The organism is Campylobacter concisus, assembly GCF_902460535.1.
In the GTDB taxonomy this organism is placed as follows: domain Bacteria; phylum Campylobacterota; class Campylobacteria; order Campylobacterales; family Campylobacteraceae; genus Campylobacter_A; species Campylobacter_A concisus_AS.
In genome coordinates this window covers 229,970-287,469 of sequence record NZ_CABPTV010000001.1, presented here as the reverse complement: position 1 = coordinate 287,469, position 57,500 = coordinate 229,970, and the positions used below count along the sequence as shown (strand labels likewise).

The 57,500-nt window shown below is 40.4% G+C and carries 53 protein-coding genes and 4 pseudogenes (2 of these 57 running past the window's edge); 29 read left to right on the top strand and 28 right to left on the bottom strand.

The window, feature by feature from the left end:
* The 8 genes from FZ945_RS01415 to FZ945_RS10090 form a co-directional block, all read left to right on the top strand.
* On the top strand, positions 1-986 hold the 3' portion of the coding sequence (locus tag FZ945_RS01415; RefSeq protein ID WP_148801985.1) for a DUF2157 domain-containing protein. Its footprint begins 280 nt before the window's first position; only the last 986 of its 1,266 coding nucleotides appear in the window; the start codon falls outside the window, past its left edge; it ends in the stop codon at positions 984-986.
* On the top strand, positions 983-1,615 hold the full coding sequence (locus tag FZ945_RS01410) for a GDYXXLXY domain-containing protein (protein WP_148801982.1): 633 nt from the start codon (positions 983-985) through the stop codon (positions 1,613-1,615). Before FZ945_RS01415 ends, FZ945_RS01410 begins: the two co-directional genes overlap by 4 nt.
* Before the next feature lie 123 nt (positions 1,616-1,738).
* Positions 1,739-2,551, top strand: a complete 813-nt coding sequence (hypB, locus tag FZ945_RS01405; RefSeq protein ID WP_107792961.1) for a hydrogenase nickel incorporation protein HypB — start codon at positions 1,739-1,741, stop codon at positions 2,549-2,551.
* Complete coding sequence (locus FZ945_RS01400) at positions 2,551-2,790, top strand: HypC/HybG/HupF family hydrogenase formation chaperone (protein WP_009293878.1); 240 nt, start codon at positions 2,551-2,553, stop codon at positions 2,788-2,790. Before hypB ends, FZ945_RS01400 begins: the two co-directional genes overlap by 1 nt.
* Positions 2,790-3,878, top strand: coding sequence for a hydrogenase formation protein HypD (hypD, locus tag FZ945_RS01395; protein WP_148801980.1), 1,089 nt, complete (start codon positions 2,790-2,792; stop codon positions 3,876-3,878). Before FZ945_RS01400 ends, hypD begins: the two co-directional genes overlap by 1 nt.
* A gap of 8 nt (positions 3,879-3,886) precedes the next feature.
* Positions 3,887-4,879: a hydrogenase expression/formation protein HypE gene (hypE, locus tag FZ945_RS01390; RefSeq protein WP_103606742.1), complete on the top strand. Its 993-nt coding sequence runs from the start codon at positions 3,887-3,889 to the stop codon at positions 4,877-4,879.
* Positions 4,879-5,220 carry a hydrogenase maturation nickel metallochaperone HypA gene (gene hypA, locus FZ945_RS01385; protein ID WP_103606741.1) on the top strand — a complete coding sequence of 114 codons (342 nt, stop codon included), beginning with the start codon at positions 4,879-4,881 and terminating at the stop codon, positions 5,218-5,220. Before hypE ends, hypA begins: the two co-directional genes overlap by 1 nt.
* Positions 5,221-5,269: 49 nt before the next feature.
* Positions 5,270-5,398 carry a hypothetical protein gene (locus FZ945_RS10090; RefSeq protein WP_262367128.1) on the top strand — a complete coding sequence of 43 codons (129 nt, stop codon included), beginning with the start codon at positions 5,270-5,272 and terminating at the stop codon, positions 5,396-5,398.
* Positions 5,399-5,888: 490 nt separating this feature from the next.
* On the opposite strand, the gene FZ945_RS01375 is transcribed toward FZ945_RS10090, so the two are convergent.
* Positions 5,889-8,354 (bottom strand): YhdP family protein, encoded by a 2,466-nt coding sequence (locus tag FZ945_RS01375; protein WP_148801978.1) that lies wholly within the window; start codon positions 8,352-8,354, stop codon positions 5,889-5,891.
* Between the two features lie 73 nt (positions 8,355-8,427).
* On the opposite strand from FZ945_RS01375, the gene mltG reads away from it, so the two are divergent.
* The 11 genes from mltG (at position 8,428) to sdhE (ending at position 19,905) form a co-directional block, all read left to right on the top strand.
* Positions 8,428-9,372: an endolytic transglycosylase MltG gene (gene mltG, locus FZ945_RS01370; RefSeq protein ID WP_148801976.1), complete on the top strand. Its 945-nt coding sequence runs from the start codon at positions 8,428-8,430 to the stop codon at positions 9,370-9,372.
* Positions 9,373-9,435: 63 nt separating this feature from the next.
* Positions 9,436-11,610 carry an NADP-dependent isocitrate dehydrogenase gene (locus tag FZ945_RS01365; RefSeq protein ID WP_148801974.1) on the top strand — a complete coding sequence of 725 codons (2,175 nt, stop codon included), beginning with the start codon at positions 9,436-9,438 and terminating at the stop codon, positions 11,608-11,610.
* A 3-nt stretch (positions 11,611-11,613) separates the two neighbouring features.
* Positions 11,614-12,507: a lactate/malate family dehydrogenase gene (locus FZ945_RS01360; protein WP_148801972.1), complete on the top strand. Its 894-nt coding sequence runs from the start codon at positions 11,614-11,616 to the stop codon at positions 12,505-12,507.
* Positions 12,508-12,515: 8 nt separating this feature from the next.
* The gene (locus tag FZ945_RS01355) at positions 12,516-12,827 is read left to right on the top strand and encodes a 4Fe-4S binding protein (protein ID WP_148801970.1); all 312 of its coding nucleotides are present in this window, start codon (positions 12,516-12,518) and stop codon (positions 12,825-12,827) included.
* Positions 12,824-13,954, top strand: a complete 1,131-nt coding sequence (locus tag FZ945_RS01350; protein WP_148801968.1) for a 2-oxoglutarate synthase subunit alpha — start codon at positions 12,824-12,826, stop codon at positions 13,952-13,954. Before FZ945_RS01355 ends, FZ945_RS01350 begins: the two co-directional genes overlap by 4 nt.
* Positions 13,944-14,789 carry a 2-oxoglutarate ferredoxin oxidoreductase subunit beta gene (locus FZ945_RS01345; protein ID WP_148801966.1) on the top strand — a complete coding sequence of 282 codons (846 nt, stop codon included), beginning with the start codon at positions 13,944-13,946 and terminating at the stop codon, positions 14,787-14,789. Before FZ945_RS01350 ends, FZ945_RS01345 begins: the two co-directional genes overlap by 11 nt.
* Complete coding sequence (locus tag FZ945_RS01340; protein WP_021087611.1) at positions 14,786-15,337, top strand: 2-oxoglutarate:acceptor oxidoreductase subunit OorC; 552 nt, start codon at positions 14,786-14,788, stop codon at positions 15,335-15,337. Before FZ945_RS01345 ends, FZ945_RS01340 begins: the two co-directional genes overlap by 4 nt.
* A 41-nt stretch (positions 15,338-15,378) precedes the next feature.
* Positions 15,379-15,801, top strand: coding sequence for a heat-shock protein (locus FZ945_RS01335; RefSeq protein ID WP_148801964.1), 423 nt, complete (start codon positions 15,379-15,381; stop codon positions 15,799-15,801).
* Positions 15,802-16,231: 430 nt separating this feature from the next.
* A complete protein-coding gene (gene sdhA, locus FZ945_RS01330) occupies positions 16,232-18,070 on the top strand; it encodes an 8-methylmenaquinol:fumarate reductase flavoprotein subunit (RefSeq protein ID WP_021089067.1) in 1,839 nt (612 codons plus the stop codon).
* Between the two features lie 9 nt (positions 18,071-18,079).
* On the top strand, positions 18,080-19,045 hold the full coding sequence (gene sdhB, locus FZ945_RS01325; protein WP_103647153.1) for an 8-methylmenaquinol:fumarate reductase iron-sulfur subunit: 966 nt from the start codon (positions 18,080-18,082) through the stop codon (positions 19,043-19,045).
* A 2-nt stretch (positions 19,046-19,047) separates the two neighbouring features.
* The gene (gene sdhE / locus FZ945_RS01320; protein WP_148801962.1) at positions 19,048-19,905 is read left to right on the top strand and encodes an 8-methylmenaquinol:fumarate reductase membrane anchor subunit; all 858 of its coding nucleotides are present in this window, start codon (positions 19,048-19,050) and stop codon (positions 19,903-19,905) included.
* 141 nt (positions 19,906-20,046) lie between these two features.
* Here sdhE and htpG read toward each other — a convergent pair whose 3' ends face one another.
* On the bottom strand, positions 20,047-21,903 hold the full coding sequence (htpG, locus tag FZ945_RS01315) for a molecular chaperone HtpG (protein ID WP_148801960.1): 1,857 nt from the start codon (positions 21,901-21,903) through the stop codon (positions 20,047-20,049).
* Between the two features lie 489 nt (positions 21,904-22,392).
* On the opposite strand from htpG, the pseudogene FZ945_RS10505 reads away from it, so the two are divergent.
* The 3 genes and pseudogenes from FZ945_RS10505 to FZ945_RS01305 all read left to right on the top strand — a co-directional run.
* Positions 22,393-23,034 (top strand): annotated as a pseudogene (locus FZ945_RS10505) (Cache 3/Cache 2 fusion domain-containing protein); the annotation flags it as partial.
* A 21-nt stretch (positions 23,035-23,055) separates the two neighbouring features.
* Positions 23,056-24,111: pseudogene (locus FZ945_RS10500) on the top strand (methyl-accepting chemotaxis protein); the annotation flags it as partial.
* A 449-nt stretch (positions 24,112-24,560) separates the two neighbouring features.
* Complete coding sequence (locus FZ945_RS01305) at positions 24,561-25,181, top strand: Type 1 glutamine amidotransferase-like domain-containing protein (RefSeq protein WP_103608609.1); 621 nt, start codon at positions 24,561-24,563, stop codon at positions 25,179-25,181.
* A 233-nt stretch (positions 25,182-25,414) separates the two neighbouring features.
* Here FZ945_RS01305 and truD read toward each other — a convergent pair whose 3' ends face one another.
* Positions 25,415-26,539 (bottom strand): tRNA pseudouridine(13) synthase TruD, encoded by a 1,125-nt coding sequence (truD, locus tag FZ945_RS01300; RefSeq protein ID WP_148801958.1) that lies wholly within the window; start codon positions 26,537-26,539, stop codon positions 25,415-25,417.
* Positions 26,517-27,338, bottom strand: a complete 822-nt coding sequence (locus FZ945_RS01295) for a thiamine-phosphate kinase (RefSeq protein WP_148801956.1) — start codon at positions 27,336-27,338, stop codon at positions 26,517-26,519. The genes truD and FZ945_RS01295 overlap by 23 nt, the downstream gene beginning before the upstream one ends.
* Positions 27,339-27,400: 62 nt before the next feature.
* Here FZ945_RS01295 and FZ945_RS01290 point away from each other — a divergent pair, with 62 nt between their 5' ends.
* Together FZ945_RS01290 and FZ945_RS09715 are read left to right on the top strand one after the other, a co-directional pair.
* Positions 27,401-28,420 (top strand): HdrB C-terminal domain-containing protein, encoded by a 1,020-nt coding sequence (locus FZ945_RS01290; RefSeq protein ID WP_148801954.1) that lies wholly within the window; start codon positions 27,401-27,403, stop codon positions 28,418-28,420.
* Positions 28,421-29,710: 1,290 nt separating this feature from the next.
* Positions 29,711-29,878 (top strand): hypothetical protein, encoded by a 168-nt coding sequence (locus FZ945_RS09715; protein ID WP_187424139.1) that lies wholly within the window; start codon positions 29,711-29,713, stop codon positions 29,876-29,878.
* 27 nt (positions 29,879-29,905) lie between these two features.
* Here FZ945_RS09715 and FZ945_RS01285 read toward each other — a convergent pair whose 3' ends face one another.
* The 11 genes from FZ945_RS01285 to FZ945_RS01235 all read right to left on the bottom strand — a co-directional run bounded on the left by FZ945_RS01285 (position 29,906) and on the right by FZ945_RS01235 (position 39,175).
* A complete protein-coding gene (locus FZ945_RS01285) occupies positions 29,906-31,714 on the bottom strand; it encodes a menaquinone biosynthesis decarboxylase (RefSeq protein ID WP_148801952.1) in 1,809 nt (602 codons plus the stop codon).
* A gap of 185 nt (positions 31,715-31,899) precedes the next feature.
* Positions 31,900-32,250 carry an Imm10 family immunity protein gene (locus tag FZ945_RS01280; RefSeq protein ID WP_148801950.1) on the bottom strand — a complete coding sequence of 117 codons (351 nt, stop codon included), beginning with the start codon at positions 32,248-32,250 and terminating at the stop codon, positions 31,900-31,902.
* A 2-nt stretch (positions 32,251-32,252) separates the two neighbouring features.
* On the bottom strand, positions 32,253-33,182 hold the full coding sequence (hemC, locus tag FZ945_RS01275) for a hydroxymethylbilane synthase (RefSeq protein WP_148801948.1): 930 nt from the start codon (positions 33,180-33,182) through the stop codon (positions 32,253-32,255).
* 8 nt (positions 33,183-33,190) lie between these two features.
* Entirely contained in the window at positions 33,191-33,622 is a 432-nt protein-coding gene (locus tag FZ945_RS01270) for an FxsA family protein (RefSeq protein WP_148801946.1), read from the bottom strand.
* Positions 33,619-35,319, bottom strand: a complete 1,701-nt coding sequence (locus tag FZ945_RS01265) for a proline--tRNA ligase (protein WP_148801944.1) — start codon at positions 35,317-35,319, stop codon at positions 33,619-33,621. The genes FZ945_RS01270 and FZ945_RS01265 overlap by 4 nt, the downstream gene beginning before the upstream one ends.
* The gene (gene hemA, locus FZ945_RS01260) at positions 35,309-36,592 is read right to left on the bottom strand and encodes a glutamyl-tRNA reductase (RefSeq protein WP_148801942.1); all 1,284 of its coding nucleotides are present in this window, start codon (positions 36,590-36,592) and stop codon (positions 35,309-35,311) included. The genes FZ945_RS01265 and hemA overlap by 11 nt, the downstream gene beginning before the upstream one ends.
* Entirely contained in the window at positions 36,592-37,485 is an 894-nt protein-coding gene (locus FZ945_RS01255) for a polyprenyl synthetase family protein (protein WP_148801940.1), read from the bottom strand. Before FZ945_RS01255 ends, hemA begins: the two co-directional genes overlap by 1 nt.
* Positions 37,486-37,495: 10 nt before the next feature.
* Positions 37,496-37,927 (bottom strand): hypothetical protein, encoded by a 432-nt coding sequence (locus FZ945_RS01250; protein ID WP_148801938.1) that lies wholly within the window; start codon positions 37,925-37,927, stop codon positions 37,496-37,498.
* Positions 37,920-38,174: a DUF2018 family protein gene (locus FZ945_RS01245; RefSeq protein ID WP_148801936.1), complete on the bottom strand. Its 255-nt coding sequence runs from the start codon at positions 38,172-38,174 to the stop codon at positions 37,920-37,922. Before FZ945_RS01245 ends, FZ945_RS01250 begins: the two co-directional genes overlap by 8 nt.
* A 48-nt stretch (positions 38,175-38,222) precedes the next feature.
* The gene (locus FZ945_RS01240) at positions 38,223-38,846 is read right to left on the bottom strand and encodes an HAD family hydrolase (RefSeq protein WP_148801934.1); all 624 of its coding nucleotides are present in this window, start codon (positions 38,844-38,846) and stop codon (positions 38,223-38,225) included.
* The gene (locus FZ945_RS01235; protein WP_148801932.1) at positions 38,843-39,175 is read right to left on the bottom strand and encodes a hypothetical protein; all 333 of its coding nucleotides are present in this window, start codon (positions 39,173-39,175) and stop codon (positions 38,843-38,845) included. The genes FZ945_RS01240 and FZ945_RS01235 overlap by 4 nt, the downstream gene beginning before the upstream one ends.
* 107 nt (positions 39,176-39,282) lie before the next feature.
* Between FZ945_RS01235 and FZ945_RS01230 the strand changes: the two genes are divergently transcribed.
* Positions 39,283-40,554: an O-acetylhomoserine aminocarboxypropyltransferase/cysteine synthase family protein gene (locus tag FZ945_RS01230; protein WP_148801930.1), complete on the top strand. Its 1,272-nt coding sequence runs from the start codon at positions 39,283-39,285 to the stop codon at positions 40,552-40,554.
* A gap of 43 nt (positions 40,555-40,597) precedes the next feature.
* Here the strand turns inward: FZ945_RS01230 and FZ945_RS01225 are convergent, their stop codons facing one another.
* The 5 genes from FZ945_RS01225 to FZ945_RS01205 form a co-directional block, all read right to left on the bottom strand.
* Entirely contained in the window at positions 40,598-40,777 is a 180-nt protein-coding gene (locus tag FZ945_RS01225) for a transformation system protein (RefSeq protein WP_148801928.1), read from the bottom strand.
* Positions 40,778-41,393: 616 nt separating this feature from the next.
* The gene (locus FZ945_RS01220) at positions 41,394-41,831 is read right to left on the bottom strand and encodes a nucleotidyl cyclase domain-containing protein (protein WP_148801926.1); all 438 of its coding nucleotides are present in this window, start codon (positions 41,829-41,831) and stop codon (positions 41,394-41,396) included.
* 21 nt (positions 41,832-41,852) lie between these two features.
* Complete coding sequence (locus FZ945_RS01215; protein WP_148801924.1) at positions 41,853-43,094, bottom strand: ArsS family sensor histidine kinase; 1,242 nt, start codon at positions 43,092-43,094, stop codon at positions 41,853-41,855.
* Complete coding sequence (locus tag FZ945_RS01210; RefSeq protein ID WP_002940190.1) at positions 43,094-43,771, bottom strand: response regulator transcription factor; 678 nt, start codon at positions 43,769-43,771, stop codon at positions 43,094-43,096. Before FZ945_RS01210 ends, FZ945_RS01215 begins: the two co-directional genes overlap by 1 nt.
* A gap of 97 nt (positions 43,772-43,868) precedes the next feature.
* Complete coding sequence (locus FZ945_RS01205; RefSeq protein WP_148801922.1) at positions 43,869-45,272, bottom strand: Do family serine endopeptidase; 1,404 nt, start codon at positions 45,270-45,272, stop codon at positions 43,869-43,871.
* Between the two features lie 155 nt (positions 45,273-45,427).
* Here FZ945_RS01205 and FZ945_RS01200 point away from each other — a divergent pair, with 155 nt between their 5' ends.
* The 3 genes from FZ945_RS01200 to FZ945_RS01190 are packed head-to-tail and all read left to right on the top strand — an operon-like array spanning position 45,428 to position 48,331.
* Complete coding sequence (locus FZ945_RS01200; protein ID WP_148801920.1) at positions 45,428-46,324, top strand: DnaJ C-terminal domain-containing protein; 897 nt, start codon at positions 45,428-45,430, stop codon at positions 46,322-46,324.
* A gap of 3 nt (positions 46,325-46,327) precedes the next feature.
* On the top strand, positions 46,328-46,702 hold the full coding sequence (locus FZ945_RS01195; protein WP_103559065.1) for a heat shock protein transcriptional repressor HspR: 375 nt from the start codon (positions 46,328-46,330) through the stop codon (positions 46,700-46,702).
* Positions 46,703-46,705: 3 nt separating this feature from the next.
* A complete protein-coding gene (locus FZ945_RS01190; RefSeq protein ID WP_148801918.1) occupies positions 46,706-48,331 on the top strand; it encodes a cation:proton antiporter in 1,626 nt (541 codons plus the stop codon).
* A gap of 274 nt (positions 48,332-48,605) precedes the next feature.
* Here FZ945_RS01190 and FZ945_RS01185 read toward each other — a convergent pair whose 3' ends face one another.
* From FZ945_RS01185 to secA, 3 genes and pseudogenes are all read right to left on the bottom strand, one after another.
* Entirely contained in the window at positions 48,606-49,805 is a 1,200-nt protein-coding gene (locus FZ945_RS01185; protein WP_148801916.1) for an ABC transporter permease, read from the bottom strand.
* 51 nt (positions 49,806-49,856) lie between these two features.
* Positions 49,857-49,958 (bottom strand): annotated as a pseudogene (locus tag FZ945_RS10495) (SEC-C metal-binding domain-containing protein); the annotation flags it as partial.
* Between the two features lie 108 nt (positions 49,959-50,066).
* Positions 50,067-52,463: pseudogene (gene secA, locus FZ945_RS01180) on the bottom strand (preprotein translocase subunit SecA); the annotation flags it as partial.
* 97 nt (positions 52,464-52,560) lie between these two features.
* On the opposite strand from secA, the gene lolA reads away from it, so the two are divergent.
* Complete coding sequence (gene lolA / locus FZ945_RS01175) at positions 52,561-53,073, top strand: LolA-like outer membrane lipoprotein chaperone (RefSeq protein WP_148801912.1); 513 nt, start codon at positions 52,561-52,563, stop codon at positions 53,071-53,073.
* A gap of 27 nt (positions 53,074-53,100) precedes the next feature.
* On the opposite strand, the gene FZ945_RS01170 is transcribed toward lolA, so the two are convergent.
* The 5 genes in view from FZ945_RS01170 to FZ945_RS01150 are tightly spaced (each overlapping or abutting the next) and all read right to left on the bottom strand, a layout consistent with a single transcriptional unit that may run on beyond the window.
* Positions 53,101-53,640: a hypothetical protein gene (locus FZ945_RS01170; RefSeq protein WP_148801910.1), complete on the bottom strand. Its 540-nt coding sequence runs from the start codon at positions 53,638-53,640 to the stop codon at positions 53,101-53,103.
* A complete protein-coding gene (locus FZ945_RS01165) occupies positions 53,637-54,956 on the bottom strand; it encodes an ATP-dependent DNA helicase (protein WP_148801908.1) in 1,320 nt (439 codons plus the stop codon). The genes FZ945_RS01170 and FZ945_RS01165 overlap by 4 nt, the downstream gene beginning before the upstream one ends.
* Positions 54,957-56,972, bottom strand: coding sequence for a bifunctional C40 family peptidase/M15 family metallopeptidase (locus FZ945_RS01160; protein ID WP_148801906.1), 2,016 nt, complete (start codon positions 56,970-56,972; stop codon positions 54,957-54,959).
* Positions 56,969-57,463 (bottom strand): chemotaxis protein, encoded by a 495-nt coding sequence (locus FZ945_RS01155; RefSeq protein ID WP_148801904.1) that lies wholly within the window; start codon positions 57,461-57,463, stop codon positions 56,969-56,971. Before FZ945_RS01155 ends, FZ945_RS01160 begins: the two co-directional genes overlap by 4 nt.
* Positions 57,456-57,500: the final stretch of a 2-thiouracil desulfurase family protein gene (locus tag FZ945_RS01150; RefSeq protein ID WP_148801902.1), read on the bottom strand. Its footprint extends 399 nt past the window's final position; the window shows 45 of its 444 coding nt (coding positions 400-444); its start codon lies beyond the right edge, outside the window — the gene reads right to left on this strand; its stop codon occupies positions 57,456-57,458. The genes FZ945_RS01155 and FZ945_RS01150 overlap by 8 nt, the downstream gene beginning before the upstream one ends.

Sequence of the window (57,500 nt, the reverse complement as noted above, 5' to 3'; positions counted from 1 at the left end):
ATTATCTCAAAAAAGGCAAAGACAAGCTTGGCACGGCTACGCTCTTTTTGGGAAATTTCTGCTACGGCGCAGCCATAGCGCTTATCGCTCAAATTTATAATATTAGCGACGAGCCAAGTGGCGGAGTTTTGCTCTGGAGCATTGGAGCGTTTGCGCTCTCTTTTGCTAGCAAAAAGGCCTTGCTAGTGGCTCAAAGTCTCGTTTTTGCGACGATTTGGTTTGTTTTAAAGGGCATGGGCGGCGAGTTTGCTTATGAATTTATCGTCTTTATAGCACTTGGTGCCTACACACTTTATAAAAGCGACTCAGTATTTCTTGCGATTGTGCTTCTAGCAGATATATTTTTCTACATCGTTTCGCTTTGCGCTAGGATCAGTGGGTTTAACGAATTTTATGGCTATGATGATCTTATGTTTAGAGCGCCGATGGCTGCTACTTTATCGCTCTCATACGCGCTTTTACTTGTCGCACTCTTTAGCACGTTAGCTGGCTTTAGAGATAGGCTAGCGCACCTTGTAAAAGGCTTTGGCAAGTATCTTGGCATCATTATCTTGATCGTTTGCCTGATAGCTTATGCAAATGGCGATATCTACGAGCTAGAAGAAGATAAATTTTGGTTTGCAAAAGCATTTTTTTATAGCAGTTTTGGCAAGGTTTTTGCCGTATTTAGCATCGCTAGCATTGCGCTATTTTTCAAAGAGAAAAACAAAAGCGGCTTGCTTCTTGGCTTGATACTCTTTGCTTTGCCATTTGTCTTTAGCTTAGGCGTTGGATATGCAAATATCTTCTTCTCGCTAGCAAACATCATCGTCGCAGCCGTGCTTATCAAAAATGGCGAGCTAACGCTTGGACTATGCATGATATTCTTAGTTGCGGTGGTTAGATACTTTGAGCTAATAGGCGATTATTTGGGGGCTACGGCGCTATTTATCGTCTTTGCCTTCGTCGTGCTCGCAGTCGCTGCTAAAAAAGGAGGCAAAAAATGAAGATAAGATCACTAATACTAGCCATAATTTTTCAAATTTTACTAATAATTGCGATGCTTGCATACGCGCTCATGCCACTTTATCTTGGAAAAGAGGTAAAAGTGAGGGTAAAACTTTACGATCCAAGGGATCTCTTTCGCGGAAACTACGTGAGCTTGAGCTATGATTTTTCAGATTTTTCAAATTTACAGCAGTCTAAATTTGATGAAAAAACTGGCGTTGAGATATATATATATGATAGAAATATCTCAAAAAATGATGAAATTTACGCCATTTTAAAGCAAGATGCTAATGCTACTTACGCTTTTGATAAATTTAGCTTTACTAAGCCAAAAGACGCTCTTTTCTTAGCTGGCAAATTTGATGGATATTTATTTGTAAAATATGGCATCGAAGAGTTTTATATGCCAACTAAAAAGGCAAAGCAGACTGAGCGAGAGATGATGGATCAAGATGTGGATGCTGTTGCTGTTTTGATGGTGATGGATGATGGTAGGGCAAGGATAAAAGATATCATCATCACACCAAATGGCAAAAAAAGAAATAATGATGAAAATTTAGAAGAAAATAACTACGTAGATGATAACGAGAGCTTTGAAGAGCCAGTTCGCTTGCAAGATCAAAGGTAAATTTAAAGGATGATTAAAAAACGGGTTAATTTATCTCATTTGCATAAAATGCCCTTAAATTTTAATTTTATTTTTAAATTTAAGCGTTAAAATCTCTGAAAATTAATAAAAAAGGATAATAAAATGTGTAAAGATTGCGGTTGTTCAATGGGTAATCACGCCCACACTCACACTCACGCTGATGGCACCACTCACTCACACCCACACACTCACGATGGGCATACAGAGCACGCTCATGACGCTCACGAGCATAGCCACGAGGCTCACGCGCACCCTGTGCTAAACGAGAGCAAAACCATAGACGTGATAGAGAAAATTCTATCTGAAAACGACAAAGAGGCCGCTCACAACAGAGCGCATCTTGATGAGAAAAAGATACTTTGTGTAAATTTGATGAGTAGTCCAGGCGCTGGCAAAACTACGCTTTTAGAAGCTACGATAAAGGCTGGCAAATTTAAAATAGGCGTTGTCGAGGGTGATTTAGAGACAAATCAAGACGCCGACCGCATAGTAAAAGCTGGCGCAAAAGCTCATCAGATAAGCACAGGTCAGACCTGCCACTTGGACGCATTTATGGTGCATGAGGGACTTCATCACCTGCCACTAAATGAGCTTGATCTAGTCTTTATAGAAAATGTTGGAAATTTAGTCTGTCCTGCAAGCTACGACGTTGGCTCACACTTTAACGCTGTGCTTCTTTCAGTGCCAGAGGGCGATGATAAGGTTAGCAAATATCCAGTGATGTTTAGGGCTGCTGACGTGCTTTTAATCACAAAAGCTTCGCTTGCGCCGCACTTTGACTTTGATATCGAGCGAGTTAAAAACGACGCTAGAAAGCTAAATCCAAAGGTCGATATCTTTGTGATAGATAGCAAAACAGGCGAGGGCATCGATAAGTGGATAAGTTATTTGGAATTTAAAAAAGAGCTAAGATAATGTGTCTTTCGATCCCTTCAAAAGTAATAGAAATAGATGAAAATAACGTTGCTACCGTCGAGACTCTGGGCGTTACTAGAAAGGTAAGCCTAGATCTCATCTCTGAAGAGGTAAAAGTTGGCGAATACGTGCTAATCCACGTTGGATACGCCATGCAAAAGATCGACACGCAGTTTGCGCTTGAGAGTTTGGAGGTCTATCAAAAGATCGCTGAGGATATGGACGCGGGGAAAATTTGATGGATCTTATCAATGATTTTCGCGATAAAAATTTAATCCTAGCCCTTTCAAAACTCATACAAAAAGAGAGCGTAAAACCGCTAAATATCATGGAAATTTGCGGTGGTCACACGCATAGCATTATGAAATTTGCACTGCCAAGTTTAGTTGGAGAGCATATAAATTTCGTCCATGGCCCAGGCTGTCCGGTCTGTGTGATGCCAAAAAGCCGCATAGATGAGGCCTGTAAGCTAGCTAGCATGGATAATGTGATCTTTTGCACGCTAGCTGATATGCTAAGAGTGCCTGGCTCAAAGACAAGCTTGCAAAAGCTTCGCGGCGAGGGACACGACATAAGGGCACTTTACACGCCACTTGATGCGCTAAATATAGCTAAGCAAAATCCAGACAAAAAGGTCATATTTTTCGCCATTGGCTTTGAGACGACGACGCCGATGAGCGCAAATTTAGTTGAAAAAGTGGTGCAAGAGGGCATTAAAAATTTATACTTTCATATAAATCACGTGACCGTCCCAGCTCCAGTCAGAGCCATAATGAGCGACGAAAACGTAAGGATAGACGCATTTTTGGGTCCAAGTCACGTAAGCGTCATCACTGGTAGCAAAATTTACAAAGAGCTAGCAGATGAGTTTAAAAGACCGATCGCCATTAGCGGTTTTGAGCCACTTGATATCATGGCAAGTGTGTTAAATTTAGTCCGTCAGCAAAACGCAGGCACTTATGAAGTCTATAACGAGTATGCAAGGGCGGTCAAAGAAGAGGGCAACCTCAAGGCAAAAGAGCTCATCGCTAAGTACTTTGAGCCGTGCGACTTTGTCTGGAGAGGTCTTGGCGAGATAGCGCAAAGCGGCATGAAGCTAAAAGATGAGTTTGCTTACCTTGACGCTAGAGTGCAGTTTGACTGCAGCGTAGAGAGCGCTGGCGAGAGCAAGGCTTGCATTTGTGGGCAAATTTTAAGAGGGCTAGCAAAGCCGACTGATTGTAAGGTCTTTGGCAAGGTTTGCAACCCACAAAATCCGATAGGATCGTGCATGGTATCAAGCGAGGGCGCTTGTGCTGCATATTTTAAATACGCAAGAGTTGGTTAAGGAATTTAATGAAAAAGATAATGCTAAGCCACGGCGGCGGCGGCGAGGAGATGAACTCGCTTATAAACGAGACGATATTTAAAATTTTTGATAACGAAATTTTAAGGCAGAGCAACGACTCAGCGATACTAAATTTAAACGGCAAGATCGCATTTAGCTCTGATAGCTTTGTGGTAACTCCTATTTTTTTTAATGGCGGCGACATCGGCAAGATCGCAGCTTGCGGCACGATAAACGACCTAGCGATGGTTGGAGCAAGTGCAAAATACCTAAGCTGCTCGCTCATCATCGAAGAGGGGCTTAGCATAGAAGAGCTTGAAAAGGTGCTTGGCTCGCTTGCAAAAACTTGCAAAGAGGGCGGTGTGAGCGTAGTTTGCGGCGATACAAAGGTCGTACCAAAGGGCAAATGCGATAAAATTTTCATAAACACAGCAGGCATCGGCGAGATAGTTTGCGAGGGTGTGGAGCTTAAAAATTTAAAAGCAGGGGCAAAAATTCTCATCTCTGGAGATGTTGGCAGACACGGCGGCGTGGTGCTAGCAGCAAGAGAAGAATTTGAGCTTGGGCTTGATCTAAAAAGTGACTGCAAAAGCCTAAAAGAGGTTGCTTTAAGGCTATTTAGCGCTGGCATAAAGCCGCAGACTATGCGTGATGCGACTAGAGGCGGACTAAGTGCGGTGCTAAACGAGTGGGCTAAATTTAGCAAATTTGACATCTTAGTTTTTGAAGAAAATATCAAGGTTGCAGACGAAGTGATGGGTGTTTGTGAGCTGTTTGGATTTGAGCCTTATGAGCTTGCAAATGAGGGCACTTTTGTGATGGCTGTTGATGAGAGTCAGGCTGAAGAGGCACTTAAAATTTTAAGAGAATTTGATCAAAACGCGATGATAATAGGCGAAGTAATGGAAGCCAAAAACGAGCGCGTCATCATCGAAAACGCCTATAAATCAAGAAGATTTCTCGAGCCACCAAAGGGCGAGCTACTACCAAGGATCTGCTAATGCACGAGCTTAGTATCATTCAAAATTTAGTCAGCCTTTGCGAGAAAAATGCCGCCAAAGAAAACGCAAAAGAAATAAGCAAGATCGAGATAAAGGTTGGTCGCTTAAGCGGAGTGGAGCCACACTATCTGGAGAGTGCATTTGATGTTTATAAGGCTGGCACGATCTGCGAAAACGCCGAGCTTGTGATAAATTTACAAGGCATTATCGTAGAGTGTTTGGATTGTGGATTTGGCGGGGAGCTTAGCGAAAATGACTTTACTTGCCCAAAGTGTAAAAGTCAAAATTTAAAGGTGACTGACGGCGAGGATATGTATCTTATGCGCCTTGAGATGAAGTAAAATTTTACGCATTATAATGCGTAAAATTTTATGAATTTATTGATTTTTTATGGATAGTGTTAAATTTTTCTCAACCAAACGCCTAAAGAGCTATAAAAACGAGCAAGAGCATAAAAAGAACTTTTTGCTAGTACAGGCATTAGCTCCAAAACTTGGTATTTTAGAAATTTGCCACTAGAAATCTAGCTTTTTAGAGCATTGATAGTATTTTAAAATCGTTTGGTGGCTACTTTGAGCTAGATGATCTCTTTGCCTCAAAGCAAACTTTTGGATTTTGGGCAAAAATCATCGATGAAGCCAAAATTCACAATGATATCGTTAATCTTGATAAGCTTGATTTTAAAAAGTATTCTAAATTTAACCGCAAAAATAAACTTTTAAACTATCAAAAAGTAAAGATTTTATATGACCTTGCTGTTAAAATTCGAAACCGAGCATTTCATTTTGAAAATCTTTATAAGCTAAATGACGATCAAACGCCGAGAATTTCAATTCGTGTTGGTAAAACTTTAGTAGGCATTGATCCACAAATGTTAGAAGATTTTATTAATGATGCGTTGTTTTGTTTTGATGAGGATCTGGCAAGATACTTAGAATGAGTGGCGGATAATAAGCTCCGCCGTGAACTTCGCCGCAATTATACTAAAATAATATTTTTGCGCAACACTTTACTCAAATATCAAAAATGGAGCCTGCAGGACGTTTCTTATTATCTTTAGTGGCGAGAGTAGGGCATCTCGCAATATTTGCGTCGAGTACTCGGGCTTTTCAGTCGTGCCGCGTATGGCGATGACGGTTGAGAGCGAGCGGTCTTTGCCAAGGATGATTTGATTGATAAGTGGGATCTTGTCGATGATGCCGCTTGCGTCTTTTAGTATCTTTAGCTCAAGATCGATGTTTATCTTTTTGCTATTTAGATCGATCGTGCCGCGTCCGCCGATATCTGCGCTCGTGCCTATCATTTCAATCGCTAAAAACTCGATCACATCGCCCTTTCTAGTAAGTAAAATTTTGCCGTTTTTAACAGTAAAACCCTTGTCGTTAAAGTCAGGTGTTTTAAAGCTAAGAAGCGACGGCACCGAGTTTAAAAAGCTTAAGAGCCTTTGATAAAAGATGTAGTCTTTTAGATACGTGCCAAAAAATCTCACCTCAGCCTTGAAATTTTTAGAGTTTTCTCCAAGCATTTTTAGGCGAAATTTACCGCCCTCAAAGCTCTTGGTACCTAAAAGACCATTTATAAACTCGCCGCTTATATCAGTTGCGTCCAAATTTATGCTTTTCTCATCGCTAAAATATCCAACTCTGCCTTGCTTTGCTAGTCCATTTAGCGAGGTGCTTTTGCCTTTTTTCTCGGCGCTAAAGCTGGTAAATGGCAAGGTTTTGTTTAGATCTTGCAAGATGATGTCGCCATTTTTTGCAAAGAGCTCAAGTGGCGTGCTTTGCTCTTTTGTGCTGTTGCCATCAAGCACAAGCAAATTTAGGTCGTTGCTCTTAACTTCTATGCCTTTTTCGGCGATATTTAAAGAGAGTTTTTTGCTCGCACTTTGCACCTTTACGCCAGCCCTTGAAACCGTGATCAAAAAGTCATCTCTATCATATTTTGAGCCATTTTTATCCAAAAACGGCATGTCAAATTTAAGCCCTTTTGCCAAAATTTCAAGATTAACAAAGTCCTTGCTCTTTATGCTCACATCATCAAAGCCAAGCACGCCATTTTGCTTTAAAACTGGGGAGTTTTGCATGATGAAGTTGCTGTTTTTTGTAGCTATCGTGCTCTCATCGCCAAAGCTTAAATTTATCCCAAAAGGCTCAATGCTAAGCGTTGTTTCATTTGGCTTGTTAAAGTCAAGAAGCGCGCTAAATGGCTCATTTTTAAGGGCTAAAATTTTATCACTTTTCTCTTTTAGATCAAAGCTCTCTATGACGCCTTTTATCTCGCCGGTGCTTTTTTGTAAATTTATATTGGCTTTTGCATTTGCCCTAAAAAAATCAAGCCCAAAGCCGCTTGCATCGATGTTTAGCGCCGAAGTATTTACGAGCTTTACAAGGGCGCTTTTAGCATTAAATTTACTCCCAGCGATATCTAAAACCGCATCACTTATCTTAAAATCGCCATTTGCGATGACGCTTTTTTCATCAAAATTTTCTAAGCTCTTCTCATCAAGCTTTATCAAAATTTTTAAGCCAGCGTCCATTTTGCCGCTTAGCTGCCTAACTGGCACGTTGATCTTATAAGCTCTTAGTATCTCATTTATCGCCTCATCGTAAATAGAATTTGTCTTTATAAAAAGCTCTAAATTTGCACTTTTTTCATCAAAGATATTATTTATCGCGACATTTGAGCCATCAAGCTTTTTGCCTTTATAAACTGGAGCTGTAAGGTCAAATTTAAGCTTTGAGTTATTAAGCGTGATGTTTGCCTCAGCGACATTTACGGCTGGCAAGCCTTTATCAAATTTAACAAGTAAATTTTTGGCATTTGCAGTCGCATTTAGCTCGTTTAAGAAAAGATCATTTTTTTTAAGGTCAGCCTTGCCATTTATCTCATTTAGGTGATAGTCATCAGCCACGATGTAGCCATATATCCAGTTTTTAACCTCGCTGTTTAGGTGTATGCGGCTATCAAGCTCAGCGATGAAGTCCTTTATGCTGCCAGCATTTACGTCATAGGCCTTGTAGGTTAAAAGCGTATCTTTTAAGGCAAAGCTAAGCTTGCCATTTAGCTCGTGCGAGGTGAAATTTCCATCAAATTTATAATCATCCTTGTCAAAATTTGCGCTACCTTCGCCGCTAATGCTGACATTAAAGTCTTTAAAACTTAAATTTTTTACTATGAAGTGGTCTATGCCATCTTTCTGCTTATTTTGAAATTTGATATCGATGTTTAGATAAGGGCTATCAACGAAAAATATATCATCTAAAAATAAAATTTTGATCTTAAAATCATCGCCGATTTGCACGCTCTCAAGCGAAATTTCTTGAAAAAAGGTCTCAAGATAATCAACGCCTTGACTAAGGTTTAAAAGTTGCTTGTCGCTAGCTTTTTGCGCCACGTCTTTTTTAAAGCTTGGTAGCTTGATCTGCTTTGCTCTTACAATTAATTTTTTATCTAACTTTATATATAATTGCTCCAATTTTACGCCGTAAAACTCGAAATCGTTAATTTTTATGCCGTATTTTAAAAGCAAAAGAAGCGAAAGAATCAAGATGATAAAAAATTTTATAAAAAAGCCATACCTAGATATTTTCTTTGATATCGTACTCATCGTTTTCCTAAGCGTATTTGTCTATTTGGCACGCCCCATAAACACGAGCAAAGTCGTCTTTGTGCCAAAGGGAAGTGTAGGCGAGATTATATCTTATTTAGCTAATCGCAACTTTAACTTAAGTGTGATCGACAAGTACGCCATGCGCTTCATCGGCTCGCCTCAGTCTGGCTGGATCGAGATAGGCAAAGATAAAATTTCAAGGATTGATTTTTTAAAAAAATTAGCCAAGGCAAAGGCAGCGATGACCGAGATCACGCTCATCCCTGGCGAAACTACTATCGTTTTTTTAAATCAAATCGCTGCCCAGCTTGGACTTGACGGAGCAAAACTAAATAGCGAGTATAACGCCCTTGCACCAGTCGCTGATGGCTTTTTGATGCCAAATACTTATAAGATCCCAGTTGGCATCAGCGAGAGGCATCTGGCATATTACCTTGTAAATTCGTCTAAAAAGGCGCAAAGCGAGATCAGCAGAAAAATTTTTGGCGAATATAACGAGAAAAAGTGGTTTAAAATTTTAACCATCGCTTCAATCATCCAAAAAGAGGCCGCAAACGACGCTGAGATGCCACTTGTCGCCTCAGTCATCTACAACCGCCTAGATAAGGGCATGAGGCTGCAGATGGACGGCACGCTAAACTATGGCATCTACTCGCACGATGTGATCACGGCTGAGCGCATAAGAAGCGACATGAGCGAGTTTAACACCTATCTAAACGACGGCATACCGCCAAGTCCAGTCTGCTGCGTCTCTATAAGTGCGATAAAAGCGGCGATAAACCCTGCAAAGAGCGATTATCTATACTTTGTGCTTGATAAAAAGGCAAAAAAACACATTTTTTCAAAAACCTTAAGCGAGCACAATCAAAATATCGCAAAATAGGGCTAAAATACAACTAGCTTTAATAAAAAACGTGATAAATTTCAAAAAATCAAAAGGGCTAAAATGAGTGACATTATCTGGACTAAAACCGACGAAGCACCGCTATTTGCAAGCTACTCTCTCTTTCCTATCGTTAAGAGCTTTTTATCCCGCGCTGGCATTAGCATAACTAGAGCTGACATAAGCCTAGCTGGGCGAATTTTATCTCTTTTTAGCAAAGAGCTTGGGCTAAATAAGGCCGATGAGCTAGAGCTTTTGGGTGAGCTAACCGCGCACAAAGAGGCAAATATCATAAAACTGCCAAACATCTCAGCCACGCTCGTTCAGCTAAAAGCGGCGATTTCTGAGCTAAGAAGCAAGGGCTTAAACGTGCCTTTTTATCCAGATGAGATCATCACAGACTACGACGAAGAGGTCGCTAAAAAATACCAAAAAGTGCTAGGAAGTGCGGTAAATCCAGTGCTAAGACAAGGAAACTCAGACAGAAGAGTCCTGCCGCCGGTTAAAGAATTTGCTAAAAAGCACCCACATAGCAACGGCAGCTGGGACAAGGCAAATAAAACTAAAATTTGCTACATGCAAAAGGGCGATTTTTATGAAAATGAGCGCTCAATAATCGCAGAAAAAGATGAGAAATTTTATATAAATTTCATAAGCAAAGATGGTAAAAAAGAGCTTTTAAAAGAGCTTGCCATACAAAGTGGTGAGATAGTTGATGCTACCTTTTTAAGCGCAGATGAGCTAGATAAATTTTATGAAAGCTGCTTTGAGACGGCGCTAAAAGAGAATTTGACTTTGAGCTTACATCTAAAATGCACGATGATGAAGGTTAGTGACCCAGTCATCTTTGCAAATGCAATAAAGAGCTATTTTAAAGAGGTTTTTGAGCTATATGCTGAGGAATTTAAGGCTCACGGCGTTGAGGCAAAAAACGGCTTAAAAGATATGTTTTCTAAAATTTCAACTCTTAAAAATAAAGATGAAATTTTGGCTAAATTTGATGAAATTTTGAGCAAAAAAGCAAAAATTTGGGCACTAAATGAAAATGCCATCAACTTTGACGTGCCAAATGACGTCATCATCGACGCCTCCGTGCCAGCGCTCATTAGAAACTCTGGCAAGGTAAAAGACAAAAACGGCGAGCTAAATTTCTCACTTTGTATGATTCCAGATAGGACCTACGCTAGGGTTTATGAGGCCTGCGTGGCGGACTTTAAGGAGCATGGCGCACTTGATGTGAGTAAAATCGGCAGCGTGGCAAACGTGGGACTAATGGCTAAAAAGGCCGAAGAGTATGGCAGCCACGATAAGACTTTCATCGCAAAAGAGGACGGAGAATTTGCTGTTTTTGATGAAGCTGGCGAGAGTGTCTTTAAATTTAGCGTCAAAAGTGGCGACATTTTTCGGATGACGCAGGCAAAAGAAGATGCGATAAATACGTGGTTTGAGCTTGCTTTAAAAAGAGGCGAAATTTCAAAAGATGAGCTTATATTTTGGCTAGATAGCAGCCGCGCTCATGATAGAAATTTGATAGCTAAATTTGAAAAATTTAGAGATAAATTTACTAGTGCTGGCGTGAAATTTGAAATTTTAAACTACGAGCAAGCAACTACAAAAACGCTTGAAGCAATAAGAGCCGGCAAAGACGTCATAGGCGTCACTGGCAACGTTTTAAGAGACTATCTAACCGATCTTTTCCCGATATTTGAGCTAGGTGGCAGCTCAAAAATGCTCTCAGTAGTGCCACTACTTGCTGGTGGAGCGATGTTTGAGACAGGTGCTGGTGGAACGGCTCCGACGCTTGTAAAAGAGCTAAAAGAGAGAAATCACCTGCTTTGGGATAGCTTAGGCGAGTTTTTAGCACTTAGTGCTTCGCTTGAACATCTAGCATTTTTTAGGCAAAAAAAAGAAGCAAAAGAGCTAAGTGACGCGCTAAATAGAGCTGTTGCTAGCTATTTGGATGAAAACAAAACTCCAAATGCCACTCTTGATACTAGGGAGTCGCACTTTTATCTAGCGCTATTTTGGGCGAGAGAGATGGCAAAAAGTGGCGGGATTTTAAGTAAAATCTTTGAAAATTTAGCAGACGAGCTAGAGAAAAATGAGAGCGAAATTTTAAGGCAGATCAGAGAAAATGATGGTGCAGGCGTGGAATTTGGCGGATACTACCTGCTAGATGAAGCAAGAGCAAATGAGGTCATGAGACCAAGTGAAATTTTAAATCAAATAATAGGATAAGAGATGAAAATAAGTATAGTTGGAGCTGGAAACGTCGGTGCTAGCATAGCTTATGCGCTTTGCATGAGAGAGCTTTGCGATGAGATCGCGCTTGTAGATATATTTGGCGACGTGGCGCGCGCAAAAGCGATCGACCTAGCGCAGTCAAGTTGCGTCTTTAACGCTAAAACTAGCGTTTGTGGTGGCGAGGACTTTGCTTTGTTAGAAGGTAGCAACATCGTCATTGTAACTGCTGGAAGTCCAAGGAAAGATGGTCAAACCAGAGAGGACTTGCTGCTTAAAAACGCCGTAGTCGTAAAGCAAACAGCGCAAAATATCGCTAAATTTGCACCAAATGCGGTGATAATAGTCGTTACAAATCCGCTTGACGTGATGGTTTGGACGGCACATAAATTTAGCGGTTTTAGCAAAAACAAGGTAGTCGGCATGGCTGGCGAGCTAGATAGCGCAAGGTGCAGATATGAGCTAGCTCTTTTAAAAAATAGGGGCGCAAAAGAGCTAAAAACAAAGATCGTTGGCGCTCACAACGATGAGATGATCGTCGCTCAAGAAAATATCAACCTAAATTTAAGCGATACCGAGCTAGAAACCCTTAAAAAAGAGACAAGCACAGGCGGCGCAAAGATCGTTAAACTACTTGGCACATCAGCTTACTACGCGCCAGCGGCTGCGGCTGTGAAGATGTGCGAGATGATCATGGGTAAGAGCGATGAGATAATAAGCGCTAGCGTGCTACTCAACGATGAGCTAAGCTGCGGAAGACTAGTAAGGCTTGGACGTGAGGGCTTAAAGGAAATTTTAGAGCTAAATTTAGACGAAAACGAGCAAGAGCAACTAAGCAAAAGCGAAGCTGAGATCAGAAAAAACATTAAATTTTTAAAAGAAAATTTGGACTAGGAATATAGATGATAGTAAAAGAAAATGTGCCCGTTTGGGTCGATGAGAGCAGGTGTAAGGCCTGTGATATCTGCGTGAGCTACTGCCCAGCGGGCGTGCTAGGTATGAGGCTCGAGCCAAATGCCGTGCTTGGTAAGATGATAGAGGTCGTCCACCCAGACTCCTGTATAGGCTGCCGTGACTGCGAGCTTCACTGCCCTGATTTTGCCATTTATGTGGCTGATAAAGGCTTTAAATTTGCAAAGCTAACGCCTGAAAGCAAAGAGCGAGCTGTGGCCGTAAAGGCAAATAAATTTGCAAAACTTGGAGAGAGCGCATGAGAGAGGTAGTATCAACTGGAAATGCCCTAGTAGCAAGGGCTGCAGTCGAGTGTGGCTGTAACTTCTTTGGCGGATATCCTATCACTCCAAGCAGTGAGATCGCCCACGAGTTAAGCGTGCTTTTGCCAAAACATGGCGGCACATTTATACAAATGGAGGATGAGATAGCTGGAATTTCAGTAGCTCTTGGTGCAAGTGCGAGTGGAGCTAAGGCGATGACTGCTAGCTCTGGTCCTGGGATTTCACTAAAGGCTGAGCAAATAGGCCTTGGCTTTATCGCTGAGATACCGCTTGTCATCGTAAATGTCATGCGCGGTGGCCCTTCAACTGGTCTGCCTACCCGCGTCGCACAAGGCGATATCTTGCAGGCTAAAAACCCAACTCACGGCGATGTAAATATGATAGTGCTAGCGCCTAGTAGCCTAGAGGAGTGCTATACGCAAACCGTGCGCGCCTTTAATCTTGCAGCTAGGTTTATGACGCCAGTTATGCTGCTACTTGATGAGACGATAGGTCACATGCAAGCAAGGGTTAGTTTGCCAGAAATCAACGAGCTAGAAATTTATAAAAGAAGAGAATTTAATGGCGAGCCAAAAGAGTATAAACCATACGAGGCCGCACCAGACGCACCAGCCACGCTAAATCCTTTCTTTAAAGGCTATCACTACCACATAACTGGGCTTCATCACGGCTCAACTGGCTTTCCAACAGAAGATGGCAAGATCGTTGAATACTCGATGAATAGGCTATTTGATAAGATAAATTTACACACTGATGAGTGCGAGAAATATGAAGAATTTATGCTTGATGACGCAGAAATTTGCATCATCGCCTTTGGTAGCGTGGCGCTTTCAGCTAAGCAAGCGATATTAAATTTACGTGAAAAAGGGCTAAAAGTAGGGCTATTTAAGCCACTCACACTTTTCCCAGCTCCAGCTAAAAAACTAAAAGAGATATCAGATAAATTTAAGAAAATTTTAGTCTGCGAGCTAAATTTAGGCCAGTATAGTGGCGAAATTTCAAAGATCATCTTAAGAGATGACTTTGCAAAACTGCTAAAAGCAAACGGCAGACCGATAAGTCCAAGCGAGATCGAGGCGAAGATAGGAGAAATTTATGGCTTTTAATTACGATAAATATTTACGAACAGATAAAATGCCTACTCTTTGGTGCTGGGGCTGTGGCGACGGCGTCATACTAAAGGCGCTAATCCGCGCTATCGACACCATGGGCTGGGATATGAACGACGTTTGCGTGGTCTCAGGCATAGGCTGCTCTGGGCGTTTTAGCGGATATCTCGACTGCAACACCATCCACACAACTCACGGCAGAGCCGTAGCTTATGCCACTGGCGTAAAGATGGCAAACCCAGACAAGCACGTCATAGTTGTAACTGGCGATGGCGACGGACTAGCGATCGGAGGCAACCACACGATACATGGATGCCGCCGAAATATCGGACTAAATCACATCTTAATCAACAACTTCATCTACGCGCTAACAAACTCGCAAACCAGCCCAACCACGCCAAAGGGCATGTGGACGGTCACAGCGCAGTATGGTAACATCGATCCTAGCTTTGACGCCTGTAAGCTCGCAACCGCCGCAGGTGCTAGCTTTGTTGCGCGTGGAAGCGTCATCGAGCCGGAGAAGCTTACAAAGCTCTTTGTAGAGGGCTTTAGCCACGATGGATACAGCTTTTTTGATGTATTTTCAAACTGCCACATAAATTTAGGTCGCAAAAACAAAATGGGCGAGGCGGTGAAAAATTTAGAGTGGATAAAGGGCCGCACGACGAGCAAGGTCAAATTTGACATGCTAAGTGACGAAGAGAAAAAGAGCATTTTCCCACTTGGCGTGCTTCACAAAGATGAAGAAAAGATCGAATACACCAAGGCTTACGACAAGGTAAGAAGGGCCGCTATGAGCGGCGAAGCGATAGATTTTAAGGAGCTAGCATGAAGTCACAACTAAGATTTGTCGGCGTTGGCGGACAGGGCGTCATACTAGCAGGCGAGATCCTCTCAGCTGCCAAGATAAAAGCAGGCGGTTACGGCGTCAAGGCCTCTACCTACACATCTCAGGTGCGTGGCGGTCCAACGAAGGTCGATATCATACTTGACGAGAAAGAAATTTTATACCCTTATGCAAACGAGGGTGAGATAGACTTTATGCTTGCCACCGCGCAGATAAGCTACAACGCCTTTAAAAGTGGCGTAAAAGAGGGCGGTGCGATCGTTGTCGAGCCAAATTTGGTAAAAGTAAGCGATGAAGACAAAAAGCGCTGGAAAATTTATGAAATTCCTATCATCTCTATCGCAAAAGACGAGGTTGGTAATGTCATCACTCAAAGCGTCGTGGCTCTTGGTGTGGCTGTGGCGATGAGTAGGTGCATGGATGAAAATTTAGTGCGTGAAGAGATGCTAGCAAGCGTGCCAGCTAAGGTCAAAGAGGCAAACGCAAAAGCTTACGAGCTAGGGCTAAAATACGCAAAAGAGCTTTTAAAATAAGAAAATTTGGCTAAATTTAAATTTAGCCAAAACCTCCCAAAATGGATCAGATAAAACTAGAAAATTTCCGCAAAGAATATGGCTTTGAGATGCCGATCTTTAGAAGCTTGCCGGCTGGTGAGTGCTTAAAGATAAGAGAGAATTTACTTCATAAATTTAGCCTAAATGATGTAGATGAGTTTTTTAAGATAGATAAATTTAGCAAGCTTGATGGCTTTAATGCGGACGAAAAAAATTTTGATCTCAAGACCGCTTTTAGCGAGCTTAGCATAGCCACACCAAATGAAATTTGCATAAATTTTAATAAATTTGAGAACATTGATATTTTGCGCTTTGATGATCTCCTTAATTTTTTTAGCGATATCTGGTATCCGTCACTTGATGACATTGAGATATTTGATATAAATTTAAGCTTTATTATTTCAGTCAGACACTATGGGGCTATCTATCATTTTACTCTCTAGCTATCAAAAATCTACAAATTTATATGATTCTTGATAATCATACGATTTTTATCCCATTTAAATTTATTAGTTTTAATTATTTATTTAATTTTAAGTAATATCCTCAAAGATACGTAAAATTAGCTATTTTATAACATTTTATATATTTTCATTAATATATTTTGCACGATAATATTATTTTTATCTTTATCGAAATAATAAATTTATAAGTAGTAACTACAAATACGATAAAATGGTCTTTTACTAAATGATTTTAGCTATTAAATCTCACTATATAACCTAAAATAAATCTTTATGTTTCTTTTAAGTAAATTTTATGTAAAGTTTCATTATTAATTTTTTTATTAATATAGTTGTTTTAAAAAATATTAAGAAATGAACTGGCGGTGCGTCTTAACGCTAATAAACTTATTAAAATAGGAAGTTATCAATGAGTGAAAAATTTACCAGAAGAGAATTTCTACAAAGCGCCTGTATCAGCGTAGGTGCGCTAGCTACAACAGCTGGTGCGACCAATGTTTTTGCTGGAGAGTTGCCAAAGGGCAATGAAAATGGCTTGCCATCTGTTGATGTGCTAATAATCGGCTCTGGCGGTGCTGGACTTCGTGCAGCAACAGCCGTTCGCAAGCAATATCCAAACTCAACCGTCGTTGTCGCAACAAAGATGATGCCATCACGTAACGCTACCTGTATGGCAGAGGGCGGCATAAACGGCGTTACTGACTTTAGCAATGGCGACAGCTTCAAGCTTCACGCCTATGACACTGTAAAAGGTGCAGCATATCTTGCTGATCAAGATGCGGTAGTGAAATTTTGCGAGGCAGCAGGCGCAGTCATCCACGAGCTAGACTACAACGGCATGCTCTTTTCTCGTAAAGATAATGGCGACGTGGCATTTCGTTTCATGGGTGGCGCTAGCAAAAAGCGCTGTAACTATGCAGCTGATAAAACTGGCCACGTTTTGATGCACGCCTGTCTTGACGACGCTATAACAGCTGGCGTTAAATTTCTAATGGATCACGAGCTACTTGAGATCGGACTTGAAGATGGCAAGGTCGAAGGCGTCGTTCTTCGCAACATCCAAGATGGTCAAATTTACCCAGTTCTTTGCAAATCTCTAGTCATCGCAACTGGCGGATACACTAGAATTTTCTATAACCGCACATCAGTTCCATTTATAGCAACAGGCGATGGCATAGCTGCTGCGCTTAAAGTAGGTCTTGGTTTTGAAGACCCTGAGATGCTTCAGTTTCACCCAACTGGCGTTCAAAATGGCGGCACGCTTATCACAGAAGCAGCTCGTGGCGAGGGTGGTTACTTGCTAAACAACAAGGGCGAGCGCTTTATGAAAAACTATCACGAAAAGATGGAGCTAGCTCCTCGTGACGTCGTCGCTCGTGCTATCGAGACAGAAATTCGCGAGGGTAGAGGCTTTGGCGAGGGCATGAGCGCTTATGTGCTTTGTGATGTTCGTCACCTTGGCAAAGATACTATCATGAAAAAGCTTCCAAAAATTCGCCACACTGCTATGCTTTTCCAAGACATCGACCTTATCGAGCAACCAGTGCCTATCCGCCCAACAGCTCACTACTCAATGGGTGGTATAGAGGTAGCTAAATTTGATGATATGAGCACAAAAATCCCTGGAATTTACGTAGGTGGTGAGGCTTCATGCGTATCTATCCACGGTGCAAACCGCCTTGGTGGTAACAGTCTAACTGACGCAGTTGTAACTGGCGATCTAGCTGGCAAAGGTGCTGGCGCTTACGCTCAAAATGCAAAATTTGCAAGCGGTAAGAAAACTTCTGAGCTAGCAAAAATGTGGCAAGATAAATTTAAAGCTATAGCAACAGGCGAGGGCGGCGTAAATGATATGTACGCACTTCGTGAAGAGCTTGGTAAAAACAACTGGGATCTAATGGGTATCTTTAGAACTGGTGCAAAACTTGATCAACTCTCTAAAAACCTAGAAGCTATCCAAGCAAAATATGACACCCTTAAAGTGCCAAATCAAAACCCAGTCATGAACACAGCATTTACTGACTATGTCGAGCTTGGCAACCTTATACTTCTTTCTCGTGCAGCATGTCTTGCAGCGCAAAATCGTCTTGAGAGCCGTGGCGCTCACACAAGAGAGGACTATCCAAAAAGAGATGATGTAAATTTCTTAAAACACAGCATAGTCACACTAAAAGACGGCAAGTTGGAGCTTGGCTACAAAGATGTTGTGACAGGCATATTTTCACTTGACGGCAAGAAGCCAGAGTAAGGAGCTAGGATGAAAATTATTATCGACCGTTTTGACGGAACTAAAAAATATGAATCAACTTATGAGCTAACAAATGAAGAGGTCAAAGGCAAAACTCTTTTAACAGTGCTTTTTGATATCAAACAAAAAAAGGACGCTACGTTAAATTTCACAGCATCTTGCCGCTCAGCAATATGCGGTGCGTGCGCTGTTAGAGTAAATGGTCACTCATATCTAGCTTGCGATACAAAGATGAATGAGCTTTTGGCTGAGTATGGCAACCCAGATACTATTAGAATTTCACCACTTGGAAATTTCAAGGTTATCTCAGACCTTATGGTGGATTGGGAGCCAAGTATAGAAAATTTACGCAAGATCAAACCAAGCATCACCGCTAAGCCAGAATTTAGCGCCGAAAAAGGCTGCAAGCAAAGCCAAAAAGAGTATGACAAAGTAGCGCTTGAGTGGGACTGCATACTTTGTGGTGCGTGTGCTAGCGAGTGCAATAAGCTTGAAGCAGATGCGAGTGACTATATGCAGCCGTTTGTATTTGTACATGCTTATAGAGCCGCTTTTGACTCACGTAGCAAAGATCCTATGCCACACCTAAAACCAGCTATCGACAACGGACTTTGGATGTGTGTAAAGTGCCAAGAGTGTGCTGACCGCTGTCCAAAAGGCATAAGCGCATGCGGTGACATAACTGACCTTCGTATCATGGCTATACAAAAAGGCTTTAATGAGGGCATGGGACCAGATCACGCTGAGGCGTTTTTGACTGATCTGGTTGATGGCTCAGGCAGACTAAATGAGATCAAGCTTGCACTTCGTTCAGAAGGCGTTATCAAAAATATGGGCAAAATGGATATCGCAGCAAATTTAATGCTCGCTGGTAAGATGAATCCGCTTCATATTTTTGGTGAAGAGGATATTGAAGGACATGATGATCTAGTAAAAATGATAAATGCGGCTCGCAAAGCTGCTAGTAAGGAGTAACTATGCAAAATGAATTCGCTTTTTTCCCAGGATGCGTACTCTCTCAAGCAGCTAAAGAGGCTAAGATGTCGCTTGAGGCCATCGCTCCAGTACTTGGCTGGAAGCTTCACGAGATAAAGGGCTGGAGCTGCTGTGGTGCTCAACAAGCACAAGACGTCGATCCTATGGCTGCGCTTGTGGCAAATGCTAGAAATATAGCGCTTGCAGAGCAGATGAATATGCCGATGCTTACGACATGTTCAACCTGTATGCTAACTCTAACAAGAGCAAAAAGCACGCTTGATAAGGGCGCAAAAGATCGTATAAATACCTTTTTGGCTGAAGGCAATATGAAATATAACGGCTCAACCGAGATCACAAGCCTTCTTTGGGAGCTTTACCAAAATGTCGATACGCTAAAAGCAAAGGTTGTTAAACCACTTAGCGGCCTAAAAGTAGCGCTATTTTACGGCTGCCACAGCCTAAGACCTGAAAAAGATCTGCATAATAGAGAAAGCTCAGTAAATCCAAAAAGCTTTGAAACTGTCGTAAGCGCACTTGGTGCTACTATAGTGCCGTTTGAGAAAAGACTTGACTGCTGCGGCTTCCATGCTAGCTATCCAGCTGGAAAATCAGTAAGAAAAATGTCAAGCCAGATCGTAAATAACGCTGATCAAAATGGTGCAGACGTAGTTGTCACACCATGCCCACTTTGTCAAATGCAACTTGACATCTATCAAGAGAGATATCAAAATGAGAACCACTCAGATGTTAGAAAACCCATCATCCATCTCTCTCAGCTTGTAGGTCTCGCACTTGGTCTATCTGTTGAAGAACTAGGTCTTGATCTAAACATCATCGACGCTAGCAAGATAGCGTAAATTTATCCCACGTCTTTTGGCGTGGGAGATTTGACTTACACAATGAAAATTTTTACTGTAACAAAGACAATAAATAAATATATGAAATTTTAAAATTTGTAGAAGTAGAGTAAAGCCCAAATTTCTTTGGGCTTATAAATTTTATATAGCTTTTATCATTACCTTTGTTAAAAGTTCTGAAAATTTAGCTGGATTTTCTAGGCTCATGCCCTCATTTAGCCTTGCCATATCAAGAAGCAAAGGCGCTATGTCATAAATCATCGCCTCATTTTTCTCAAGTTTTGCAAAAATTTCATGATCAGCATTTATCTCCAAGATCGGCTTAACTTTTGGAGCATTTGCGCCTTGTCCCATCTGTTTTAGCATCTCTTGCATAGCGTAATCAGGGTCGTTTTTGTCATATATTAGCACCGCAGCCGAGCTTGAAAGCCTTGAGCTTAGCCTAACGTCTTTTACCTCGTCTTTTAAGATCTCTTTCATCTTAACAAGAGTGTTTGCAACCTTGCTCTCATCAACCTTCTCATCGTTTTTGATCTCGTCGTTTATATCAGCATGTGAGACTGATTTTAGAGGTGTTTTGTCAAATTCATTGACCATTGGCATGACGATCGTGTCGATCTCTTCGTCCATTATTAACACTTCGATGTCGTTTTTCTTAAAGCTCTCAAGAAGCGGCGAATTTCTTAGCATATTTTCGTTGTTGCCGCTGATGTAGTAGATCGACTTTTGATCCTCTTTCATCGCCTCTTTGTACTCTTTTAAACTGATAAGCCCGTCTCTTTTTGAGCTTTTAAATAGGCAAAGATCTAAAATTTGCTCTTTTTCAGCGTTAAAGCCATAAAGTCCCTCTTTTAAAACCTTTCCAAATAGTTTGTAAAATTTTATATATTTTTCTCGGTCGTTATCTTTTACTTTTGCAAGTTCGCTTAAAATTTTCTTTACACTTTGCTCTTTAACAGTTCGCATGATCGCATTTTCTTGTAAAATTTCACGGCTAACATTTAGCGGCAAGTCCTCAACGTCGATCACACCTTTGATAAATCTAAGATACGGCGGCAAAAGCTCTTTTGCATCGTCAGTTATAAAAACCCTCTTCACATAGAGCTTCACGCCACTTTGATAATCAACCCTAAAGAGATCAAACGGCTCAGTGCTTGGCACATAAAATAGTGTCGAGTACTCGATCTTGCCCTCAGCCTTTGTATGGATATAAAGGAGCGGGTCGCTGCTGTCGTGTGAAATTTGCTTATAAAAGTCGTTGTAGTCTTGCTCTTTTAAGCTAGCTTTATTTAGCCTCCAAAGCGCATTTGCCTTGTTTATCTGCTCGTTTTTGCTCTCGTATGTGCTCTCTTTTTCGCCTTCTTTTGGTGCGACATAGCTCTCTTTATCCATAAATATAGGATAAGGGATGTGGTTTGAATATTTTTTAACTATCTCTTCGATACGCCAAGAATTTGCAAATTCATCGTCGTTTAAATGGAGGATTATATCCGTTCCAAAGCCATCTTTTTTAGCATCTTCGATCTCATAGCTTTTTGCATCAGATGTCCATTTATAGGCCTTCTCGCTTAGTGCTCGTTTGCTTATGACTTCGATCTTATTTGCCACCATAAATGCTGAGTAAAAGCCCACGCCAAACTGGCCGATCAGCGAGCTATCTTTTTTGGCATCGCCGCTTAAGCTTTGCATAAAGCCCTTTGTGCCACTTCTTGCAATGGTGCCTAAATTTGCGATAAGCTCGTCTTTATCCATGCCGATACCGTTGTCGCTGATGGTTAAAGTCTTAGCTTTTTCGTCGATTTTGATGTCGATCCTTGGAGTATAGCTTAAGCTTTTATACTTTTCATCAGTCAAGCATAGGTAGTTTAGCTTGTCAAGCGCGTCGTTTGAGTTTGATATGAGCTCTCTTAAAAATATCTCTTTGTTTGAGTAAAGAGAGTGGATCATCAAATTTAAAAGGTCATTGACCTCGGTTTGAAATTCAAATTTATCTGCCATTTTCTTTTCCTTGTTTTAAATTTTTGGCAGATTATAGCACAAAGTGATAAAAATACTCTTAACATTGATAGTAATGCTGTCAAGTTTATTTATAAATTTTAGCAAATGTATCAAAAGAGTTATATTTTATAAATAAAACAATAATATATATTTAGAAATTATTATTAATTACGGCTATTCATATAGTTTTTGTTTAAAATAGTAGTATAATCAAGCCATAAATCTATAGGAGGGAATCAAATGAATTTACGAAGTATTTTGGTAAAAGTTTCAGCAACGATTGCTGTGGTTTTGGCGGTCTGTATGGCTTGCTTTGTTTTCTACACGTCACATATCTTAGAGCGTGAGATCAAGGAGGGAGTAGAGACAACTATCCAGCAAAACGTTGCACTTTTGCGATGGACACAGTTGAGCTATTTGATAGAGATAATGTAAATAACGCTGAGACACTACTAAGTGTCTTTAAAGAGATTCTCAACAGATCATCAAATGAGCAAAACTGGCAACTATGAAGCACTTGAGTTAGTCTCTCAAGGCGGTGTTTTAAACAACAACTACGATGTCATCGATAAATTTAGCAGAGCATCGAAAGGCGGAGTTTCTACTGTTTTTGCCAAATCAGGCGATAGCTTTTTAAGAGTAAGCACTTCTATAACGCAGCCAGATGGCAGCAAGGCTATCGGCACTCTACTAGATAAAAGTAGTCAAGTTTTTAAAAGTGTAATTAATAAAGATAGATATGTAGGCGTTGTAAAACTATTTGGACACAACTATATGAGTATATATGAGCCTATTATTAATGGTAACGACGTTATAGGAATTTTATATGTTGGTTACGACTTTACTGAAGGCCTAGAGGATCTTGAAAAAACAATGGCACAAATGAAGTTAGGCGAGCATGGATACTTCTCTATCTTTAATACAAAAACTAACAAATTTGAAATCCACCCAACTCAAGCTGGCAAAGAGCTAAGCAGCGATGTTAAAGCTGCTATGGAAAAAATAGCGAAACAAAAAGAAGGTGTTGAATTCGCTAATACTGATGGAGTTGAGAGAGTAGTTGCTTTTGAGCCATTTGACAAGCTAAACTGGATAGTGCTTGGCTCAGCTGTTACTGATGACTTCTTAACACCTCAAAAGGTGGTTAGCAAAAACTTCATCATCGCAAGCATTATAGTTACCTTGCTTCTTATCATAGTATCTATCTTCTTGCTTAAAAAGCTAGTTGCAAATCCTATCGATAGACTAGGAGCAAATTTAAATGCTATAACATCTGACTTTACTCTTAAAATCCCAATCTACGGCAAAGATGAGATAGCTAAAATAAGTAATGATATAAATAACTTCATAGAGCGCATTAGAGTGCTTATAAGCGACACTAAAAACCTTTCAAGTGAAAACAGCTCAGTCGCAAACGAGCTAAGCTCTACATCTCTTCAAACAGGCAAACGCGTAGAAGAATCAACCCAGATCGTCGAAGAGACAAATCAAAGATGTAAGTCTATGCAAGAAAGCATGAAAGAGTCTCTATCTATAGCTCAAGCTGGCAAAGATGATCTTCAAAAGGCAAGCACTCATATAAAAACAGCTACTGACGCTATCAGATCTCTATCATCTCAGATAGTTGATTCTGCCAATGTTGAAAATCAAATGGCTGGTAAGATCGAGCAGCTTAGCCGTGACGCTGAGCAGGTTAAATCAGTACTTGTTGTTATCAACGACATAGCAGATCAGACAAATTTACTTGCCCTAAACGCAGCTATCGAAGCAGCAAGAGCAGGTGAGCATGGACGTGGCTTTGCAGTCGTTGCTGACGAGGTTAGACAGCTAGCTGAAAGAACACAAAAGTCTCTAACAGAGATAAACGCAACTATCAACGTTATCGTTCAAGCGATAAATGATAGCAGTGAGCAAATGGGTATCAACTCTAAGCAAATTCAAGAGCTAACCCACGTTGCAAGCGACGTTGAAAAGACGATAAATGATATGAGCGCAACGATGAATAACGCCATAGCGATGTCTGATAAGACTATGCAAGACTATATCGCAACTGGCAAGAATGTAAATGAGATCATGGATGGCATCTCAGAGATCAATCAAATTTCATCTGAAAATGCTAGAAGTGTCGAAGAGATAGCTTCTGCAGCTGAGCATCTAAATAAGATGACAGATGCGCTAAATACAAAACTTAGTGTATTTAGAACTTAAGTTTTTATCTCTTAAATTTAATGTTTTAGGTCTAGCGAGAGCTGGACCTTTTTAAATTTAAACCAGCTAAATTTAGCCAGTCCCACTTTTAAATCTATCTTTATAAAACTAGTAAAAATTTGGCTTGATAGATTATATCTCTTATCTTCGCTAAATTTTTACGTTGTTTCTACTTGAAGTTGCGATCACAAGAGAAAAAACTCTTAAAAAATATTGCGATACTTTGCCTTAAATTTTTGCATTCAAATTCATAATTAAATTTTTAAATTTTACTTACTCAACCATGTATACTAAAAATACAAACCATATAAATCTCTAAATCCTAAGCTGTAGTGCAAGATATGGGAAGCTTGTGAGCGACATGACGATTGCAAAATGCGGATCTTTTAAGCTTATTTTCGGATATAATTGGCTCTTAAATTTAAATATCTTTTAAAAGGAATAAAGGAATGGCAAATATTTTTCTTTGCTCCTACTTCGCGGAGATTGCGAGCAAGATCAATGAAGTGGTAGATTTTCAAGGTAAGCATGTTGCTTTTATCGATACGGCAGCAAAATTTGAAGAGGTGAATTTTTACGTAGATGAAGCGGTGAAAATTTTGGAAAAATTTGGTGCGAAGCTGACTCGTATTGATATTTCTTGTGTTAAAAACTTGGTTACGCAGATTTCTGAATGTGATGAGTTTTGTGTTGCAGATGATAAAATTTTAGCTACTATTAATAAGTGCGACATCATTTATGTAAGCGGCGGAAATACATTTTATCTGCTTAATGAGCTGCGAAAATCGTGCGCCGAACAAGCTATAAAAAACGCGGTTAAAGCTGGTAAAATTTACGTCGGTGAGTCAGCAGGGGCGATCGTGGCCGCACCAGACACGAGATATGCTACGCTTATGGATAAAAGTAGTGTAAACATGAGTGATTTTACAGGATTAAATTTGGTTGATTTTTGCGTAGTGCCGCACTTTGGCTGTGAGCCTTTTGTGGAGGCTACTCACGAGATAATGGAGAAATTTGGGGACTTGTACGATTTGCGACCTATAAATAATGCTGAATTTATTGCACTTTGAGATAAAAATTTATGCGATCTCTGATAAAACATACGCCAAATATTTACTCAGAGCATTTTCCCTATAAAATCACTTTTTGTCTGCAAATCTTCCTTATAAATAAAGAAAATAATTAAAACGCAAAGTTTAATTTTTAAGGCTAGAAAATTAAGCAAAAACCGCTATAATTTCGCTCTGGCACGGTAAGCGGTCGCTTTTGCACTATGCAAAAGAGGAAAGTCCGAAAATTTACCCTATTCAAATATATTTTTATGCAAAATTTCTTCTAACACAACCGTGGCGTATGAGCCCTTTTGAAGTGTGAAATTTAAGCTAAAATGAGCGTTTTCTTCGTTGTATTTGTAGCTTGTATTTTCAAGATACGCCCAGTTAAAGCGCCTTGAGCCAGCGATCTTTGAAGTAAGCAAAACTGCCTCAGCGAAAATTTCATCCTCAAGCTCTTTTGCTACGCCACTTGCCTCATAGGCCTTTGCACCGACTATAAGTCCAAGGCTTGTGATATCGCGCTTAGCAAATCTTTGCGCCTCTTGATCTAAATTTTCACACAAAAAGAGCTTGCCAAACGGATAGTGCCCCAAAACATCTCCTGGTAAAAGCTTAAAAAAGTTCTCCTGCACCTTCATCGCCTTTATATCATCTTTGCTAAAGTTTTTATAAATTTCAGCCAGCTCATTTAGGCTAAAGTCACTCACAAACCTTGAAATCTCAACCCTTTTGCTAAGATAGCGGTTAAAAAGATCGCTTTGATAGGCTGAGATCAAAAAGTCATTTAGCTTTACATTTTTGCTCTTTTTGCCATTTATCGTGCCATTTTTAAGTAGCTCAAGGCCAGTTACAGCATTGTCGCCAAATTTACCAAAGCGCTGGTAGCCAAAGTAGTTTGCATAGCCCATTTTATCGATGCTGACAAAGGCTTGCTCTAGCTTTTTAGCGCTACTTGGCAGCACCTTTTTTAGGCGTATGAAAAAGCTATTGCCCTTTAGATGTCCGATGCGAAGCTTGTTTTTATGCACGTTTAAATTTAAAATTTTCATCTTTTCATGGCTAAAGTTTGCAAGCGCGCTCTCAAATTTACGAGGCATCGAGATAAACTGCGTCGTCATGCCCTGCTTGTCCTTTAGTCCAGCGTAGCCAAAGTCACGCATTTTAGCCCCTGCAATCTCGCTTAAGGCGTGCAAAGCGTCGCTTGTTGTCATATCTTTTTTAGAAATTTCAACGATCAAGTGCTCGCCGTCGCCACTAAATTCATAAAGCGGTATCTCGCGCACGACAAAATCATCTGAATTTTTAGAAAAATATGCCTCGATGGGCGCATGAGTAAGCGCATAGAGCGGCTTAAAAGTGGTGGCTTCTTGCATTTTGTCTTAACCTTTTGTGTGAAATTTTTGCAAAGATGTTGATCTTTGTCCTAGTTTTTGCGGCGATCCTTTTTATGGCACTTAAATTTTTAGGGCTAAAGGTAAATAAAACCTCGTACTCCTCGCCGCTACTAAGCTCAAATTTGCTTAGTTTTTTTGTAAATTTAGCGCCCTTTTTGCTAGCCTTTAAAAGCTTGCCAAGATCAGTTTTTAGCCCGTCTGAGATATCCATGGCAGAGTTTATAAGATGAGCTGCTTTGTAAAAAAATTTATCTCTTAAGATAGGCTTTTTAAAGCGTGAGTTTTTAGAAATTTGAGCCAGTCTTAGAAGCGAGTTTAGCCCCTTTTGGCTGCCTCCAAGCTTGCCAGTAAATGCAACAAGATCGCCAAATTTAGCATTTCTCCTAAGCACTGCCCTGCCCTTTAGCTCGCCGATCACGCTGACGCTTATGTTTAAAATGGAGCTACTTATCGTATCGCCACCGATTATCTTTACGCCAAACTCCTCGCACGCCCTATTTATGCCGCTAGTTAGCTCGCTGATCTGACGCGGCGTGAAGCTCTTTGGCAGACTAAGCCCAAGAAGGGCAAATTTAGGCTTTGCATTCATCACGATCGTATCTGAAAAATTTACGATCATAGCCTTGTAGCCGGTCTCTTCAAGGCTTAGCCAGCCAAGCTTAAAGTGCGAATTTTGCGCAAAAATGTCCTTGCTAAAGACCTTTTTGTCGGCAACCGCCGCGTCATCGCCGACATATTCGTTACTAAAGCATGCAATCGTAAAATTTTCTTTATCCATTGAGCTATTATAATGAAACTCCTTTTAAATTTAGGATAAAATAAGCCCAAAAAAGGATACAGATGCAAAGAGTTGAGATTTTTAGATTTGACGCGAAAAGAGATGTTTTGGCATATTTTAAGCCCTATTTTTTAGAAATTTCAGACTTTGCAAACTTAAACGAGCTTTTTGCCCACGTAAAGAGCATAGACCCCTATTTTAGCCCTTTTGAAGGCTTTGTCAAGGTAAATGGTGTCGTAGCTAGCACCACCCAACCACTTGCAAATTTAGCTCAAAAATTTATAGACGAGCTTTGTATCGCCCCGCTTAGCGAAAAAAGAGCGGTTTTAGACCTTGCTATAAATGATGATGATTTTTGGGCTAAATTTGAGCCATTTGCTAGCTTTTGCAAAAGGGCTGATAAAGAGCTTTACGCTAGTTTTAAGCCATATTTTTACGCTGATTTTGTGAGAGAGTATGAGCCAAATTTTATAGGAGCTGCTGCGATAATGTTAGCTCATCATCTTTACAAAAACGAGAAAAATGATGAAATTTTAAAGCTTGTTAGCGCTAAAAACGGTGTTTTGATAGCCTGCGAGCTTGATGATCTACTCTTTGAAGGTAGCGAAAAATACACCGAAGCGATTGATTTTTTTAAAGAAATTTTAGGAATAAAAGCTGCACAAAAGCACAAAAACGAGCTTGAAAAAATAGAAAAACTTAGCAAATTTAATGATTTTAAGATAGCCATAAAAGATAAACTGCCAGCAAACTTAAGCGATTTGAGAGCAAATTTTATCGAGCTAGATCTAAAAATTCCTTGTGGATTCGATCTTTTAAAGGTCGATGAAGAGCTAGCTTGCAAGCTTGCTAGCAAGATCATTTTTGCTGCATTTGATGGTGGGGCTGATTTTTTACTAGCTAGCAACGAGGCCGAGTTTCATATCTTTGACACGCTAGCAAAAAAGCTTGAGAAGTCTGCTAATAGAAGCTTGCAAGAGTTTTACGTCCTAAGAGCGAGCGAGCTAATGGTGCTTGAAAATGGCGAGATACCAAGCGGCCTAAAAGAGCATGTTTTAAAGGTTGGTTTGGTAAATTTGTAAGCTGCGTCAAAAAAACAAGATATAAAAGACGCCGTAAATGCTAGGCTAGTAGCAAAACGGACGACCGCGCGAGCCTAAAACAACCTAAAAACACATTTAAAAAATTAAATAGCCAAGTTGCGACCTAAGATTTTTAAATTTAAGAGTTTTAAGACAAGCCGCAAGGCTACAAAATTTAATTTTTTTTTAAAGCTAGCAAAACTTGTAAATTTAGATTTATACCAAGGCTATAACGCCCAAAAAACAAGACGTCGGTAGCTAGAGGTAAATTTTCAAGCCACACTTGTCAAATTTATGATCCATTTTTACTAGCCACTTCTAAAATTTATGCTTACATTTTGCCTTGCAGCACCAAAATGGCAAATTTTACTCAAACTAACAAACCATCATTTAAAACTTAATCTAGTAAAATTAATGGCTACATCTAAATTTATAACACCGCTACCTATCGATACAAAAATAGCACAAGCCAAAACAACCAAGCAGATCGCTACCTAATGGCGTCATCTAGCAAATTTATAGCCCAAATTTACTGGCTTTATTTTAAATTTTGTCAGATTTTCTTATAAATTTGTCCTCTTGCACCAAACTTATTTTAAAGCAAAAGACCAGCAGGCAAGATTTTATATTTCAACCAAAAACCACCAAAAACAAGCACACAGCCTAACTTAAAATACTATAAATTCCACAAGCTCACTATTTTAAATTTGACCCAATACGCTAACTTCAACTATTTAAAAACTTTAAAAATGTTAGCAAAAATCAGCCAGGCAAGCTTTATATTTACATGCAAATTTACCCAAAACAGGCACAACACAGCTTTTAAAAACGCACCTGTAACCTGCTAACTTTATTAAATTTAAAAGTTTTCACATCGCTGGTTTTTTAAATTTAAATGTTTTACGACCATCGCAATAGATCAAATTTAAATTTTACTAGCTCACAACTCTAAATTTTACCTCTCATAATGCAAAATCATATTATTTTGCATAATTTTATACATATTATTTTTAGTATTTGAAGAAATTTGAGGTGCTAAATTTAAAAATTTGTGTTTGCTGATGTAAATTTGGTAGTTTTCAAGCCAACCAAGCCAACCAAATTTAACTAGAAATTTTCACAAAAATAGCAAAAAATTTATGTCGAAGTATAAAAATGGCCTTAAACTAAGCCATTTTTAAGTACAAAAACCAATCTTTTAAATTTAAAAGCAATTTTATCAAGCCAAAATGCTAAATCAAATTTAAAGCTTAACAACCAAGAGCTTTGCCTATACGGCCAAGAGCGAGCTTGAGCGATCACACTGACTTTTATACATGGGTTGAGCCATTTTTAGCGATGGAGACAACCAACAAACAGAGGCCAGCATTTTACACGACTACGACCGACAAGTCGCCACTTAGATATAAGTGTATGGTTGGGCGGCTGAGCGCATTTTCTTGCCACTTTTGCGCATGAGCATGTCAAAGCCACTAGGCTACAACCCTACCCAAATATCTCAAATTTATGAAAAAGCTTTGGCTCATCTTTCACCACACCACGCTTTACAAGCTCAGCCACCACTTCGCGCTCGCAGTCAGTTTGCATAGGCCAGCCACGAGTATAGTCCTCTAGCTCGTCTTTGCTCGTCGCATCCACGCAGAAATTTTCACTATCAATATAGATATCACGCAAGGCATCTATGTTATTTGTCACACGCCAAAGCAGCATATATGGGTTTTCTAGGTAGTTTTGTATATCCACTACGACTAGAAGCTTAAAAAACTCCCTAAACGTCAAAAGCTTTTCAAATAGCTCTTTTACAGGGCGATCTTTTTCAAATTTCACCACACAAATAGGCGTTTTACTCTGCTTTTTAAACTGCCTAAGCTCCTTAACATTTGGCACAACGCTTTGAAATTTAGCCAAAAGCTCGTCATCATTTAAAACCGCAGGGCTAAATTTACAAAAGTCCTGCGTCGCGTCGATGCCTAGCTTGCCACCAAAGCATGAGTTTGGGCTCGCATGATCGAGCTGATCACACACACCTTGGCTTATCAGCACACTCTCACTACCAAATCTATCAAGCACAAAGTCCGCAAATTTGTCGTATTCTGCTAGCTCTGGTGCATCGTTACCCACAAAGATCGCATGCTTTACAAAGCTCATCTGCCCAACTCCCCAAAACGCATGCATCGCCTGCTTTGCGTGCGCTGGATAAAGGGCGTTGATCTTGGCTAGGATAAGGTTGTGAAAGACGCCATTTTCAGGCATATTGTAGTCTAGTAGCTCTGGCACGGTCGTTCGCAAAAGCGGTAAGAAAATGCGCTCCGTCGCCCAGCCCATGTACTTATCCTCAAGCGGCGGCTTGCCAACCACGGTCGCATGAAATACGGGCTCGCGCTTGCTCGTTATCGCCGTGACCTCCATCACTGGAAACGGCTCAACCGGCGTGTAAAAGCCAGTGTGATCGCCAAATGGCCCCTCAAGCTCGCTCTTAGTCGTATCGACAAAGCCCTCGATCACGTAGTCTGCGTCTTGCGGGACGTAAATTTCATTAGTGAGCGACTTTACGAGCTTTGCTGGCTCTTTGCGTATAAAGCCGTAAAGCAGCAGTTCAAAGACACCCTTTGGCAGCGGCGCTTGAGCGCACCAGATGTAGAGTGGATCGCCACCGATCGCCACCGAAACTGGCATTTTACGACCTGCACGCTTGTACTCGTGAAAGAAATTTGCGCCGTCTTTGTGGATCTGCCAGTGCATACCAAGGCGATTTTTGTCATAAATTTGCAGTCTATACATGCCTAAATTTTGCAGCGCGCCGTCAAGACTTTGCGTATAAACCTGCCCCATCGTAATAAAAGCACCTCCGTCATGTGGCCAAGTCTTTAGCGCAGGTAAGCTCAAAAGATCAGCCGCCTCGCCTATAAATTTGACCTGCTGGCACTCGCCCTCACCCTTTAGCCTTTTGGTAAAAATCTTTCTCATGCTAAAAAGATAGGCCAAAAAGTCAAGCTTTTCTTTGAAATTTTCAGGTTTTTTGGGCTTTAAAAGCTTTTCTATCTCAGCTGTGATCTCGTCGGGATCACGACCAAATATCAGCTCAAGTGCCCTTTTTGAGCCGTAGATATTTGTAAGCACTGGGGCAAATTTACGCCCAGTTTTTTTGCAGACTGGATTTGTAAAAAGTAGCGCTTGCGAGCCCGCGCGTTTGACCTCGATGTAGCTAGCGTGCGCGATCTCTAGGTCGATATCTACTGGCTCCTCGATCACTCTAAGTAGGCCATTATCTTTTAAAAGCTTGATGTAGTCCATATTTTTCCCTTAAATTTTTAAGGATGATAGCTAAAATTTGATAAAAAAGGCGATGCTAATATTTTGTTATTGCACGCAAAGTCAGTTTGTGCGTTTTTATTTTTTATCGCAAAGATAATAAATTTATGAACTATCATCGTGGGTAAAAAAGTAGCGTAACAGCAGGCAAATTATTAAATTTACGACTACTCTAGCAGCTCGCCAAAGATCTCTTTGCTATATTTCATAAAGCGCTCATTAAGCTTAACATCCTCGGTATCTACGCAAATGAGACTATCTTGCACCTCAAAAATGATGCTCTTATCAGTGATCTTCACCCTTTTGCAAGCGTTGTAGCAAACATCGCCGTTACACTCGGCGTATAGGCCGTTTATCTCGGCGTTTTCGTCATCGCCCTTTTTTAGTTTGATCGGTCTTTGAAAGATTATGTAGTTTTTGTAGTTATATTTATCGTCTGCAAGACCGATCATGTAGTAGTTGTCTTTGCTATTTTTGGTAGCGCTTAGGGCTTTTGCTTTAAATTTTAGCTCAAACACGCTTACGCCATCTCCTCGGCGCGTTTTAAAAGCTCTTTCGCCCCTTTTTCTATAAATTTATACGCTAGCTCCTTGCCGACACTTTGAAATTTATCCTTGCTAGTCTTTAAGCTATCTTTTATAAACTCGCTTCCATCAGGCAGGCCAACGATCGCATTGATAGAAATTTCATCCCCTTGTAGCCTTGCGCTGATGCCTATTGGCACTTGGCAGCCGCCCTCTAAAACGCTTACGAAGTCACGCTCTATGGTCGTTTCTATAACCGCATTTTCGTCATTTAGAAAGTCAATCTGCTCTAAAATTTGCTTCTCGTCTCTAGCCTCGACGCCAAGAGCACCCTGACCCATCGCAGGTATCATCTCGTCAAAGCCAAATGTGTAGATGTGTGCCACTTCAGCCTTGATATTTAGGCGGTTTATGCCAGCCATCGCCAAAATGATCGCGTCAAATTCGCCCTCTTTTAGCTTGCGTAGGCGAGTTTGCACGTTTCCACGAAGCGAGATGATCTCAAGATCAGGCCTCATGATAAGTAGCTGCATCTTACGGCGTAGGCTCGTTGTGCCAACCTTTGCGCCGTGCGGTAGGTCGCTAAATTTAGCAAATTTCTCACTTATCATCGCATCTCTCGTGTCCTCGCGTGAGCAAATGGCAGCTAGCTTAAGCCCTTCTGGAAAGACTACTGGCACGTCTTTTAGGCTATGCACCGCGATATCGGTCTCGCCTTTTAGCATGCTATCTTCAAGCTCTTTTGTAAAAAGCCCTTTGCCACCGATCTTTGCAAGTGGCGTGTCAAGTATCACGTCGCCCTTTGTCTTCATGCCCTCAAGCACGACCTTCACGCCCTTGTGCTGCGCCTCGATCCTAGCCTTGATATGCTCGCTTTGCCAAAGCGCTAAGATGCTCTTTCTAGTTGCTATTTTTATCTCTTTCATCATCTCTCCTAATTTACTCTTTTTGGCTCTTCGATGACCTCAACGTCGATGATCTCGCCTTCATTTTCTCTTGGGGTGCGCTCGCTAAAATTTTGAAATTTAAACTCCTGATAGCTCTCATTTTTCGCTGCATTTTTCTTAAATATCAAAGAAAAAACGATCACAGCGATACCAAAAACATCTGTCAAAATCCCTGGTAAAAATAGCAGCGCTCCGCCAAAACTAAGCCCTAGCTGGCTGAATAAATTTCCGCCAAGAAAGCTTTTAAATGCCACTTGAGGCGAATTCAAACTAGAAAATCCAGCATTAAAAAGAAGTGCGATGCCAACAAATCCAGAGACCAACACTTCAAGAAAGTAGTTCAAAAAGCCAAATTTATCAACAAAAAGATAGATAAAGACCGCTTCTATCAAAAAAAACAAAAATGCGAAAAATCTCATAAGCTATCTTTTATCTTTCTAAAGGCGTCGTCTGCGCCTATGGCCTCTTTGCTTAGCCCATCTCTTGTGATAAACTCGACCTTGCCATTTGCAAATTCTTTACCCACAAGCAGCGCATAAGGAAAGCCGATAAGTTCAAAATCATTCATCTTAACGCCAAATCTCTCGTTTCTATCATCGATGATGACGCTAACGCCAGCTTTTTTAAGGCTCTCATAAAGCTCAAATGCAAATTTCACGCCCGCTTCATCTTTTAAATTTGAGATGATGATCTCCACATCAAACGGCGCGCACTCTTTTTTCCAGATGCAGCCCTTCTCATCGTGGCTAGCCTCTATCATCACAGCGATCAGCCTGCTTATGCCAATGCCATAGCAGCCCATCAAAAATGGCTTTGCCTTGCCATTTTCGTCAAGATATGTCGCATTCATCGCAGCTGAATATTTATCGCCTAGCTGAAAGATATGACCGACTTCTATGCCTTTGCTAAGTTTTAAATTTCCACCACAAACTGGGCATTTATCGCCCTCTTTTACCTTTACAAGGTCTTTAAATCTCTCCTCGTTAAATCCACTAACACTAACGCCAACAAAGTGATAGTCCTTCTCGTTAGCGCCGCATATCATGTTATTTGCGCCCCTTAGCTCGTTATCTATAAAAAATTTCACATCTTTTAGCCCAACTGGCCCACAAAATCCAGCCACAAGCCCAGCTTTGGCCACGTCGGCCTCGCTAGCATCGACAAGCTCTAGCGCCTTGCAAGCGTTTTGCGCCTTTGTCTCTTGAAGCTCGTCATCGCCCCTTACAAAAAAGACCACAACCTCCTCTTTCTCCTCATAAATCGCCTTTTTCATAACAGCTTTTATGCAGTAAAACTCGCTAACTTTGAAAAACTCAGCGACATCTTTTATAGTTTTTGCATTTGGCGTTAGAAATTTAGCCGCGTCCGCCTCTGGCGCTTCAGCCTCACTAACTCTTGGCTCGCGTCTTGCCGCCTCGACGTTTGCAGCGTATCTGCAAGCTTCACAGCAAAGTATGTCGTCCTCTCCGTTACTTGCAAGCACCATAAATTCTTTACTGCCACTTCCTCCTATGGCTCCGCTATCAGCCTCAACAGCTCTAAAATTTAGCCCTAGACGGGTAAAAATTTTGCTGTAAGTTGCCTCCATAAGGTCAAACTCACGCTTAAGATCCTCTTTGCTAGAGTGAAAACTATAACCATCTTTCATCGTAAATTCTCGCCCTCTTAGCAAGCCAAAGCGTGGTCTTGCCTCGTCACGAAATTTAGTGTTTATCTGGTATAAATTTAGTGGTAGCTGCTTGTAGCTAGTCACCTTGCCACGCACCAAAGCAACGGCCGCCTCTTCGTTTGTCGGGCTTATGACAAAGTCATTTTCTTTTCTATCTTTAAAGCGCAAAAGCTCCTTGCCAAAGACGTTGTAGCGGCCACTTTGCTTCCAAAGCTCGCCTGAAGTGACCACGCTAAAGCTCACCTCTAGCGCTCCAGCCTCGTTCATCTCCTCTTTTACCACGCGTGAAATTTTATCATGCATGATCTTTCCAAGCGGCAGATAGTTGTAAAGCCCAGAGCCGATCTGCTCGACAAAGCCGCCCCTTATCAAAAACTGATGACTTGGTAAAGATGCATCTTTTGGCGCTTCTTTGGTAGTTGGGGCGTAAAATTTACTAAATTTCATCTATATCTCCTGCTTGAAAATTTTGTTCATCTTTTATATCAAATAAAAATTTAACTCCGTTTGAAAGCTCGCTCGCTCTCTCCTCGTCTGCAAGCCCTTTTAGCTTCATCGTTGGCTGGTGCAAAAAGGCTTTAAAGACTTGATGAATGAGCTTTCGCGCCTCATCATAATCGCTATGTTTTAAATAGCCTTTTTTCATCGCCTTTTCTAGCTCATTTTTCGCGCAAATTTCAGCCTGCTTGCGGATTGATTTTATAAGAGGCACGCTCATATCTTCTTTTAAAGTCTTTAAAAACTCGCTCGTGTCTTGACCGACGATCGAGTAGGCCTTTTGTGCCTGCTCCTCTCTTAGGGCTAAATTTTTACGCACGATCTCCTCTAAGCTATCAACCGTATAGACGCTGATAAGCTCTGTGTTTAAAAGATCGATGTCTCTTGGCACGGCGATATCAAAAAAGTATCTGTGAAATTCTCTTGGCTCGATGATCTCTCCTGTGATGATGGCGTGCGGGGCTGCGGTGCTTGAGAAGATGAGATCGTAGTTATTTACATACTCTTTTAGCTTTAATATGCTATCCCAGCTCGCGCTATCTCCTAAGCTATCAACTAACTGCTCAACGCGCTCGGAGCTTCTGTTTATAATGATCACCTCTGCGCCGCTTGATATGAGGTGCTTTGCTGCTAGCTCGCCCATCTCGCCAGCGCCCACGACGATAGCCGTTTTGCCCTCAAGCGTGCCAAAAATTTCTTTTGCTTTTGCCACGGCGACGCTTGAAACTGAGATCGGGTTTTTAGAAATTTGAGTTTCGTTTCTAACCTTGGCAGCGCACTTACATGCGTAGTGGATGATCTTACTGATATCTTCGCCACACGAGTTGTTGTCATAAGCAAATTTAAAGGCATTTTTTAGCTGGCCAACTATCTGCGTTTCGCCAACGACTAGGCTATCAAGCGAGCTTGCCACAGCAAATAGGTGGTGGGCGGCACCGCTATTTTCATAGATGTCAGCTCTCTCATAAAGCTCATCTTCAAAAACACCTGAAAATATCGACATACACCTGATGATATGAGCAGTGGCAGCCTTTACATCCTCCACGCTAGCTATGATCTCGACGCGGTTGCAGGTGTTTAGCACCATGCTCTCTTTTATGTTTTTGTTTGAGTTTATCAGCTTTAAAATTTGCTCTTTTTTCTCGTCACTATCAAATGCAAGCTTTTCTCTGACCGAAATATCAGTATTTTTATATGTAAAACTTATGTCTAAATAGTGCATCAAAATTCCCTATCTATCATGCTTTTTATGATCCCTTCAAGCTCGGCGTTTTTATACTCTTTTATCGCTTCTATCGCCTCACTTCCAAGCCTTTTGGCTTCATTTATAGCTTTACTAAGCGAGCTAGTTTTATCAAAATTTTCTTTTAGCCATGAAATTTCGTCCGAATTTAACTTCTTTGCCCAAAGCGATCTAAGCTTTGCCCTGCCAGCCTCGTCCAGGCTCTTATAAAGATAAATGTATGGGAGTGTCGTTTTGCCCTCGACAAAGTCGTTAAGCGCTGGTTTGCCAAGCGTTTTTTCATCTTGAGTGATGTCTAAGATATCATCAACGATCTGAAATGCAAGACCTAAATTTTTGCCATAAAGGCCAAATTTCTCACTATCTTTGCCAGCTAGCTTTGCCCCGCAAATAGCCGTAGCTTCTATCAAAACAGCTGTTTTATAATAGATCATTTTTAAGTATTCTTGCTCATTTTCATTAAAATTTTCAGCCATTTTCACATCCATCATCTCGCCGATGCTTAGCTTACTGACCGCATCTGAGATGACAGCTGCGATGCTTGGATCAAATTTTGTAAGCTCAAAATAAGCCTTTGAGTAGAGGATGTCGCCTAGCATGACTGAGTTTTTACTGCCAAAAAGTGCGTTTATGCTTGGTTTGCCGCGTCTTATATTTGCCTCGTCTATTACGTCGTCGTGTAATAAGCTTGCAAGGTGGATGAGCTCGATGATAGCGCAAAGCTTAAGAGAAATTTCACTCTCGCCTGCGATCTTTAAAAGAAGTTTTGAGCGTAGCTTCTTGCCTGAGCTTATCTTTAAAAACATCTCAAACGCCTCTTTGTAGCCAAGCTCGCTTATAAATTTGCTCATTATTTCATCGATTTTATCCATTTTTATCCTTCTATTTATCCTCGTGCGGATCTCTAAAACCCACATCCACACGCTTGCTCTCATCTAGCAGCGCCACCCTAAAATGCGCCTTTTTGTCCCTAAAATCAATAAATGATATATAAAGGCTCACGCTCTCGTTTGGCGGCATAGTAAAGTCAGGCAAAACTCGCTGCATGTAGGTGTTTTGTCCTTGTCTTAGCGAAAAGACCATCTGCCTTGGATAGCGCCTAAAAAAGCTTTGCACAGTGATATTTGTGCTGTCAAATAGCGTCCAACGAAAGTCAAATGTTTCAACTTTTTGAGTTTTTTTCTCGGTTATAAAGACCCTCGCCCACTCATCTTTTTTAAGCTCAAATGTATGCACCGAATTTGGGTCAAAATTTGGCTCTTTTGCAAAAAGAAGAGCGGCTAGCAAGGCCACAAGCGCAAAAATTCTACTCATTTTGGCTTAAAATTTCTCCGCTAAGCTCGATATATAGGTCATTTACTCCGTTATAAATTTTATCTTGCTCTGAGAGTATAAAATTTCTGATCTCATCTTCGCTAATGCCATGCTTTTCGCAAAGCTCGTTCATAGCTACAAATTTCTCAAAAATTTTATCTATCTCGTTTTTAACCAAAACGGCATTTGCGTTAAACAAAATGTCATAAAATTTATCCCTCGCACTGCCCTCAAATATATCTATCATCGCTGTTTCTTTGAAAATTTCTTAAGATTATAGCCAATTAAAACTAAGTTAAAAATTTAATATTATCTCCCACGCCTCGCTAACATTTTTAGCGTTATACGTGGCAGTTTTGCTCTCCTCGCCAAATCCCCAGCAAACTTGCACGTAAGGCATATTTGCATTTTTAGCCGCCAGCTCGTCTTTTAGGCTATCTCCTACAAATATCGCCTTGTTAGCTTTAGTTCTACTAACAGCTAGATGAAGCATCGCAGGATCTGGCTTTTGCGGTATCTCCTTGCTAGCGCCGATGACCTCGTCAAATAGCTCATAAATTTCATTTTTCTTTAAAATTTTCTCTAGCGTATCGTGCGGTGCATTGCTTGCCAAAACGATCTTAAATTTAGCCTCTTTGCACTTTTGCAAAAGCTCTTTTACGCCATCATAGGTAGTCGCACACTCATCGTAAAATTTCTTAAATTTCTCTTCAAACCCCTCTTTTAAGCTCCTGCTTGGCGTGTCGATGCCGTAAAACTCAAGGGCCAAATTTCTACCTGGCTCGTTGATCGCTTTTATGATAAATTCTTTTTCAAGTGGCGGCAAATTTAGCTCATCTCTTACTTCATTCACCGTTTTATATATTGCCTCGCCGCTATCGATCACGGTGCCATCCATATCAAAAATAACTACTTTCAATCCTCATCCTTAAATTTATTTTTATGTTTTTCTTTCTTATATGTCTTTTGATTTTTTAGCTTATCAAGTAGATTTGCCGCCTTTAAAAGCTCCTCTTTTGGGGCATTTTTGATAAGCAAATTTATAAAATTTTCTAGCGCCTTTGAGTATGGCTGATCAAGATAAACAGCCTCTACTTTTTCGATGACTTTCGCATTTTTCTCTACTCTTTGGCGAAATTCAGTCTCGTCAAAATTATCTCTTTTTAGCCCGTTTATCGCTGATTTTGCAAATTTTTCTAGCGCACGAAGATATTTTACACGCTTAAATTTGTCCGTGACTTGGTTCAAATTTTTCCTTTTTTTTGGCAAATTATATCAAAATTTGATTTTATCCCCTAAATTTTGGCTTTGCTAATGTATAATTTACGCCAAAATTACTTAAACAAGGAGCAAAAATGAGGCAAGAAACCGCTGCGATCCACGTAGGCTACGACACAAACGAGGGCTTTGGCACGATGGCTGTGCCTATTTTTCAAAGCACAGCTTATGACTTTGGAAGTGCCGAGACAGCAGCTGCTAGGTTTGATCTAAAAGATAGTGGCTACATCTACACAAGACTTAGCAACCCAACGACAGATATCTTTGAAAAAAGGGTCGCCGCACTTGAGGGCGGAGCCGCTGCGATAGCGACTGCAAGCGGTCAGTCAGCTTTGTTTTACAGCATAATAAATTTAGCCCAAGCAGGCGATAATATCATCATCGCTAAGAAAATTTATGGCGGCACGACGGTGCTTTTTACGCACACACTAAAAAGATTTGGCATAGAGGCTAGAGTCTTTGACAGCGACAGCGCTGATGATCTAGAGAGTTTGATAGACGAAAAAACTAGGGCTATATTTTTTGAAACGCTTTCAAATCCGCAAATTTCTATCCCAAATATTGAAAAAATCGTAGAAATCGCAAACAAATATGGCATCATCAGCATCACTGATAATACCGTGCCAACGCCTATTATCTTTCAGCCACTTCGCCACGGAGTCGATGTTTGCGTGCATAGCGCTAGCAAATATATGAGCGGTCAGGGTCTTAGCCTAGCAGGCGTGGTTGTCAGCGCAAATCACCTAAACGAGAAGCTAAAAGGCAACAAGAGATATGAGCACTTTAACGTGCCAGATGCGAGCTATCACGACATCGTATATGCTGATATGACGGATCGTTTTGACATCTACACGCTAAGAATGAGGCTTGCCATCGTGCGCGACATCGGCGCTGTGATCTCTCCGTTTAACTCTTGGCAGCTCATACAAGGGCTTGAAACGCTCGCTGTTAGAGTTGAGAGACACTCGCAAAACGCCCTAAAAGTGGCTAAATTTCTAAACTCTCACAAGCATATAAAAAGTGTGGCATACCCAGGGCTTGCCGACAACGTAGATCACGCAAAGGCGCAAAAATACTTTAAAGATGGCATGGCAAATGGACTATTTTGCTTTGAGACTGATAGCTTTGAGCGCGCAAAAAAGATGCTTGAGCGCGTAAAACTCTTTAAGATCGTGGTAAATATCGGCGATACAAAGTCGCTCATCACACACCCAGCATCGACAACTCACCAGCAGCTAAGTAGCGAAGAGCTTGTAAAAGCTGGCATCACAAAAGAGCTCATAAGAGTTAGCATAGGCCTTGAAAATGCCGAGGATCTGATAGCTGATCTTGCTCAAGCTTTGGAATAAACAAGTCAAATTTCTAGCTCATTTTGGGCTAGAAATTTAAAATTTACTCAAACTTGCCGCATGTCCTCTCGCACTCTTTTGCTTGCCTTAGAAATTTTATAACGATATAGATAACAAGTAGCGGCACGCTTATATACCAAAATGCAAAAAAGGCGAGTATAAAAAGCATAAATAAAAATATTGCAAAATATACTAAGACCGCAAGGATGATAATATCAAGCATTTTGCCTCCCATTTTGCTAGTGTTTTGGTGATTTTATAAAAAGCAAAATAAAATGAGACTGGACGGATTTGTTTTCGGCTCTAAATTTGAGCCAAGCTGTAAGCTAAGTCAAATTTTAATAACCAACTCTTGAGAGTGAATGGAATTTTAAAATTTGTAAAATAGCTTGATTAAATTTGTAAATTTCTTTTTATTCAAATTATTCAAAAGGGAGACAAGGGGACTTGAATTACGAAGTCGCTCCCTTCCCCCTTAACAATCCCTTAACCTCGACAACGTTAGAGGTGGCATACAATAGTGCTTCACACTGCATGCGTTTTATAAAATTTAATACAGCTCTGGCAAATTTTAAAATTTTATGGACGAGTAATTTCGGCTCTAAAATTTGAGCTAAGCGGTAAGCGAGGCCAAATTTTAGTAGCCAATTCTTAGGGGTGAATGGAATTTTAAAATTTGCAAAGCAATATAAACAAATTTAAATGTTTGCTTCTTTGTTAAGAGAGAATAGGTTTAAATTAAAAATACTCTTAGCTAATATAACGTTAGAAGTGCAGATAGTGCTAACACTACCTGCTTTTTATTGGATTTTCTAATAAATTATTTTATTAAATTTATCTCAAACGATATCTTCGAAAACTTCAAATTTATCGTTATTTACTAGCATTTCTAGTAAAACTCCGTAGTTGTCCTTGATCTCGTCTTGTAGCTTGACAGTAAGCTCTTTAGCATCTTTGCCGTCTCTTGGATAGCTCACTACAAGATCGACTGGCTCAGCGTTTAAAAACTCTTGTATGCCAGTTAGTAGCTCGCTAGCACCTCTCTCGTTTGTGCCGTGAAGCACGACTACATAGTGCTCATTTTCTCTTATAACGACGTCAGTTTGTCTTAAAATTTTCTCAAAAATTTCGCCGTACTCTTTGCTGTTTGGTAAAGAAAAATATATCAAAGATAAATTTTTCGCATAGTCCTTTACGTTTTTGTAGCGTTTGATTATTGCTATCTCAAGATCGATTATTGATAAAAGATCAACTGCTGAGAAGATTTTTGCCGCCATTTTTCACTCCATTATTATTTTTTAAGTTGCTATTATATCTTGTAAATTCTCAAAAGCAAAGACATTCATTCCATTTTTGTATTCATAGCCAAATTTTAGTCCATGAGCCTCAAGGATGTTGCTAACTATATATAAACCTAGACCAAAGCTCTTTTGCGCATCCTCGCCCTTGATAAATGGCTGGATGTAAAAGTCAAGATCGTTTTTTAGCTTCTCGCCTTGAGTTATAAATTTCATATGATCCTTGCTAACCATGATATTTACGTGTTTATCGGTTGAGTACTTTATGCCATTATCTATCATATTTTTTATAGCGACTGAAAATAGCTTAAAATCAACCATCACCCTAACCTCATCAAGTTCGCTGATACCAACGTGCTCTTTTTCGATCATCGCTATATCTATCGCCTCATCGATGAGATCTCTCATAAGACAAGGCGTTTTGTTTGTAAGCCCTATCTTTGAAGTGATCTGCTCGATCGCAGCAAGCTCATTTATCAAATTTTCAAGCTTGTGAAAGACAGAGATGAGCCTCTCTTGATTTTTACTTTTTTCTATCATTTGAGCGGCGATCAGCCCTTTTGTGATAGGCGTTTTTAGCTCGTGCATGATATTTCTTAAGAAAAGATGTCTTGAGTCATTTAGCGCCTTGATCTGGCAAACCGCACCGTAAAATGCCTCTGAAACTTCAGAAATTTCATCCTTGCCGTTGCCGACATTTTGCACGCCGTCAAGCTCACCATTTGCAAATTTAACGATCTGACGCTTTAGCTTTCTAAGCGGCTTTATCTTATAGATGACAAAGATATAAGCAGCCAGCAAAATGACTGCAACCACCAAAAACACAGCCTTTATCACCTCGTATCTATAAGGCTGAAATTCTTTATCCATCAAAAGCTTTAGCTCGTCTAAATGCTCGATCTTTAGGTAGTGATGCTTATCATAAAGCAAGATAGCACTAGATCCTAGATCACTTGAAATTTCTTCTAAAACGGCTGCATTTTTTAAAATTTCTTCTTTTTCATTTTTGGTGGTGATCTCTGGCATGTCGATGTTTGAGAGCTGACGGTCATACTGGGCTTTGTTTATGATGCCACCCATGTAGAGCAAATTTGTCCTAGCGACGTTTGAGTATTTGTTATTTAGCTCTCTTGTGTAGTTTTGCTTGTCAAAGCCCATGAGCCACAAAAAGGCTAGAAATATCGAAACGAGCGCAAGTCCAAAGATAAACGTTATCGTGATAAATATAGAAGATCTTGGCATCAAAGAACCAACTTGTAGCCGATGCCGCGGATCGCGTGGATGTATTTTGGCTCTTTTGGATTTTCATTTAGTTTTTGGCGAATTCTACCGATGATGACGTCGATACTTTTGTTTGAGCTATCTTCATTTATGCTCTCGCAGTTGTAGATGAGCTCCTCTCTAGTGACCGCCCCACCCTCTTTTTGAAGCAGGTATTTTAAGATGTCATACTCCGCTGCGGTTAAATTTAAGACGCTGCCTTTAAATAAAATTTCTCTCTCAAATTCTTTCAATACCAAGTCTTTGTTTAAATTTCTTGCCTCATTTGCAGGAGCGATACTCTGCCTTCTTAGATGACTTTTGATGCGAGCAAGAAGCTCTTGTGGGTCATAAGGCTTTGGTAGATAGTCGTCAGCACCGTTATCCAGGGCATTTACTTTGTCCGTTATATCGTGCCTTGCGCTTGAGATGATGATAGGGATGTTGTGCTTTTTTCTTATCTCTTTGCAAACCTCTAGTCCATCCATGCCAGGGAGAGTGAGGTCAAGTATCACTAGGTCAAATTCGCTCGTATTTAAGGTAGATAGTCCGATATATGGCTCTTCAGCCGTCGTTACTTTGATATCGTAGTTTTCTAGGTATTCGGTTAAAATTTCAGCAAGCTCCATATCATCTTCTATCATTAAAATTCTAGTCATGATCTTTCCTGTTGTAAATTTATTTTTAAGGATTATAGCAGATTAAGATTTTAAAAATTTAAAAGAGTTAAGAGCTGAAATTTCAGCTCTTAAGTGGTTATTTTATAACAAGGCCTTGCATGATGCCACCGCGGTTTACCCACACTAGCGTCTTTTTGCCTTTTGCATTTTTAACAGTGCTTGCAAATGTTTGAAGATCTTTTATGCTCTCTTCGCCAACTTGAACGATCACATCGCCTCTTTCAAAGCCAAAGTCTTCAGCTTTTGAGCCAGATTTTACGTCAGTTACAAGCACGCCTTGAGTGTCTGGGCTGATCTTATACTTAAATCTTATCTCATCGCTTAGATTACTAACGCTAAGACCTTCGATGATGACGCTTTTTGTCGCATCTTTTGCGTTGTGATCCATATTTACAAGCTTGATTTTTGTATTCATCACCTTATTTGATCGCTCGTAAGTTATATCAACGCTGCTATTTGGAGTTAGTGAGCCGATGAAATTTTTAAGATCATTTGCGTTTTTGATGGCTTTGCCGTTTGCTGAAATAACCAAGTCGCCTCTTTTTAGCCCTGCCTCATCTGCTGGCATGCCCTGCTCTACGCCACTTATTAAAGCACCTTCTTTATTTGTATAAAGCTCTTTTTGCTCATCGGTTAAATTTGCAATCGTAACGCCGATAAAACCACGCTCGATCTTACCGTCAGTTATCAGCTTTTTAGCGATATCTTTTACCATATTTGATGGTATGGCAAAGCCAATGCCGTTGTTGCCACCACTTCTTGAAAGTATGGCTGAGTTTATACCAACTAAATAGCCCCTGCTATCAACCAAAGCGCCACCTGAATTGCCAGGGTTTATCGAAGCGTCTGTTTGGATGAAATTTTCATATTGATTAAGCCCGATATCATCTTTATTTAGCCCTGAGACGATACCTTGAGTGATGCTCTCGCCCACGCCAAATGGATTGCCTATGGCAAAGACGACATCCGCGTCAAGTAGCTTTGATGAATCAGCAAATGTTATCGCATTTAACCCATTTGCCTCTATCTTTATGACGGCTAGATCAGTCTTTGGATCGCTGCCTATTAGCTTTGCTTTATACTCTTTGCCACCCTTTGCCAAGGTCACAACGATCTGGTCGCTATCTTCGATGACGTGATTGTTTGTAACGATGTAGCCGTCATTTGAGATGATGACACCAGAGCCAAGAGAGGTTGTCTTTTCTTTCTCTTTTGGTTTTGCAAAGTTAAATCCAAAAAATTCATTCAAAAACGGATCATTAAACATCTGCTCGATACCCGCATTACTTACTGTTTTTGTAGTCGAGATATTTACAACTGAAAGTTTTGCCTGCGCGACAGAGTCGTAGTATGAGAGCACGCTATTTTTATCGCTTAAGGGCGAAACTCTAGTTACATCTTGGTTTGCTTCGTTAAATTTAATATCAGCTCCCATTAGCAAAGAAGCCGCTGCTAATGAAATTAGCATAAATTTTTTCATTTTTTTCCTTTAAATTGAAAATGTCTTGAAATTATAAATAGAGCTTAAAAATAAAATCTTAACGCTTTTTTCTCCTTTGTAAATAAAAATAAACTTGACTTGCATAGACTAAAGTTTTGTGATATAATCCGTGTCAAAAAACATAAGGAGAATATATGAGCGAAAGCTTATATGAAACTTTAGGAGTTTCAAAAGGCGCATCAAGCGACGAGATAAAAAAAGCTTATAGAAAACTTGCTAGAAAGTACCACCCAGACATCAACAAAGACCCTGGAGCAGAGGATAAATTTAAAGAGATAAACGCTGCTTATGAAATTTTAAGTGACGAGAAAAAACGTGCCCAGTATGATCAATATGGCGACAATATGTTTGGCGGTCAAAATTTCCACGACTTTGCCAGAGGCTCGGCCGATATGGGCGATCTAAACGATATCTTGAAAAATATCTTTTCAGGTGGATTTGGCGGAGGCGGCGCTAAATTTAGCGGTGGCTTTGGCGGAGGTTTTGAAGGATTTGAAGGCTTTGGCGGAGGCGGATTTGGCTTTGGAGGAGCTGATCTAGATGTAAATGCCAAAATTTCTATACCATTTGACGTGGCTGTAACTGGCGGCGAACACAAGATAAATTTTAATGGCGAAAGCATCAAGATAAAGATCCCAAGCGGCATAGAAGGCGGCGAAAAACTTCGCATAAAAGGCAAAGGCAAGAGTACTGGCGGTCAAACTGGCGATCTTATACTTGCTATTAGCGTTGAGCCAAGCGACGAGTATGAAAGAGTTGGCGACGATCTATACAAAGATATAGAAATTCCGCTAAAAACTATGCTCTTTGGCGGTAAGATAAATGTGCATACATATAAAAAAGATGTAACCATTAAAATCGCTGAGAACTCAAAAACAGGCACGAAGATCCGTCTAAAAGGATACGGCGTGCAAAATAGAAAGAGCGGAATTTATGGCGATCTTTACTTAAAAGCCAGAGTAAAACTTCCAAACATTAGTGAGCTTGACGAGGGCTTAGTAAAAGAGTTAAAAGAAAAATTACCGGAGTAAAAAATGCAAAATTATGAAGAACCACTTTTTTTAATAAGCGTTGTAGCAAAGGTTTTAAGCATACATCCACAAACTTTAAGACAATACGAAAGAGAGGGACTAGTTGAACCCTCAAGAACAGACGGCAAGATGAGGCTCTACTCGCAAAAAGACGTTGATCGCGTCAAAACGATACTAAATTTAACCAGAGAACTTGGTGTAAATTTAGCAGGCGTTGATGTGATACTTCAGCTAAAAGAGAAAATTGACGATTTAGAATCGACTATTGATGAGTTAAATAAAAAATTACACGAAGCTACCAGTCAAACTAGCACCAAAAGATCGCTTGTGAAGAGAAAAAGTAGCTTTGATCTTGTATTTTACGAAGGCAAAAAATAATTTATGGAACAAATTTTAGAAGGCTTCTTGCTTGTCGCTGCGATCTCAGTCGCACTAAACGTCATATTTAAGAAATTTCAAATACCAACCATCATCGGCTACATCGTAACCGGTACGCTTATATCAGAATTTTTCAACCTCAAAAGCAACGATGAAATTTCTCATATAGCCGAATTTGGTATTGCATTTTTGATGTTTACGATCGGACTTGAATTTAGCTTTAAGCACCTAATGGGTATGAAAAAAGAGGTCTTTCTAAATGGCGGTCTGCAAGTTTGCTTAAGCGGCTTTATAATGGGCGTGATGCTTTACTACGCGCTTCATCTAAAGGACGAGACAGCGCTTATCGCTGGTCTTGCCTTTGCTCTATCTTCAACTGCGATCGTGCTAAAAACGCTAAATGACAACGGCGATGTGAGTAAAATTTATGGCAGAAAGGCGCTTGGAATTTTGCTATTTCAAGACATAGCCGTCATCCCTATTTTGCTTATGATAGATATGTTTAGCTCACAAGATGCCTCGATAAATGAGCTTTTACTAAAGACTTTTACGAGTGCGGTTATCCTTATCGTTGTGCTATTTTTGCTCGGCAAATACGTCATCAACTGGATATTTTACAAAGTCGTTCAGACAAACTCTCAAGAGGTCTTTATAGCTACGATCCTCTTTTTAGTAGTTGGCGCCAGCACGCTAGCTCACTTCTTTGGCTTTTCATACTCTCTTGGTGCATTTTTAGCTGGTATGATGATGGCAGAGACGCAGTATAAGCACCAGATCGAGGTCGATCTCATACCTTTTAGAGATCTACTTCTTGGACTATTTTTCATAACCGTTGGCATGCAGATAAATTTTGTAGTCGTGCTCTCAAATATCTGGCTAGTTCTAGGGCTAGTCTTTAGCATAATGGTCGTAAAAGCCATCGTCGTTTTTGCCGTTTTAAATATCTACTTAAAACGCAGGGTCGCTGCTAAAACCGCACTTAGCGTCTGTCAGATCGGCGAATTTGCACTGGCTGTCTTTGGGCTGATGACTACTAGAAATTTACTAGATGTCCAAACTGCTCAAATTTTCATAGCAGCCTCTGTTATATCGATGTTTGCGACACCTTTTATACTTAAAAAGCTTGACGTCTTAGCTGATCTCGTCGAGCGCGAAATAGTAATCGAGTCAAACGAGACCTTAAAACCACAAAAACTAAAAAATCACATCGTAGTCTTTGGCTATGATAGGCTCGGTCAAGAGGTGGTTTTGAGACTAAAAGAGACAAAGCTTTTATACATCGTACTTGATAACGACATCAGCCTAGTTGAGCTTGGCAGAAGCCGCGGGGAAAATGTATTTTTAGGAAACGTGCTTCAAAGCAACACTCTTGAAAATGCCTGCCTAAGCGACGCAGCGGCCGTTATCATAACATTTAGCAACGAGCAAAGAGTTGAGCTCATCGCGCAAAAGATCAAAGACTACGGCGCAAATATCCAAACGATCATCAAGGCAAACGGCGAGGGCAACAAAGAGATCTTTGGCGAGCTAGGTGCAAATTTCCACCTAATAAGCGAAGAGCGCGTCATGGCAAAAACTCTTGTTCACGAAGCCCTTCAATACAAGATCGACCACGACGTAAGAGCGTAGCAAATTTAACTTCTTAAAACACGCTTTTTTGTTAAGTTCGTTTAAATAAATTGATAAAACTATTAGCAATATTTTTGATTATATAAGAAACAATAAGAAGCTAAAAATTTGTCTGATCAAAACATCAACGCTAGTCTTAATGAGAAAGAAGTAAAAATTAAAGAGCTATCAAAAGATAAAAAATAGAATTTATTACATTTGCATACAAATCAAAAAGCATATTAGCCAATAATATGCTTTTAAAATTAAATTTAAAGCCTAGCTTTGCCAGGCTTTACTCATTCCTTAAAGTTTGAAGGACATTTACCTCTGTGGCTTTTTTTGCTGGATAGTAGGACGAGATAGCCACGATAAATACAGCTCCAACGATGATAAGCACAAGATCGATGGTTGAGAGTTCAAGTGGTAGTTTGCTTGAGCCATAGACGTCAGCTGGCAGGTCTATGATGTTGAAATTTCCAAGTAAAAATAGCCCCAAAAAGCCAAGCACTAAGCCAAATATAATGCCACCTCCGCCGATAACTAGCCCTTGATAAAAGAAGCTTCTTTTTATCTCGCCTTTGCTAGCTCCAAGCGCTAAAAGTAAGGCGATCTCCTGCCTGCGGTTCATCACGGTCATTAGTAGCGAGCTTATGATATTTAGCGACGCCACAAGGATAATTAACATCAAAACGATAAAAAGTGCTCTTTTTTCAAGTGCGAGCGCTGAGAAAAAGTTGCCATTTTGCTCCCACCAGCCAATAGCAACCGTGCCAGCTGGAAGCCCCTCGCGCACCCTTTTTATATCATCAAATGGCTTACTTGAAAAGATATGAATTCCATCATAAACGCCCTTTGGATAGTCTAAAATTTTCCTCAATGCATCAACTGAAGTATATGAAAATGCCTTGTCGTAGGCGATTAGCCCAGATGTAAATGAGCCACCGATATCAAAGCGCTTCATCTTTGGCGTTAGTGAAAAGCCAGCTGGATCAGCCTTTGTAAAGATAAGCGTTAGTTTTTCATCGTTTCTTAGCCTAAACTCACTCGTTATGCCACTTCCCACAAGTATCTCAAAACCCTCTAGCTCTTTATCTTTTAAAGCATCATTTACAACCGAGTTTATCTGCTTTTCGTCTTTAAAATTTACGCCATAAATTAGCCCGCCTTCAAGCGCATTTGCCGAGCGGTAGATGACCTGCGTACTGATATATGGACTAAATTTAAGGTCGCTAAATTTAGCCTTTAGCTCATCTACAAAGCCATCATCGATGGATCCTTTAAAAGCGCTTTGAACAGTTATAGGATAGTTCATCGTAAAAAGTTTGCGCTCAAATTCTTTATCAAATCCATTCATAATAGCCATCGCAACTATCAAAACCATAAGACCAATGCTCACACCAAGAAATGCGAGCAAGGCGCTTAGAGCGATAAATGGCTGGGTTTTATCAAATCTTAAATATTTAAAAAGTAGATACTTTGGTAAGCTTGTCATCAAATAGCCTTTAAAAGATTAAGGCGCTTTGGCGCCTTAAAAGTAGAAATTTTAAGCAAATATGCCTTTTTTAGGGCCACTTTTGCCGTGGCAATCTTTATATTTTTTACCGCTTCCGCAAGGGCATGGAGCGTTTCTTGGTATCTTTTTTTCAGGCATGAAATTTTCATCTTCACCTTGGTTGTTGTAGCTTAAATTTTCATTTTCAGCATTTTGGCTAGCTTCAAGCATCATCCTAGCTTGCTCTTCTTGCTCCTCACGGCTCTTAAATCTAACGATTTGAAGCGTTTTAACGCTCTCAGTTTTTAGTCTGCCAACTAGCTCCATAAAGAGGTTGTAGCTCTCTTTTTTATACTCCACTAGCGGATCTTTTTGATTATATCCTCTTAGACCGATACCAGTTTTTAGGATATCCATCTGATAGAGGTGCTCTCTCCACGCATTATCAAGCACTTGAAGATATAAAATTTTCTCTATATCTCTTCTCTGCTCTTCATTTAGCACGCTCATTTTTTCGTTATATCTAACCTCTAAAATTTGCGCTATTTTTTCTACTAGTTCGTTATATTCTAGCCCTTTTAGCTCGCTCTCGTCGATCTCTTCGCCGCAGTCCGCAAGGATGATAGAGCATAAATTTTTAATGTCATAGTCATCTTTCAAGCCGCCATGGAAAATTTCAGCCGTATCAAGTAAATTTGTAGCGTATTCAACTCTATTTTGAGCTATCTTTTCGCTCATATCGTAGTTTTTATCAAGTAGCTCGTCGCGGTATTTATAGATAGTCTTTCTTTGCTCATTTGCCACGTCGTCATACTCAAGCAAGTGTTTTCTAGCCTCAAAGTGCAAACTCTCGACTTTCTTTTGAGCATTTTCAACAGCCCTTGTCACCATGCGGCTCTCGATACTCTCGCCCTCGTCGATACCAAGCCTATCCATGATCGCCTTTATGCGGTCGCTACCAAAAATTCTTAAAAGATTGTCCTCTAAGCTTAGGTAAAATCTACTCATACCAGGGTCGCCCTGACGTCCAGCACGGCCACGAAGCTGATTATCTATCCTTCTACTTTCGTGCCTTTCGGTGCCTATGATATATAGACCGCCAAGGTCTCTCACCTCGTCGTTTATCCTGATATCAACACCACGTCCAGCCATGTTTGTAGCGATAGTTACAGCACCTTTTACGCCAGCTTGCGCGATGATCTCAGCCTCTTTTTCGTGGTTTTTAGCATTTAGCACAGAGTGTGGGATGCCTACCTTTTTAAGCATCTCGTGAAGCACCTCACTACGCTCGATACTTGCAGTTCCTACTAGCACTGGCTGACCTTTTTCATGAGCTTTTTTGATCTCGTCGATGACTGCTTTAAATTTCTCATTTTGAGTTTTATAGATAAGGTCGTTTGAGTCGATCCTCTTAACTGGCACGTTTGTAGGTATCGAGATAACTTCAAGGTTGTAAATTTGAGAAAACTCAGTAGCTTCTGTCTGAGCCGTACCAGTCATACCTGCAAGCTTTTTATACATCCTAAAGTAGTTTTGATATGTTGTATCGGCAAGAGTTTGGCTCTCTTCTTGAATTTTCACGCCCTCTTTTGCCTCAAGCGCTTGATGAAGTCCCTCGCTAAAGCGCCTACCCTCGCTTAGACGTCCTGTAAATTCATCAACGATGACAACCTCACCATCTTTTACAACGTAATGAACGTCTTTTTCAAAGAGATTGTGAGCTTTTAGAGCTTGATCTAGGTGGTGGCTTAGCACGGCATTTTCAAGGTTGTATAAATTTTCAACGCCAAAGAGCTTTTCAGCCTTGCTTATGCCAGCTTCTGTGATCATTATCGTTCTATTTTTTTCATCTACTATAAAGTCGCCAGTTGGCTTTGAGCCTGGCACGTTTGGATCAGCTGGAGTGCCTCTGGTAAGCTGTTTTGCGACTTGATCGGCTCTTATATAGCCATCAAGCGTGCGGTTTGTTGGGCCAGAGATGATAAGTGGCGTTCTAGCCTCATCTATCAAGATACTATCGACCTCGTCCACGATGACGAAGTTATGGCCTCTTTGCACCTTTTGGCTAGCTTCAAATTTCATATTATCACGCAGATAGTCAAAGCCAAATTCTGAGTTTGTACCGTATGTTATGTCGGCGTTATAGGCAGCTTGTCTTACTTCATCGTCGTATCCGCCGCTTAGTATCACATCTACGCTTAAGCCTAAAAAGTTATAAAGCTCGCCCATTTGCGTCGCGTCACGCTTTGCAAGGTAGTCATTTACGGTAACTACATGCACGCCCTTGCCGCTCATCGCGTTTAATATAACTGGCAAAGTCGCAACTAAGGTCTTACCCTCGCCTGTCTTCATCTCAGCGATCCTGCCCTCGTTTAGCACCATGCCGCCGATTAGCTGCACGTCAAAATGGCGCATCTTAAGCACCCTTTTGCTAGCCTCTCTAACGATCGCAAAAACATCATTTAAAATTTCACCCAAAGTGACTTTCTCTTCGACGACTTGGGCTTTAAGCTCGTTAAATTTGATCTTAAGCTCATCATCGCTCATCTTCTCATAAGTAGGTTCTAGCGCGTTTATCTGCGCCACGCGTTTTATATATTTTTTGACTTCTCTATCGTTTTTCGTGCCAAAAATCTTTCTAAATACCGATGAAATCATTATTTTACCTTCCTAAATTTTTAAACTTTGGATCTTAGCATAGTTTAACTATTTATTTAATTAAACTGGGCTAGAATACGCCAAAAAAGGATAAAAAATGAGAAAAATTTTGATAGCTTCTCTCGTTGCAGTTTGCTCATTTGGAGCTGGCTTAAATTTTAAAAGCCTGCAAAGTGACTTTACGCAAACCGTCTTTAGCGAGGGCAAAAGTGTAAATTATAAGGGTAGATTTTACGCTAAAAACGACAACACAGCGCTTTGGATATATGAAAGTCCAACACCAAAGAGAATTTACTTTGACAAAGACAAAGTGGTCGTGATCGAAGATGAGCTTGAGCAAGCCATCATTTCAAGACTAGATGACACGCCAAATTTGACGCAGGTTTTGGCTCATGCAGAGCAAATTCAGCCGACTCTTTATAAGGCGATATATGACGGAGTTGAGTACTTTATAACGATCAAAAATACGCTTCCAACGACGATTGACTATAAAGACAAGCTTTCAAATAAGATAAAAATCACTCTAAACAACCCTGTAAAAGACGCGCTCATCCCAAAAGAGACGCTAACTCCAGTCATTCCACAAGGTTACGACATCGTAAATCAATAAATTTGGCTAGCTTTTAGCCAAATTTACTCACCTCTCTCCGAAGTCTTTTCCAAATTCTTGCACATTATTTAGATCAATAGGCTTTTGCACCACATCATTTGGGTCAGGTGCGACGATGATCTCGTTGCCTTTTTTCTTCTTTTCTGGCTTTGTCATCACATCTTCATTTACGCTTGGATCAGAGCATAAATTTTGGCTCTTTATCGCTTTTATGATCTCGCTTAGTTCTAAATTATTTATCACTTTGATATTTAAAATAAGCACGTCGTCGATGTCAAGCGAGTGTTTTTTGGCTGCATATTTCATAAAGAGCTCTTTAAATTTCTCTTTTCCCATCGAGGTTAGGATATCCTCCACGTAAAAGCTACCAACAACGACGTTTAGCGCATCAAGCACGTATGCTTCGTTCTCCTCCACGTCACGTCCGACAACTTCAAGGTTCATGCTTATCTTTTTTGTTAAATTTTGTCCAGCTTTTGAGTAGATATCTGTTTGAAAGTCACTCACTTTTAGCACGTCTGCAAATGCAAAAACGCCAAAAATAAGGCTTAAAAGTAGCTTTTTCATAAACTCTCCTTAATATGCAAAAATACGTTTTCTTGGTAAAATTTCTTAACTTCGTCGTCAATTTTAACCACTTTTCTTAAATGCTGCCTAAAATCACTTTTCTTATCATAAAAAAGTTTTAAATTTTTAGGATTTACCGCGCGAGAAAGTGCGACGTAGAGCTGTCCTTTGGCAAAGATGTGGTTGATGTTGCAAATGAGTGAGTTTATGCTCATGCCTTGAGACTTGTGGATAGTTAGCGCATAGGCTAGCTTAAATGGAAACTGATAAAGCGAAGCTTGCACGTTCTCCTCAATCTCGTCTTCGTTTAAATTTAGCGCGCAAAAGTTATAAGCGCACTTTTCTATCTCGCAGATCTCGCCGCTATCTTTTTGCACGATCACACTTGATATGGCGCCATTTTCTTTTAAAATTTGCATGATCTTGCCCTGCTCGCCGTTGTAGTACTCGCCCCATTTATTTGAAGTAAAGATGATTTTTGCACCTATCTTCATCTCCAAATTTCGCGAGATATTTAGCGTGTTTGCCCACTTTTCAAACTCTTTTTTATCTAAATTTTCATCCATAACAAGCACCTCCGAATTTGAAATTTCAAGAGGCGCATTAAGCGCAAAAAGTCTTTTTTGATTTAGCATCTCAGCCTCTGCGTTTCTACCAAAAAGCACGCTAGTCTCGCTATCTAGCTCTATGACATCCACTCGCAGACCCTCTATATAAGCCATCATCTCATCATCTAGCTCGCCAACTCTAAGACGAGAGAGAATTTCATAAAATTTAAGATCATTTGTGCGTTTTGAGACGAGCAGCTCAACATTTGTAAATTTCATATCCTCCCACGCACTGGAGTTAAAAGCGTATAAAAAGTTAAAAAGTTTGCTCTCATTTTGCTCTTTTTGCACGGGTGGAAGCTGATAAAAGTCGCCCACTATAAGCACCCTGCCCTTAAATTTAGAGGTAAGCAAGCGGTATCTTATCATCTCCATCACATTTGAGCTAACCATCGAAATTTCATCGATCACCAGCAGGTCGCAGGCATCTAGCATATTTCGTAGTTTGCTTAGCTTATCTTTTTGGCGGTAGTCAAGCCGTCTTAGCTCCTCGTAGTCCTTGCAGTAGCCAAATTTAAAAAAGCTATGCAAGCTCACACCCCCAAGGCTAACAGCACTTATGCCAGTTGAGCCAAGGATGACGACGTTTTTGAAATTTTCTTTGTAGTGTCTGATGATGGAGGCGGTTAGATAGCTCTTACCTACACCGCCGCCGCCTGTTAAAAAGACATTTGAGCGAGATAAAATTTCTAAAATTTGATCTTTCATCTACTCAAACATCTCTGGGCGATACTCAAAATGCATCGTATCAAAGTGCTTCCAGCGTCCGCCCCAGATAAATTTATGCTTTTCAAATACTCGCACGATCTTTTCAGGGATCAAGTTCTCATAGCCCTTGCTCCACTGCCAGTAGTGGCTCTTTTTTACATTTATATCGATCGCGATGCCGTAGCTGTGCGCGCTTAGGCGGTTTGTGCCAGCGATGATGCGCCACTTAAATGTCCCGCCTGGATCTTTTAGGTACTCAAGTAAATTTGGATCGCTCTTTACCATCTCGTTTAGCTCATTGCTCACATCCTGCAAGGCAGCTGCGGCGCCATTTTTAGAGTTAAATTTCAAAGGCAAATTTAAAAAATCCTTTAGCCAGATGACATCTACTAAATTTGCCCTTACTGCGCTCTCGCTTGAGCCATAAATTTTGCCTAGAAGCTCGTAGTTTCTGCATCTGCCAGCATCACTTAGAGCCGCGCTAAGTGGCGAAAATGCAGCGTAATCAAGCGCATTCATATCCTCTATGTCAGCCCCAGTGCTGCACTCTTCATCTTTTTGTCTAAAATCATCATAGACTAAACTCGTGCCATCGCTAAATTTAACCAAATTTTCTTCTATCTTTACGCCGTAAGCTCGCTGCAAAGCTGAGATCTTTCTAGCCTTATCTAGCATCCCTTGCTCAGGTCTCATCACATTTATAGAATCAACCTTAGAAATTAGCAAATTTGCACTTTGTATGTCGCTTCTGTTTTGTCCGATATTTAGCGTAGTTATCGCGGTCGCTCCGATTAGCGCTCTGCCATTATTTGTAGTCTTTAGCCCCCAAGCATCATGCACGACGTAGATATCATCGCCCTTGTATCCAGCATAGAGCATGATATGGCCTGGCAGATGCACGAGCGTGAGATATGGCACGCCCTTTTCTTTTATCTCTTTGCTCTTTGCAGCGTTACTAAGACCTTTTAGATTGATCTTTTCGCCCATATTTGCCTGCGCCCTTGAGTTCCTAGGTAACCACACGCCAAAGCTTGCTAGCAAGTCTTTTGTAAAAAGCGAGCAGTCTCTTAGCTTATCCACCCCGCCCCAGCCATAAGGCTGAGTAAGAAGCGAGCTAAGAAGTGTTTTTAAATTTGAGTCGTTAAATTTAAGTGGAAAAAGGGCGCTAAAAGACTTTGGGAGGACAAACTCCCTAAGCATATTTCTTACATAAATTTTGCCGTAGTAGTTTTTATCATCTTGCGCTAAAACTGGCAGTATCGCGCCGACACGTGAGTAAAATAAAAAGTTTCCGCCCTTGTCATAAACTGGCATCTTATCGGTTTTTATCGTTACAAAGCTTGATTTTTGATAGGCAAGCGCCTCTTCATCGCTTATAAATTTGATATCTTCAACCTTCACCCAGCCCCAAACCGCATCATCACTCACAAACGCCCACGCCCTGTCTTTTGAGAGGTGCGATACAAAGAGCGGATGAGCGATGCTTAGGGTTGATTCTTGCAAATAATCAAACGGATAGCCCTCACCTGGAGTTTGCGGATTTAAAAATATCGGCTCGTCGGTTGGGAAATTTCTTACAGCTGTGTTTGCTGAAGTTAGAGCGTAAGCTGAAATTTGCAAAAAGCCAGCAAAATTTGCATTGTCCTTTTGTGCGTCAAACCAGCTTTGCGGTATCTGCCTAAAATTTGAGCCGAAATACTTTCTTTTCTCGCTTGGTTTATATACATTAAACGCCCAAAAAGCGTCATTTGGGTTAAATTTCACGCCTCTTAGAGTAAAAACTTTAAACCTTCTTTTTAAAATTTCATCCTGAGCAAAACTTGCGCTTTGCATATTTTGAGGTAGCGACGAGGCGTCTTGTTTTACTTCAAATTCAAGCAAGCTGATGCGCTCATTTGGCTTATAGACATTTTCGTCTGGCAGGGCATTTTGCTGCTTGTTTGGCTCTGGCTTTGTTGTCTGCGAACAACCCAAAAACAAAGCAACACTCAGTGCTAAAAATATACCTTTTTTCAAATTTCTTCCTTATCCTTAAATATAGCTTCGACGATCAAAACAAAGATATAAAACATCTTTTCATCGTTGTTTTTGCAAATTTGCCTCATCGTCTCGTTTTGATTCTTGACCTTTATATCGTTTGATCTTAAAATTTCTGCAATGTCTGAGCCAAATTTCTTTGAAAGCTCGCCAACTTTGACATCATTTAGCGCGTTTAAAAACCTTGTCATGTTGCAGTCCATCTGAACTGGCTTATGCTTTAAGATATTTTTAAACTCAAGGCTTAGCTTTTTTAGTTTTTTCTTCTTGACGTAGCTGTGGATTATGGTGAGGACAACCAAGCTAAAGCCAAAGAAAATGTGCAAATTTAGCGAATTTTCGCTCATCTCTCCCTTTAAAAAGAGCACGCCACTTGCAAAAAGTCCCACCACGCAGGCAAAAAGTAGCAGCAAGATGATGTATTTAAAGATCACCTCGAGCCAGACGTTATCTTTTAGCTTCTCAAACATCAAGCCGCCCTATCTCATCTTCGCTAAAAACTAAAAT

Excerpts from the sequence above, each read along its gene's own strand:
- FZ945_RS01410 (WP_148801982.1), top strand. The coding sequence starts at position 983 with ATGAAGATAAGATCACTAATACTAGCCATAATTTTTCAAATTTTACTA.
- hypB (WP_107792961.1), top strand. The coding sequence starts at position 1,739 with ATGTGTAAAGATTGCGGTTGTTCAATGGGTAATCACGCCCACACTCAC.
- FZ945_RS01400 (WP_009293878.1), top strand. The coding sequence starts at position 2,551 with ATGTGTCTTTCGATCCCTTCAAAAGTAATAGAAATAGATGAAAATAAC.
- hypD (WP_148801980.1), top strand. The coding sequence starts at position 2,790 with ATGGATCTTATCAATGATTTTCGCGATAAAAATTTAATCCTAGCCCTT.
- hypE (WP_103606742.1), top strand. The coding sequence starts at position 3,887 with ATGAAAAAGATAATGCTAAGCCACGGCGGCGGCGGCGAGGAGATGAAC.
- hypA (WP_103606741.1), top strand. The coding sequence starts at position 4,879 with ATGCACGAGCTTAGTATCATTCAAAATTTAGTCAGCCTTTGCGAGAAA.
- FZ945_RS10090 (WP_262367128.1), top strand. The coding sequence starts at position 5,270 with ATGGATAGTGTTAAATTTTTCTCAACCAAACGCCTAAAGAGCTATAAA.
- mltG (WP_148801976.1), top strand. The coding sequence starts at position 8,428 with ATGATAAAAAATTTTATAAAAAAGCCATACCTAGATATTTTCTTTGAT.
- FZ945_RS01365 (WP_148801974.1), top strand. The coding sequence starts at position 9,436 with ATGAGTGACATTATCTGGACTAAAACCGACGAAGCACCGCTATTTGCA.
- FZ945_RS01360 (WP_148801972.1), top strand. The coding sequence starts at position 11,614 with ATGAAAATAAGTATAGTTGGAGCTGGAAACGTCGGTGCTAGCATAGCT.
- FZ945_RS01355 (WP_148801970.1), top strand. The coding sequence starts at position 12,516 with ATGATAGTAAAAGAAAATGTGCCCGTTTGGGTCGATGAGAGCAGGTGT.
- FZ945_RS01350 (WP_148801968.1), top strand. The coding sequence starts at position 12,824 with ATGAGAGAGGTAGTATCAACTGGAAATGCCCTAGTAGCAAGGGCTGCA.
- FZ945_RS01345 (WP_148801966.1), top strand. The coding sequence starts at position 13,944 with ATGGCTTTTAATTACGATAAATATTTACGAACAGATAAAATGCCTACT.
- FZ945_RS01340 (WP_021087611.1), top strand. The coding sequence starts at position 14,786 with ATGAAGTCACAACTAAGATTTGTCGGCGTTGGCGGACAGGGCGTCATA.
- FZ945_RS01335 (WP_148801964.1), top strand. The coding sequence starts at position 15,379 with ATGGATCAGATAAAACTAGAAAATTTCCGCAAAGAATATGGCTTTGAG.
- sdhA (WP_021089067.1), top strand. The coding sequence starts at position 16,232 with ATGAGTGAAAAATTTACCAGAAGAGAATTTCTACAAAGCGCCTGTATC.
- sdhB (WP_103647153.1), top strand. The coding sequence starts at position 18,080 with ATGAAAATTATTATCGACCGTTTTGACGGAACTAAAAAATATGAATCA.
- sdhE (WP_148801962.1), top strand. The coding sequence starts at position 19,048 with ATGCAAAATGAATTCGCTTTTTTCCCAGGATGCGTACTCTCTCAAGCA.
- htpG (WP_148801960.1), bottom strand. The coding sequence starts at position 21,903 with ATGGCAGATAAATTTGAATTTCAAACCGAGGTCAATGACCTTTTAAAT.
- FZ945_RS01305 (WP_103608609.1), top strand. The coding sequence starts at position 24,561 with ATGGCAAATATTTTTCTTTGCTCCTACTTCGCGGAGATTGCGAGCAAG.
- truD (WP_148801958.1), bottom strand. The coding sequence starts at position 26,539 with ATGCAAGAAGCCACCACTTTTAAGCCGCTCTATGCGCTTACTCATGCG.
- FZ945_RS01295 (WP_148801956.1), bottom strand. The coding sequence starts at position 27,338 with ATGGATAAAGAAAATTTTACGATTGCATGCTTTAGTAACGAATATGTC.
- FZ945_RS01290 (WP_148801954.1), top strand. The coding sequence starts at position 27,401 with ATGCAAAGAGTTGAGATTTTTAGATTTGACGCGAAAAGAGATGTTTTG.
- FZ945_RS01285 (WP_148801952.1), bottom strand. The coding sequence starts at position 31,714 with ATGGACTACATCAAGCTTTTAAAAGATAATGGCCTACTTAGAGTGATC.
- hemC (WP_148801948.1), bottom strand. The coding sequence starts at position 33,182 with ATGAAAGAGATAAAAATAGCAACTAGAAAGAGCATCTTAGCGCTTTGG.
- FZ945_RS01270 (WP_148801946.1), bottom strand. The coding sequence starts at position 33,622 with ATGAGATTTTTCGCATTTTTGTTTTTTTTGATAGAAGCGGTCTTTATC.
- FZ945_RS01265 (WP_148801944.1), bottom strand. The coding sequence starts at position 35,319 with ATGAAATTTAGTAAATTTTACGCCCCAACTACCAAAGAAGCGCCAAAA.
- hemA (WP_148801942.1), bottom strand. The coding sequence starts at position 36,592 with ATGCACTATTTAGACATAAGTTTTACATATAAAAATACTGATATTTCG.
- FZ945_RS01255 (WP_148801940.1), bottom strand. The coding sequence starts at position 37,485 with ATGGATAAAATCGATGAAATAATGAGCAAATTTATAAGCGAGCTTGGC.
- FZ945_RS01250 (WP_148801938.1), bottom strand. The coding sequence starts at position 37,927 with ATGAGTAGAATTTTTGCGCTTGTGGCCTTGCTAGCCGCTCTTCTTTTT.
- FZ945_RS01245 (WP_148801936.1), bottom strand. The coding sequence starts at position 38,174 with ATGATAGATATATTTGAGGGCAGTGCGAGGGATAAATTTTATGACATT.
- FZ945_RS01230 (WP_148801930.1), top strand. The coding sequence starts at position 39,283 with ATGAGGCAAGAAACCGCTGCGATCCACGTAGGCTACGACACAAACGAG.
- FZ945_RS01225 (WP_148801928.1), bottom strand. The coding sequence starts at position 40,777 with ATGCTTGATATTATCATCCTTGCGGTCTTAGTATATTTTGCAATATTT.
- FZ945_RS01220 (WP_148801926.1), bottom strand. The coding sequence starts at position 41,831 with ATGGCGGCAAAAATCTTCTCAGCAGTTGATCTTTTATCAATAATCGAT.
- FZ945_RS01215 (WP_148801924.1), bottom strand. The coding sequence starts at position 43,094 with ATGCCAAGATCTTCTATATTTATCACGATAACGTTTATCTTTGGACTT.
- FZ945_RS01210 (WP_002940190.1), bottom strand. The coding sequence starts at position 43,771 with ATGACTAGAATTTTAATGATAGAAGATGATATGGAGCTTGCTGAAATT.
- FZ945_RS01205 (WP_148801922.1), bottom strand. The coding sequence starts at position 45,272 with ATGAAAAAATTTATGCTAATTTCATTAGCAGCGGCTTCTTTGCTAATG.
- FZ945_RS01200 (WP_148801920.1), top strand. The coding sequence starts at position 45,428 with ATGAGCGAAAGCTTATATGAAACTTTAGGAGTTTCAAAAGGCGCATCA.
- FZ945_RS01195 (WP_103559065.1), top strand. The coding sequence starts at position 46,328 with ATGCAAAATTATGAAGAACCACTTTTTTTAATAAGCGTTGTAGCAAAG.
- FZ945_RS01190 (WP_148801918.1), top strand. The coding sequence starts at position 46,706 with ATGGAACAAATTTTAGAAGGCTTCTTGCTTGTCGCTGCGATCTCAGTC.
- FZ945_RS01185 (WP_148801916.1), bottom strand. The coding sequence starts at position 49,805 with ATGACAAGCTTACCAAAGTATCTACTTTTTAAATATTTAAGATTTGAT.
- lolA (WP_148801912.1), top strand. The coding sequence starts at position 52,561 with ATGAGAAAAATTTTGATAGCTTCTCTCGTTGCAGTTTGCTCATTTGGA.
- FZ945_RS01170 (WP_148801910.1), bottom strand. The coding sequence starts at position 53,640 with ATGAAAAAGCTACTTTTAAGCCTTATTTTTGGCGTTTTTGCATTTGCA.
- FZ945_RS01165 (WP_148801908.1), bottom strand. The coding sequence starts at position 54,956 with ATGAAAGATCAAATTTTAGAAATTTTATCTCGCTCAAATGTCTTTTTA.
- FZ945_RS01155 (WP_148801904.1), bottom strand. The coding sequence starts at position 57,463 with ATGTTTGAGAAGCTAAAAGATAACGTCTGGCTCGAGGTGATCTTTAAA.